This is a genomic window from Arthrobacter sp. 18067 (genome assembly GCF_902706295.1).
Taxonomy (GTDB): domain Bacteria; phylum Actinomycetota; class Actinomycetes; order Actinomycetales; family Micrococcaceae; genus Arthrobacter.
The window spans coordinates 1-57671 of record NZ_CACSJJ010000020.1; the positions used below are offsets into that span (position 1 = coordinate 1).

Annotated in this window: 52 protein-coding genes (1 of these 52 running past the window's edge); 12 read left to right on the top strand and 40 right to left on the bottom strand. The window is 63.2% G+C overall.

Annotated elements, in window-relative coordinates; translation table 11 throughout:
• Nucleotides 1-657: 657 nt before the first annotated feature.
• The 3 genes from tyrS to GVL04_RS18450 form a co-directional block, all read right to left on the bottom strand.
• The gene (tyrS, locus tag GVL04_RS18440) at nt 658-1968 is read right to left on the bottom strand and encodes a tyrosine--tRNA ligase (protein ID WP_159707213.1); all 1311 of its coding nucleotides are present in this window, start codon (nt 1966-1968) and stop codon (nt 658-660) included.
• A 37-nt stretch (nt 1969-2005) separates the two neighbouring features.
• Nucleotides 2006-4234, bottom strand: a complete 2229-nt coding sequence (locus GVL04_RS18445; RefSeq protein ID WP_159707215.1) for an ATP-binding domain-containing protein — start codon at nt 4232-4234, stop codon at nt 2006-2008.
• Between the two features lie 132 nt (nt 4235-4366).
• Nucleotides 4367-5035, bottom strand: a complete 669-nt coding sequence (locus GVL04_RS18450) for a DNA-3-methyladenine glycosylase (RefSeq protein ID WP_159707217.1) — start codon at nt 5033-5035, stop codon at nt 4367-4369.
• Nucleotides 5036-5117: 82 nt separating this feature from the next.
• Between GVL04_RS18450 and GVL04_RS18455 the strand changes: the two genes are divergently transcribed.
• On the top strand, nt 5118-6608 hold the full coding sequence (locus tag GVL04_RS18455; protein WP_159707219.1) for an AlkA N-terminal domain-containing protein: 1491 nt from the start codon (nt 5118-5120) through the stop codon (nt 6606-6608).
• Between the two features lie 142 nt (nt 6609-6750).
• On the opposite strand, the gene GVL04_RS18460 is transcribed toward GVL04_RS18455, so the two are convergent.
• The 9 genes from GVL04_RS18460 to argC form a co-directional block, all read right to left on the bottom strand.
• On the bottom strand, nt 6751-7488 hold the full coding sequence (locus GVL04_RS18460) for a maleylpyruvate isomerase family mycothiol-dependent enzyme (RefSeq protein WP_159707221.1): 738 nt from the start codon (nt 7486-7488) through the stop codon (nt 6751-6753).
• Between the two features lie 85 nt (nt 7489-7573).
• On the bottom strand, nt 7574-8989 hold the full coding sequence (gene argH / locus GVL04_RS18465) for an argininosuccinate lyase (RefSeq protein ID WP_159707223.1): 1416 nt from the start codon (nt 8987-8989) through the stop codon (nt 7574-7576).
• Nucleotides 8989-10194, bottom strand: coding sequence for an argininosuccinate synthase (locus GVL04_RS18470; protein WP_091466547.1), 1206 nt, complete (start codon nt 10192-10194; stop codon nt 8989-8991). The genes argH and GVL04_RS18470 overlap by 1 nt, the downstream gene beginning before the upstream one ends.
• 83 nt (nt 10195-10277) lie before the next feature.
• On the bottom strand, nt 10278-10817 hold the full coding sequence (locus GVL04_RS18475; protein ID WP_159707225.1) for an arginine repressor: 540 nt from the start codon (nt 10815-10817) through the stop codon (nt 10278-10280).
• Complete coding sequence (gene argF / locus GVL04_RS18480) at nt 10817-11821, bottom strand: ornithine carbamoyltransferase (protein ID WP_159707227.1); 1005 nt, start codon at nt 11819-11821, stop codon at nt 10817-10819. The genes GVL04_RS18475 and argF overlap by 1 nt, the downstream gene beginning before the upstream one ends.
• Complete coding sequence (locus GVL04_RS18485; RefSeq protein WP_235036348.1) at nt 11818-13152, bottom strand: acetylornithine transaminase; 1335 nt, start codon at nt 13150-13152, stop codon at nt 11818-11820. The genes argF and GVL04_RS18485 overlap by 4 nt, the downstream gene beginning before the upstream one ends.
• Nucleotides 13149-14093, bottom strand: coding sequence for an acetylglutamate kinase (gene argB / locus GVL04_RS18490; RefSeq protein WP_159707229.1), 945 nt, complete (start codon nt 14091-14093; stop codon nt 13149-13151). The genes GVL04_RS18485 and argB overlap by 4 nt, the downstream gene beginning before the upstream one ends.
• 10 nt (nt 14094-14103) lie before the next feature.
• On the bottom strand, nt 14104-15270 hold the full coding sequence (gene argJ, locus GVL04_RS18495; RefSeq protein WP_159707231.1) for a bifunctional glutamate N-acetyltransferase/amino-acid acetyltransferase ArgJ: 1167 nt from the start codon (nt 15268-15270) through the stop codon (nt 14104-14106).
• Nucleotides 15267-16298 (bottom strand): N-acetyl-gamma-glutamyl-phosphate reductase, encoded by a 1032-nt coding sequence (gene argC / locus GVL04_RS18500; RefSeq protein ID WP_159707233.1) that lies wholly within the window; start codon nt 16296-16298, stop codon nt 15267-15269. The genes argJ and argC overlap by 4 nt, the downstream gene beginning before the upstream one ends.
• 167 nt (nt 16299-16465) lie before the next feature.
• Between argC and GVL04_RS18505 the strand changes: the two genes are divergently transcribed.
• From GVL04_RS18505 to GVL04_RS18520, 4 genes are all read left to right on the top strand, one after another.
• Complete coding sequence (locus GVL04_RS18505; protein ID WP_159707235.1) at nt 16466-17554, top strand: acyl-CoA desaturase; 1089 nt, start codon at nt 16466-16468, stop codon at nt 17552-17554.
• Nucleotides 17555-17639: 85 nt separating this feature from the next.
• Complete coding sequence (locus GVL04_RS18510; RefSeq protein ID WP_159707237.1) at nt 17640-18605, top strand: quinone oxidoreductase; 966 nt, start codon at nt 17640-17642, stop codon at nt 18603-18605.
• A gap of 136 nt (nt 18606-18741) precedes the next feature.
• Entirely contained in the window at nt 18742-22680 is a 3939-nt protein-coding gene (locus tag GVL04_RS18515; protein WP_159707414.1) for a Pls/PosA family non-ribosomal peptide synthetase, read from the top strand.
• Between the two features lie 12 nt (nt 22681-22692).
• A complete protein-coding gene (locus GVL04_RS18520; protein ID WP_159707239.1) occupies nt 22693-24036 on the top strand; it encodes a M1 family metallopeptidase in 1344 nt (447 codons plus the stop codon).
• Here the strand turns inward: GVL04_RS18520 and GVL04_RS18525 are convergent.
• From GVL04_RS18525 to GVL04_RS18560, 8 genes are all read right to left on the bottom strand, one after another.
• A complete protein-coding gene (locus GVL04_RS18525; protein ID WP_235036349.1) occupies nt 24033-24659 on the bottom strand; it encodes a 4'-phosphopantetheinyl transferase superfamily protein in 627 nt (208 codons plus the stop codon). The genes GVL04_RS18520 and GVL04_RS18525 overlap by 4 nt on opposite strands.
• Nucleotides 24660-24829: 170 nt before the next feature.
• Nucleotides 24830-25573, bottom strand: a complete 744-nt coding sequence (locus GVL04_RS18530) for an alpha/beta fold hydrolase (protein WP_159707243.1) — start codon at nt 25571-25573, stop codon at nt 24830-24832.
• Complete coding sequence (locus tag GVL04_RS18535; protein WP_159707245.1) at nt 25570-26016, bottom strand: nuclear transport factor 2 family protein; 447 nt, start codon at nt 26014-26016, stop codon at nt 25570-25572. The genes GVL04_RS18530 and GVL04_RS18535 overlap by 4 nt, the downstream gene beginning before the upstream one ends.
• Before the next feature lie 150 nt (nt 26017-26166).
• Entirely contained in the window at nt 26167-27192 is a 1026-nt protein-coding gene (locus tag GVL04_RS18540) for an AraC family transcriptional regulator (RefSeq protein WP_159707247.1), read from the bottom strand.
• A gap of 205 nt (nt 27193-27397) precedes the next feature.
• Nucleotides 27398-28264: a serine protease gene (locus GVL04_RS18545; RefSeq protein WP_159707249.1), complete on the bottom strand. Its 867-nt coding sequence runs from the start codon at nt 28262-28264 to the stop codon at nt 27398-27400.
• A 183-nt stretch (nt 28265-28447) separates the two neighbouring features.
• The gene (gene pheT, locus GVL04_RS18550) at nt 28448-30991 is read right to left on the bottom strand and encodes a phenylalanine--tRNA ligase subunit beta (RefSeq protein WP_159707251.1); all 2544 of its coding nucleotides are present in this window, start codon (nt 30989-30991) and stop codon (nt 28448-28450) included.
• 2 nt (nt 30992-30993) lie between these two features.
• On the bottom strand, nt 30994-32055 hold the full coding sequence (gene pheS, locus GVL04_RS18555) for a phenylalanine--tRNA ligase subunit alpha (protein WP_159707253.1): 1062 nt from the start codon (nt 32053-32055) through the stop codon (nt 30994-30996).
• A gap of 182 nt (nt 32056-32237) precedes the next feature.
• Nucleotides 32238-33170, bottom strand: a complete 933-nt coding sequence (locus tag GVL04_RS18560) for a hypothetical protein (protein ID WP_159707255.1) — start codon at nt 33168-33170, stop codon at nt 32238-32240.
• Between the two features lie 103 nt (nt 33171-33273).
• On the opposite strand from GVL04_RS18560, the gene GVL04_RS18565 reads away from it, so the two are divergent.
• Nucleotides 33274-33723 carry a hypothetical protein gene (locus GVL04_RS18565; RefSeq protein ID WP_159707257.1) on the top strand — a complete coding sequence of 150 codons (450 nt, stop codon included), beginning with the start codon at nt 33274-33276 and terminating at the stop codon, nt 33721-33723.
• Entirely contained in the window at nt 33720-34349 is a 630-nt protein-coding gene (locus GVL04_RS18570; protein WP_159707259.1) for an SIMPL domain-containing protein, read from the top strand. Before GVL04_RS18565 ends, GVL04_RS18570 begins: the two co-directional genes overlap by 4 nt.
• Here the strand turns inward: GVL04_RS18570 and pcp are convergent.
• Nucleotides 34346-34987, bottom strand: a complete 642-nt coding sequence (pcp, locus tag GVL04_RS18575; RefSeq protein ID WP_159707261.1) for a pyroglutamyl-peptidase I — start codon at nt 34985-34987, stop codon at nt 34346-34348. The genes GVL04_RS18570 and pcp overlap by 4 nt on opposite strands.
• Before the next feature lie 92 nt (nt 34988-35079).
• On the opposite strand from pcp, the gene GVL04_RS18580 reads away from it, so the two are divergent.
• Nucleotides 35080-36171 (top strand): Rv2578c family radical SAM protein, encoded by a 1092-nt coding sequence (locus GVL04_RS18580; RefSeq protein WP_159707263.1) that lies wholly within the window; start codon nt 35080-35082, stop codon nt 36169-36171.
• A gap of 128 nt (nt 36172-36299) precedes the next feature.
• Here GVL04_RS18580 and GVL04_RS18585 read toward each other — a convergent pair whose 3' ends face one another.
• The 4 genes from GVL04_RS18585 to GVL04_RS18600 all read right to left on the bottom strand — a co-directional run bounded on the left by GVL04_RS18585 (nt 36300) and on the right by GVL04_RS18600 (nt 39449).
• Nucleotides 36300-37106, bottom strand: coding sequence for a MetQ/NlpA family ABC transporter substrate-binding protein (locus tag GVL04_RS18585; protein WP_159707265.1), 807 nt, complete (start codon nt 37104-37106; stop codon nt 36300-36302).
• Between the two features lie 59 nt (nt 37107-37165).
• A complete protein-coding gene (locus GVL04_RS18590) occupies nt 37166-37867 on the bottom strand; it encodes a methionine ABC transporter permease (protein WP_159707267.1) in 702 nt (233 codons plus the stop codon).
• On the bottom strand, nt 37864-38844 hold the full coding sequence (locus GVL04_RS18595) for a methionine ABC transporter ATP-binding protein (RefSeq protein WP_159707269.1): 981 nt from the start codon (nt 38842-38844) through the stop codon (nt 37864-37866). Before GVL04_RS18595 ends, GVL04_RS18590 begins: the two co-directional genes overlap by 4 nt.
• A gap of 170 nt (nt 38845-39014) precedes the next feature.
• Entirely contained in the window at nt 39015-39449 is a 435-nt protein-coding gene (locus tag GVL04_RS18600; RefSeq protein WP_159707271.1) for a (deoxy)nucleoside triphosphate pyrophosphohydrolase, read from the bottom strand.
• 135 nt (nt 39450-39584) lie between these two features.
• Between GVL04_RS18600 and GVL04_RS18605 the strand changes: the two genes are divergently transcribed.
• A complete protein-coding gene (locus tag GVL04_RS18605) occupies nt 39585-40793 on the top strand; it encodes an MFS transporter (RefSeq protein ID WP_159707273.1) in 1209 nt (402 codons plus the stop codon).
• Between the two features lie 94 nt (nt 40794-40887).
• On the opposite strand, the gene GVL04_RS18610 is transcribed toward GVL04_RS18605, so the two are convergent.
• From GVL04_RS18610 to infC, 5 genes are all read right to left on the bottom strand, one after another.
• Nucleotides 40888-41814: a cation diffusion facilitator family transporter gene (locus tag GVL04_RS18610; protein ID WP_159707275.1), complete on the bottom strand. Its 927-nt coding sequence runs from the start codon at nt 41812-41814 to the stop codon at nt 40888-40890.
• A 100-nt stretch (nt 41815-41914) separates the two neighbouring features.
• The gene (locus GVL04_RS18615; protein ID WP_159707277.1) at nt 41915-42826 is read right to left on the bottom strand and encodes an RNA methyltransferase; all 912 of its coding nucleotides are present in this window, start codon (nt 42824-42826) and stop codon (nt 41915-41917) included.
• Nucleotides 42827-42852: 26 nt separating this feature from the next.
• Nucleotides 42853-43527, bottom strand: a complete 675-nt coding sequence (gene rplT, locus GVL04_RS18620; protein WP_026547339.1) for a 50S ribosomal protein L20 — start codon at nt 43525-43527, stop codon at nt 42853-42855.
• 119 nt (nt 43528-43646) lie between these two features.
• Complete coding sequence (rpmI, locus tag GVL04_RS18625; protein WP_011774324.1) at nt 43647-43841, bottom strand: 50S ribosomal protein L35; 195 nt, start codon at nt 43839-43841, stop codon at nt 43647-43649.
• Nucleotides 43842-43958: 117 nt separating this feature from the next.
• Nucleotides 43959-45068, bottom strand: coding sequence for a translation initiation factor IF-3 (gene infC / locus GVL04_RS18630; protein ID WP_159707416.1), 1110 nt, complete (start codon nt 45066-45068; stop codon nt 43959-43961).
• A gap of 351 nt (nt 45069-45419) precedes the next feature.
• Between infC and GVL04_RS18635 the strand changes: the two genes are divergently transcribed.
• Nucleotides 45420-45818 (top strand): DUF1844 domain-containing protein, encoded by a 399-nt coding sequence (locus GVL04_RS18635; protein ID WP_159707279.1) that lies wholly within the window; start codon nt 45420-45422, stop codon nt 45816-45818.
• An 83-nt stretch (nt 45819-45901) separates the two neighbouring features.
• Here the strand turns inward: GVL04_RS18635 and GVL04_RS18640 are convergent, their stop codons facing one another.
• The 8 genes from GVL04_RS18640 to GVL04_RS18670 all read right to left on the bottom strand — a co-directional run bounded on the left by GVL04_RS18640 (nt 45902) and on the right by GVL04_RS18670 (nt 52105).
• Entirely contained in the window at nt 45902-47206 is a 1305-nt protein-coding gene (locus GVL04_RS18640) for an MFS transporter (RefSeq protein WP_159707281.1), read from the bottom strand.
• A gap of 51 nt (nt 47207-47257) precedes the next feature.
• Nucleotides 47258-48178, bottom strand: a complete 921-nt coding sequence (locus GVL04_RS18645; protein WP_159707283.1) for an SseB family protein — start codon at nt 48176-48178, stop codon at nt 47258-47260.
• Nucleotides 48178-48921 (bottom strand): bifunctional 1-(5-phosphoribosyl)-5-((5-phosphoribosylamino)methylideneamino)imidazole-4-carboxamide isomerase/phosphoribosylanthranilate isomerase PriA, encoded by a 744-nt coding sequence (gene priA, locus GVL04_RS18650; protein ID WP_159707285.1) that lies wholly within the window; start codon nt 48919-48921, stop codon nt 48178-48180. Before priA ends, GVL04_RS18645 begins: the two co-directional genes overlap by 1 nt.
• A 46-nt stretch (nt 48922-48967) precedes the next feature.
• Entirely contained in the window at nt 48968-49126 is a 159-nt protein-coding gene (locus GVL04_RS24550; RefSeq protein ID WP_200846897.1) for a hypothetical protein, read from the bottom strand.
• Nucleotides 49127-49879 carry an imidazole glycerol phosphate synthase subunit HisH gene (gene hisH, locus GVL04_RS18655; protein ID WP_159707287.1) on the bottom strand — a complete coding sequence of 251 codons (753 nt, stop codon included), beginning with the start codon at nt 49877-49879 and terminating at the stop codon, nt 49127-49129.
• A complete protein-coding gene (hisB, locus tag GVL04_RS18660) occupies nt 49876-50502 on the bottom strand; it encodes an imidazoleglycerol-phosphate dehydratase HisB (RefSeq protein ID WP_089594411.1) in 627 nt (208 codons plus the stop codon). Before hisB ends, hisH begins: the two co-directional genes overlap by 4 nt.
• A 46-nt stretch (nt 50503-50548) precedes the next feature.
• A complete protein-coding gene (locus tag GVL04_RS18665; protein ID WP_159707289.1) occupies nt 50549-51667 on the bottom strand; it encodes a histidinol-phosphate transaminase in 1119 nt (372 codons plus the stop codon).
• A gap of 78 nt (nt 51668-51745) precedes the next feature.
• Nucleotides 51746-52105, bottom strand: a complete 360-nt coding sequence (locus GVL04_RS18670) for a LysM peptidoglycan-binding domain-containing protein (RefSeq protein WP_159707291.1) — start codon at nt 52103-52105, stop codon at nt 51746-51748.
• Nucleotides 52106-52452: 347 nt separating this feature from the next.
• Here GVL04_RS18670 and lexA point away from each other — a divergent pair, with 347 nt between their 5' ends.
• A complete protein-coding gene (gene lexA, locus GVL04_RS18675; protein WP_159707293.1) occupies nt 52453-53196 on the top strand; it encodes a transcriptional repressor LexA in 744 nt (247 codons plus the stop codon).
• A gap of 91 nt (nt 53197-53287) precedes the next feature.
• Here lexA and GVL04_RS18680 read toward each other — a convergent pair whose 3' ends face one another.
• Both GVL04_RS18680 and hflX read right to left on the bottom strand, forming a co-directional pair.
• The gene (locus tag GVL04_RS18680; RefSeq protein WP_159707295.1) at nt 53288-55348 is read right to left on the bottom strand and encodes an ATP-dependent DNA helicase; all 2061 of its coding nucleotides are present in this window, start codon (nt 55346-55348) and stop codon (nt 53288-53290) included.
• A complete protein-coding gene (gene hflX / locus GVL04_RS18685) occupies nt 55341-56903 on the bottom strand; it encodes a GTPase HflX (RefSeq protein ID WP_159707297.1) in 1563 nt (520 codons plus the stop codon). Before hflX ends, GVL04_RS18680 begins: the two co-directional genes overlap by 8 nt.
• A 518-nt stretch (nt 56904-57421) precedes the next feature.
• Between hflX and GVL04_RS18690 the strand changes: the two genes are divergently transcribed.
• On the top strand, nt 57422-57671 hold the beginning of the coding sequence (locus GVL04_RS18690; RefSeq protein ID WP_159707299.1) for a class I SAM-dependent methyltransferase. The gene runs 365 nt beyond the window's last position; the window shows 250 of its 615 coding nt (coding positions 1-250); its start codon is at nt 57422-57424; its stop codon lies beyond the right edge, outside the window.

The window sequence follows — 57671 nt, forward strand, 5'->3', positions numbered from 1 at the left end:
ACCAATTGAAAAACAATCGGTATCAACAAACTTGGCACACTATTGAGTTCTCAAACAACAGACACTACCGGCACCACCCACACCCCACAGGGTCCAGGATCGCTCCGGAGCAACTTTTCAAACTTACCCGAACCAGCCGCACAAAGCAAACCAGATCCCGGGCCTCCCACACCAACCAGCAGCGCACAAAAGCACCACCGAAACCGGCAATTTGAAGGGAGTCCGTCACCATCAATCCGCATCAGCGGCGGCGACTCGAATAACTTTACACGCGCCCCACCCCCACACCAAATCCACCCCAACACCACCCAAAAACCCCGCAAACACACGGAAAACACGCCCACGGGCCCCCGAAACCAGCCGAGAAGAGCGCAAACAGGATTTAGTGAAGCCCATCACACAAGCCCATCCACCCTGGTTGAGTGGTCCGCCAAAGACATCAACGCTCCCCCACAGTGAGAGAGCGATGCCCGAAAACGACGATTGGGTGAGAGAGCATCGGTCAAAAGTGGCGATTAGGTGAGCGAGCATCGGCCTGCGCCCCAAGCGCACGGCCCACACACAAAAGACCACCTGCTCGGCCCGGGCACAAACATTGTTAAGCGCAAAAAGGGCCGGCAACCTTACCGGTTGCCGGCCCTGACTACTACAGGATTCCTAGGCCGAAACCTCAATGGTGGCCAGATTCTTCTTGCCGCGGCGGAGCAGCAGGTAGCGGCCGTGCAGCAGCTCGGCCTGGGCAATGACGGCGTCGGGATCGGAAACCTTGGTGTTGTTCACGTAGGCGCCGCCCTCCCCTACCGTCCTGCGGGCAGCGGACTTGCTGTCGGACAGACCTGAGGCAACCAGGAGGTCGATGATCCCGAGACCGTCGGCGCCGACCTTTGCCGAGGGAAGCTCCGCAGTGGCGGCTTCGAGGGTGCGTTCGTCAAGAACGGTGAGATCGCCGTTTCCGAAGAGCGCGGCTGAAGCGGCAATGACCTTCTCGGTAGCGTCGACGCCGTGGACCAGGGAGGTTGCTTCGAACGCGAGCTTCTTCTGGCCTTCGCGGGCAAAGGGACGTTCCGCAACAGCTTCTCCAAGCGCTTCAATTTCTGCGCGCGAGAGGAACGTGAAGACCTTGAGTCGGTCCACCACATCCGCGTCAGCCGTGTTCAGCCAGAACTGGTAGAACGTGTACGGGCTGCACATGTCCGGGTCCAGCCAGATGGCGTTGCCCTCGCTCTTGCCGAACTTGGTGCCGTCGGAGTTGGTGATGAGCGGCGTACCCATGGCGTGGACACTCTTGCCCTCCACTTTGCGGATGAGTTCAGTACCGCTGGTGAGGTTTCCCCACTGGTCCGAGCCGCCGGTCTGCAGGGCGCAGCCATAGTCACGAAAGAGCTGGAGGTAGTCCATGCCCTGCAGGATCTGGTAGCTGAACTCGGTGTAACTGATGCCTTCGTCCGAGCTCAGGCGAGAGGCTACGGCATCTTTGCGGAGCATCGTGCCCACGCGGAAGTGCTTACCGATTTCACGCAGGAAGTCGATAGCGCTCAGTGGCGCCGTCCAGTCAAGGTTGTTGACCATGCGGGCGGAATTTTCGCCTTCGAAACTAAGGAAGCGACGCACCTGGCCCTGAAGGTAGCCGACCCACTCCGCAACAGTGTCCTTGGTGTTCAAGGTGCGTTCCGCCGTCGGACGCGGGTCGCCGATGAGGCCGGTGGATCCACCCACCAGACCCAGGGGCTTGTGACCGGCCAACTGCAGGCGGCGCATCACCAGCAACTGCACAAGGTTGCCCAAGTGCAGCGAGGGCGCGGTGGGATCGAAGCCACAGTAATACGTGATCGGGTCCCCGGCGAGCAGCTTTTCCAGTTCCGTTTCATCAGTGGAAACGTGGACAAGGCCGCGCCATTTGAGCTCCTGCCAGACGTTGGCAAAGGCGGGATCGTTGTGCTGGGACTCGAGGTTGTTTACGTGTGACACGAGATCTAAGTTAGCAGGATTGCCGGACCCGTTTTTCCTAGCGCTCGATGCCGGCAGGTACCGGCGCGGCAGCAATGAGGCGCAAACGCTGCGTGGCCCGGGTCATGGCAACGTAGAGATCGCCCACCTTGCCGTGCTCGTGGTTCAACATGGCAGCAGGTTCCAGGACCACAACACCGTCGAATTCCAAACCCTTGGCTTCCTTGGGGCTGATCACCACGATGTCTTGTTGATAACTGCCTGCACCGCTGCCGATGCGGCGTCCGTAGACCTCGCGCAACGCCGCGGTGGCCCGCGGCAGCAACGGTCCGTCGGCGATGACAGCCAGCAGGCCGCCGTCGATCGCTTCGACTTCCTCCGGCAGGACCTCAACCAAACGCGAAACAATTCCGTCTGCCTCGACGTGGTCCACGATGGGCGACCACTTGCCTTCGCGTACGGCCTTGGGGGCCGAGACAACCAGACCTGCACGGTTGGCCATGCGGACAGCAGCTTCTGCGATCTGGGACGGCGTGCGGTAGTTGACGGTTAGTTCTTCGAGCGTCCAGCGATCACCGAACGACGGCGCCAAGGCGCTTTGCCACGAATTGGCACCGGCCGCGGCGCTCGTCTGCGCGATGTCACCCACGATGGTGAAGGACTTAAGCGGGCAACGCCGCACCAGGAGCCGCCACTGCATGGGTGAAAGTTCCTGGGCCTCGTCAACCACGATGTGGCCGAAGGCCCACGAACGGTCGCTGGTGGCACGCTCTGCCGCCGTCAGGCGTCCCTCACGTTCCTGATTCTGGTCAGCGAGCTCCTCAGCCGACACAAGAACGTCGACGCCCATGGCTTCCATGTTGGCCAGAGTCTGCTTGGCGTTTGCGATGTCGCGGGCGCGATCAGCTTCCTGCTGGGCCAGCCCCCGGCCGGCGGCCGGATCCAGTTCGCCCAGGAGTTCTGCTGCCTCATCCAGCAGCGGGACGTCTGCTTCCGTCCATGGCGCGTCCACGGGCCGTTGCAGCAGCGAACGCTGTTCGGGGGTGAGGTGCGGGGTGCAGGCTTCAAGGATGGCCGGCTTGCTGAAGAGCTCGGAGATGAGCTTCTCCGGCGTCATTGGCATCCAGCAAAGATTCAGCATGATGCGCACGTCCCGTGCAGACCTGACGTCTTCGGCCAAGTAGGCGCGATCGGCGTTGTTGCCGATGTTCGATTCCTCCACAAGATCCGTCAACTGTTCCGTGAGTTCGCGCAACAGGATCTTGACGAACGTCAGGCGGGCTTCGTTGTGCGGCTTGCCGGTAGCGCGGGCCTTTTCGCGGGCACGGCGAACCTGACGAACGGTCAGTGTCAGCTTGCGGGAATCAACTTCGAGGATGCGGTCCTCGGCCGGTGTCCGCTGGCGGTTCGCGACGGCGTTGGCCACCACCTTGGCCATATCCAGCTTGCCCTTGAGCGCGGCGACGTCGGCGTCATCCTCGGGGACGGCATGGATCCCGGGCATGAGGCGCCCCAGGCTTGCCATGACCACGCCTGTTTCGCCGAGCGAGGGCAGGACACGTTCGATGTAGTGCATGAAGGACGACGACGGTCCAACGAGGAGAACGCCGGCACTCTTGAGTCGATCGCGGTGGGTGTACAGCAAGTAGGCCGCACGGTGCAGGGCCACGGCTGTCTTGCCGGTTCCGGGACCGCCCTGGACTACGAGCGCACCCGAGATGGAGGAACGGATGATCCGGTCCTGCTCGGATTGGATGGTTCCAACGATGTCGGACATGCGACCGGTGCGCTTGGAGTTCAGCGCGGCCAGCAGTGCACCTTCGCCCTGAAGGGAATCGTTGTCGGCGAGCATCCCGGCGTCCAGGACGTCGTCCTCAATGGCTTTGACGTCGCGCCCCTGCAGGATCAGGTGACGACGGCGGCGCACCCCTTGGCGGTCGAACGCGGTGGCCTGGTAGAAGTGGCCGGCTTCGGGCGCACGCCAGTCAACCATCAGCCGCTGGAGATCGGCCGTGGACAGGCCGATGCGGCCGATGTACTGGGCTTCCCCGGAATCAAGGTCCAGGCGGCCAAAGACCAAGCGATCGTCGACGGCGTCGAGCTGGGCCAGGCGGTCTTCGTACAGTGCCGCGAACGCGTCACGTTCTGAGACGTTCTGCATGGTTCCCACCGCGCCGGCCTTGCGCACCTGCGCCAGCTGGGCGCGCTTTTCTGCGCGCAGCTCATCGAGCCGGGCGTACAGCCCAGCTACATATTCCTGCTCGTGGACCAAATCAGCATCGTGCATCGAACCGTAACCCCTATCGCAAAAGACAGACCGTCCATTCTACAGCGATTTTGGTAAACGTGCGGGGTACAAGTCATCAGGCGGACTGCGTCACATGAAGTTCGCTGCCGGCGACATTGCTTTCGCGGCAAATCACCCGGTGGCCGTGCGGTTTCGTGGCCGAGCCGCCTTGTACCGGGACACCGTTGGATCGTCTTCAATCCAAAATCTCCACGGATATTCAGTGCTGCCGCCCGGCCCGGCCACCCCAACCCGTGGTCCGCTGGCCACGGCCGCCGCCGGCGTCCTGGGTAACCACAGGCCGAAGGGTGAGGCGAGGGCGTCACGGCCGGTGTCCGCCGTCGTAAGTCCCAGTGCGGAGGCGAGCCGGGCAGGGCCGCTGGCAAGGTCTTTGTGCGCTTTGGAGGCCGGCCTGCGAACCGCGGCGAGCTGGTCGCCCTCCACAATTTCTCCAGCCCTCAAGAGCAGCGCAGACGGGAATCCCTCTGGTCCGCAGACGATGTTGGCACAGTAGTGCATCCCGTACGTGAAATAGACGTAGAGGTAACCGGCCGGGCCGAACATGGGGGCGTTTCGAGCGGTGGGACCCCCGAACGTATGGGATCCGGGGTCCGGATGCTCCGAATCACGCGGACCCATGTAGGCCTCGACTTCGGTGAGTCTGACCGAGACCGGACCGGCATCGGAGTGGTGTGTCAGGACGGATCCCAGGATCAGCGGAGCGATGACGCGCGCGTCTCCGGTGAGGAAACTGCGCACTTCTTTCGGGTCGCTGACGCCGTTCTCCGTGGACGATCTCATGCCCAGACCCTAGCAAGATTCCCCCAACGGCCATGTCCGATTCCCGCTAGCAACGGCCTGGGGCAACTGGCAGGATGAAGCCATGGACTTCTGGCAGCGCTACAGGGCGATCGACGCCCGCGACACCCGATTCGATGGCCAGTTCTTTACGGCCGTGAGCTCCACAGGAATCTACTGCAGGCCGTCATGCCCTGCCCGGACGCCCAAAGCAGAGAACGTTACCTTTTACGAAACCTCCGCCGCTGCCCATGAGGCCGGGTATCGGGCCTGCAAGCGGTGCCTCCCCGAAGCTGTCCCCGGAACGCCCGCCTGGAACATCCGCTCGGACATTGCCGGCAGGGCAATGCGGCTGATCAACGACGGCGTCATCACCCGTGAAGGCGTCGACGGCCTGGCACACCGCCTGGGCTACTCCGCACGGCAGCTCAACCGTATCCTCAGCACCGAACTGGGTGCCGGTCCCCTCTCGCTGGCCCGTGCAAGCAGGGCGCAGACAGCCAGAACCCTCCTTGTCTCCACCGGCATGCTCTTGGCGGACGTCGCCTTCGCGTCAGGGTTCAACAGCGTGCGGCAGTTCAATGACACCATCGGCGAGGTGTTCGCGATGACCCCGACGGCGTTGCGCGCCACGGGCGCGAAGTCCGGCTACCGCCGGGGCGCTGTGGCTGCGTCCGACGTCGCCCCTGGCGCCCTGACACTCAGCCTGCCCTACAGGGAACCGTTCGATCCCGGCATTTTCGACTTCCTGGCAGTACGTGCGATCCCGGGAATCGAACTGGCAGAAACGGGGGCCGACGGTACCCGGACATACGCACGGACCTTGCGGCTCGCTGGAGGCAGTGCTTCCTTCTCGGTCAAGTACAGCCCCTCAACAGTGGGTAAACCATTGCAGCTTACGGCCACTGCTGTGGACCTGCACGACCTCCCCGCGCTGTTGAGCCGGGTCCGCCGACTCTTCGACCTCGACGCCGATCCACAGGCAATTGACGACGCAGTGGCCGCTGACCCCCGACTGGCAAACTGCGTGCAGACCATCCCCGGCATTCGCGTCCCGGGAGCCGTGGAACCCCAGGAACTGCTCATCCGGGCCATGATCGGACAGCAGATCACTGTGGCGGCGGCTCGGACGGCACTCACTCAGTTGTCCGCTGCGGGCTCCCCCACCGGGGCTGGCGCCCCGGGCCTGGAGGGCTTGTTTCCGACGGCGGTTGAACTCGCCGAACACGGCCGGGCACTGCTCCGGGGACCACAACGCCGCATCGACTCCATAGTGGCCGCGGCCGAAGCGATGGCCACAGGAGCACTGGACTTCGGTTACGGCGACGACCTTGCCAGCCTTGAACGCAAGCTGCTCCCGCTACCCGGCGTTGGGCCGTGGACAGTGGGCTATGTGGCAATGCGGGTCCTCGGCTCTCCGGATGTTTTCCTTGCCAACGATGCCGCGGTGCGCAACGGCTTGAAGGTCCTGCCCGCCGGGGATGGTCTCAGCGCGGACTTCCAGGAGGTCAGCCCATGGCGCTCGTACGCCACCATGCACTTGTGGCGGGCAGCGGCAAAGCCCAAAAACTCGTAGCGGACCAACCTTCTCTCACCTAGTCGGCGCCCGCTCCCACGTCTGGTGCCGACGGGGAGTGAGAGAGGGACGCCCCAAACAGGCAAATCCGTGAGAGAGGGACGCCCCAAACAGGCGATTCCGTGAGAGAGCGTCCGGGTTCTTAGTGCGCGGCGGGCAGGGCGGCTGGCCACGGGAGCAGATCCGGAAGCTCGACTCCGTCGGCAGCTGCCGTAGCCCTGAGGCTTCCAAGGCTGGGCTCGCGGCCTGCAAGCCACGCGGCGATGTCAGTCAGCATGCCAGTGATGGCGACGGATGTGCCGCCGCTGCCGATGCTCCGCTGGGGCAGGCCGGTGGGTTGGAGGACGAATTTGTGCGACTCGGGAACACGTGCCGCGAGGAACCCAATGAGGTGCTCACAGAACGGCCGGCTCCACGTCTCCGGTCCGAACCCCAGGCGCAGGTCCGAGGCGTGAATCGTGAGTTCGCGCCACAACGCGAGGCCGCCGTCGAACGCTGTTCCGTCCCTGTAGGCGATGCGCGCTTGCCAGTCGTCAGGCCCCAAAGCGTCAAAGGCGGAAATGGCGGACCCCAGCGCAGCGGTGACGGACGCTGTGTGCTGCGCGAGGCTGTGCCCAGCGGCAAGTTCGATTGCTTTCGTACGCCCGTCCATGCCGCCGTCGTACAGTTCCACGGTCTCCCCGCGGCGCGCATACTCAAGTTGCCGGGCCATCGCGTTGGAAATTCCGGCAAGGTGGGCAAGGACGTGGCCCCGGGTCCAGGCTGGAAGCTCCGACGGTTCAGCGACGGATGAGTCGTCCAGTTTGGCGAGCAGGCGGGTGACGGTACCGGCGGCTTTGTGAAGCTCGGCGGGCAGCGCGTCAGGGGTGATCTGAGTCATAGCGCCATGTTAACGTACAGCGGGACGGCACCTCGCAATGCCCTGCCCGAAGGCATAGCTGCGACGTGCCGTCCCGCCTGGCGTCTTAGCTGACGTAGGAGCGCGCTGCGTCCAGTTCCGCTTCGAGGGCCAGCAGTTGCCGTTCGACGGCGGCCGGCGCCGTTCCGCCTTGCGAGTTGCGGCTGTTGAGCGAACCTTCGGTGCTAAGGACGGCGCGGACCTCGGGAGTGAGGTGCTCCGAGATTGCTGCGTATTCCTCGTCCGTCAGGTCCCACAGTTCCACGCCACGGCCTTCGGCCTGCTTAACGGCAGCACCGGAGAGCTCATGGGCTTCGCGGAAGGGAACGCCCTGGCGGACAAGCCATTCCGCAATGTCCGTGGCCAGCGCGAAGCCTTGGGGAGCCAACGATTCCATGCGCTCGGTGTTGAACTTCAGCGTGGCGATCATGCCGGACACAGCCGGAAGCAAGAGCTCCAGGGTGTCGGCGGCGTCGAAGACCGGCTCCTTGTCCTCCTGCAGATCGCGGTTATACGCGAGCGGCAGGCCCTTGAGGGTCGCTAGGAGGCCGGTCAGGTTGCCGATGAGGCGTCCCGCCTTGCCACGGGCCAGCTCTGCAACGTCCGGGTTCTTCTTCTGCGGCATGATCGAGGACCCCGTGGAGTACGAATCATGCAGTGTAACGAAGGAGAACTCCTTGGTTGCCCAGAAGATGACTTCCTCGGAGATCCGGGACAGGTCCACGCCAATCATCGAACACACCCATGCGAACTCGGCGAAGACATCGCGGGACGCGGTGCCATCGATCGAGTTGTGCACGGCTGAGAAGAAGCCAAGGTCCGCGGCAACAGCCTCGGGGTCAAGGCCCAACGACGATCCTGCCAACGCACCAGATCCGTAAGGCGAAACACCGGCGCGCTTGTCCCAGTCCTGGAGGCGCTGAACGTCGCGCAGCAGCGCCCAGGCGTGGGCCAGCAGGTGGTGGCTCAGCAACACCGGCTGGGCGTGCTGCAGGTGCGTGCGTCCGGGCATGGCTACGCCATGGTGGGCCTTGGCCTGCTCAACGAGGGCGTCGATGGTGGCAAGGACACCGCCTGCAATGATCCGGGCATGGTCACGCAGGAACATGCGGCCAAGGGTGGCCACCTGGTCGTTGCGGGAGCGGCCCGCGCGGAGCTTGCCACCCAACTGGGTTCCGGCGCGCTCAATGAGGCCGCGTTCCAGCGAACCATGCACGTCCTCGTCGCTCTCGGCCGGAAGGTAGGCGCCACTGGCGACGTCTTCGTCCAGCTGGGTGAGGGCGGCGAGCATGCCTTCCAATTCGGCGTCGTCCAGCAGTCCGGCCTTGGCCAGCACGCGGGCGTGCGCCTTGGAACCGGCGATGTCGTAGCGGGCAAGCCGCCAGTCAAAGTGCGTGGACTTGCTCAGTGCAGCCAGCGCGTCCGCGGGGCCGCCGGCGAACCGGCCGCCCCACAGTGCGCCTTCGTTTGTTGCGGACGTCATTACTCGCCTGCGACGCGGAGGTCGCGGCCCGAGGCAACCTTGGAGGACATGCCCCACAGCTCGATGAAGCCGCGTGCCATGGACTGGTCGAAGGTGTCGCCGGTGTCGTAGGTGGCGAGGTCGAAGTCGTAGAGCGAGGTCTCGGAGCGGCGACCGTTGACGATTGCCTGGCCACCGTGGAGGACCATGCGGATGTCACCGGAGACGTACTGCTGGGTGTCTTCGATGAACGCATCCAAGGAGCGCTTGAGCGGGGAGAACCACTGTCCGTCGTAGACCAGCTCTGCCCAGCGCTGGCCAACGGTTGCCTTGAAGCGGGCCTGCTCGCGTTCGATAGTGATGTCCTCGAGGTGCTTGTGCGCGGTGATCAGCGCCATGGCACCCGGAGCTTCGTAGATTTCGCGGGACTTGATGCCGACGAGGCGGTCCTCGACGACGTCGATGCGGCCAACGCCCTGGGCGCCTGCACGGCGGTTCAGTTCCTGGATGGCCTGCAGCGGGGTGACTTTGACGCCGTCGATCGCTACCGGCACGCCGGCCTGGAAGGAAATGGTGACCTCGTCCGGTGCCGGCGGGAATTCCGGCGTAGCGGTGTAGTCGTAGATGTCCTTGGTGGGTGCGTTCCAGATGTCCTCAAGGTAGCCGGTTTCGACGGCGCGTCCCCAGACGTTCTGGTCGATCGAGTACGGGTTCTTCTTGGTGGTCTCGATCGGCAGTCCCTTTTCCTCGGCGAAGGCAATGGCCTTGTCGCGGGTCAGGGCGAGGTCGCGGACGGGTGCGATGCACTTCAGGTCCGGGCCGAGGGTCTGGATGCCAACTTCGAAGCGGACCTGGTCGTTGCCCTTGCCGGTACAGCCGTGAGCGACTGTGGTGGCGCCGAATTCGCGGGCAGCCTTGACGAGGTGCTTGACGATGACCGGACGGGAGATGGCCGAAACCAGCGGGTAGTGGCCCTGGTAGAGGGCGTTGGCCTTCAGTGTGGGCATCGCGTACTCGTTGGCGAACTCGTCGCGGGCGTCGGCCACATAAGCCTCGACGGCGCCACAGCCAAGGGCGCGCTGGCGGATGGTCTCCAGGGACTCGCCACCCTGTCCGACGTCGACGGCCACAGCGATGACCTCGGCACCGGTGGCTTCACCGATCCAGCCGATGGCTACGGACGTATCAAGGCCACCGGAGTAGGCCAGAACAATGCGCTCAGTCACGAGAGTGCTCCTTTGTTGTTGCTTGGTTCATTCGAATCAATGCTGGTGTGAATCAATGCTGGTGTGAATCAATGCTGGAAAATCTATTGGTTGGCCGGCCCGGCTTCTTCGGCCATGCGCAGAAAACGGGCCGCCAGTTCCGCCCCGCCATCGGGATCCCGGGCGACCAACAGCAAAGTGTCGTCGCCTGCGATCGTACCTAATACAGAGGGCATCACCGAGTGGTCCACGGCCAGCGCCAGGAAGTTGGCGGCTCCGGGCGGGGTGCGGAGGACCACGATGTTGCCCGACGCCTCCGCGGTGACCAGAAGTTCGCCGCAAAGCCGGGTCAAGCGTGCGTCCAGGATTTCCTGCGTGACCCCGCTCTTGGCGTTGCGGTCGCCGCCCTCCCCCGGAACGGCATAAACCAACGCGCCTTCCTTGCCACGGACCCGGACTGCGCCGAGTTCCACAAGGTCGCGGGACAGGGTGGCTTGGGTGACCTGAACGCCGTCGTCCGCCAGCAGGGCCGCAAGCTCTGCTTGGGAACGCACGGACTCACCCGTCAGGATCGCGGTGATGCGCGCCTGCCGGGCAGTCTTGGTGGCCGGGCTGGCGCCCGGCACGGACGGATTGGCGGACACTAGAACGTGCTCTCCCCGGTGCCTTCAACGGGCGAAAGTCCATCCACGAAGGCCTGCCCGGAACGGTGCATCAGCCATGCCATCAGAGCCTTCTGGGCGTGGAGTCGGTTCTCTGCCTCGTCCCAGACGATCGACTGCGGGCCATCAATGACGCCGGCGGAAATCTCGTAACCGCGGTACGCGGGAAGGCAGTGCAGCACGACGGCGTCCGGCGCGGCCTGCGCCATGGCGGCCTCATCCACGGAGTACTCGCGGAACAGCTGCATCCGGGCTTCCTTCTCGGACTCCTGGCCCATTGAAACCCAGGTGTCTGTTGCCACGACGTCGGCGCCCTTGAGGGCCTCCACGGCATCGCTGGTGATGAGTACCGAGCCTCCGGTCTCGGCGGCTCGCTCTTCGGCGGCGGCCACGATTTCCGCGGCGGGCAGATAGCCTTCGGGACCGGAAATACGGACGTGCATGCCCGCCGTGACACCCGCCAACAGGTAAGAGTTGGCCATGTTGTTCGCTGCATCCCCCAGGTAAGCCATGGTCAATCCGGCCAGGTCACCCTTGTGTTCCTTGACGGCGAGGAGATCGGCCAGGAGCTGGCACGGGTGGTAATCGTCGCACAGTGCATTGATGACGGGGACCTTGGAGTTTTCCGCCATGGCCACCAGGCCCGAGTGGGCGCCGGTGCGCCACACAATGGTGGAAACCATGCGTTCCAGGACCTTGGCGGTGTCCTCCACGGACTCCTTGTGACCGATCTGCGCTTCACCCGGGTTGATGATGAGTGCGTTGCCGCCCATGTCAGCGATGCCAGTGGCAAACGAAACACGCGTCCGGGTTGAGGTTTTATCAAAGATCACGGCGACAGTCTTGCGGCCGTTGCCTGCCGCGGCGAAGGGTTGCACACTGTACGGCGCGGCCTTCATCCGGACGGCGAGTTCCAGGACCTCGGCCTGCTCGGCCGGGCTCAGGTCCGTGTCCTTGAGGAAGTGGCGGGTTGTGGAAGTGCTCACTGTGCGTCCTTAGCGGTTTGGGCAGTAGCCGTATCGATCAGCGCGGGCAGTGCGGCCAGGAAACGGTCCGCTTGTTCGATCGTCAGAATCAACGGGGGTGCGAGACGAATGGTCCGCGGTCCCGGGCTGTTAATGATGAACCCGGCGTCCAAAGCGGCAGTCACCATGGCAGAGGCAACGTCGGCGTTCACATCGAATCCGATCAGGAGTCCCTCGCCGCGAACTTCGGTGACTGCCTTGACAGCCGCCAGGCCCTCGCGCAGGTGCGCTCCGACAGCCAAGACGTTGTGCAGAACACCCTGGGTTTCGATCGCGTGCAACGTGGCAAGCGCGGCGGCCGTGGCCACCGGGTTCCCACCGAAGGTGGTGCCGTGCTGCCCGGCGGTGAGCAGGGCCGACGTCGTACCTCCAAAAGTGATCAAGGCACCCACGGGGAAGCCGCCGCCAAGGCCCTTGGCGAGTGTGACGGCGTCGGGGACGATGCCTGCGTCTTCGCTGGCAAGCCACTTACCGGTCCGGCCGATGCCTGTCTGGACCTCATCCAGGATCAACAGCGCACCGGCTGCGGAGGTCACCTCGCGCGCTGCTTGCAGGTATTCGGCGCTTAAAGGCCGTACGCCCGCTTCGCCCTGGATCGGCTCCAGGAAAACGGCTGCAGTGGAGTCGTCGACGGCGGCGCGCAAAGCATCGATGTCACCGAACGGAATGTGGACCACACCACCGGGCAGCGGCTCGAACGGAGCACGGTAGGCCTCCTTGGCCGTGAGCGCCAAGGCTCCCATGGTGCGGCCGTGGAAGGCACCCTCGAGGGCAATGATCTTGGTCCGCTTCCCGTCGGAGTTGTTCCGGCGCGCCAGCTTGAACGCCGCTTCGTTGGCCTCGGTGCCGGAGTTGGCAAAAAAGACCTTGGACCCGGCAGGAGCGTTGCTGAAGGCCAGCAGCTTCTCGGCAAGTGCGATCTGCGTGGGGCTCGTGAAGAAGTTCGAAACATGGCCGAGCGTGGCAAGCTGACTGGAAATCACCGAGGTGACAAAGGGGTGGGCGTGGCCCAGCGCGTTTACGGCAATTCCGCCCAGGAGGTCAAGGTACTCCTTGCCATCGGCATCCCACACGAGGCACCCAGCACCGCGGACCAAAACCCGCTGCGGGGTGCCAAAGACGCCCATCAGCGAGGACGAGTAACGGGCAAGCCACTCTGCACCGTTACTAACCCCAGTTATGACGGAAGCTTTGGCATCCGATCCGGCGATGGGACCCCGGGTGTGGTCGGGCACCGCGAAGCGGGCGGGGGTCCCATCGCCGGTCGGATTGAGGCCAACAGTTTCGCTCATGCGTTCACTTCCTCGTCGGGTACTACTTGGGTGCCGATGCCTGCCGTGGTGAAGGTTTCCAGCAGCATCGAGTGCGGGAGACGGCCGTCCACGATGTGTGCACGCTCCACGCCTTCGTCGATGGCTTTCAGGCAAGCGGCCATCTTGGGGATCATCCCGGATTCGAGTTTGGGCAACATCGCGCGCAGTTCCGAAGCTGTCAGCGAGGAGATCAAGGACGACTTGTCCGGCCAGTTGGCGTAGAGGCCTTCGACGTCGGTCAGGATAACCAGCTTGGTGGCACCCAATGCCGAAGCGACGGCTGCGGCCGCCGTGTCTGCGTTGACGTTCAGGACTTGGCCAGTGGTTTGGCCGGTGCCATTTCCGCCGTCCACAATCTCCGGGGCGACGGTCGAAATCACGGGGATGCGACCGGCGTCGAGTATGTCCTTGATGCCGGCGGGGTCGACGCCCACTACTTCGCCCACCAGGCCCAGGTCCACTTCTTCGCCATCGACAACAGTGCCCGTGCGGACGGCGCGCAGCAGGCCGCCATCCTCGCCGGACATGCCAACGGCGTAGGGACCATGTGAGTTAATAAGCCCCACCAGTTCACGGCCCACCTGGCCCGTGAGGACCATGCGGACTACGTCCATGGCCTCGGGCGTGGTGACCCGGAGGCCGCCCTTGAACTCGGACTCGATGCCAAGGCGGCCGAGCATGGAGTTGATCTGGGGGCCGCCGCCGTGGACCACCACGGGGTGGATGCCCACGTGGTGGAGGAACACGATGTCTTCGGCAAAGGCGCGCCGAAGGTCATCGTTGACCATGGCGTTGCCGCCGTACTTGATCACCATGGTGGTGCCGGCAAAACGCTGGATCCACGGCAAGGCCTCGATCAGCGTGCCGGCTTTGTCCTGGGCGTCGCTCATGGACGTGGTCTCCCGGGTGTGCGCAGTCATAGTCATCCGCTCAGCTCGAGTAGGCGCTGTTCTCATGCACGTAGTCGTGCGTGAGGTCGTTGGTCCAGATGGTCGCCTCGGCGTCGCCGGCCTGCAGGTCTATTTCAACCAGCACTTCGCGCGGCTCCAGGTCCACCAGGTTGCGGTCATCACCGATGGCGCCGTTGCGGCAGATCTGCACACCGTTCATGGCGACGTTGAGCTGGTCCGCCTCGAAGGCTGCATCAGTGGTTCCCACAGCGGAGAGCACGCGGCCCCAGTTGGGGTCCTTACCGAAGATGGCTGCTTTGAAAAGGTTGGAACGGGCCACGGAGCGGCTGACGATTTCGGCGTCGCGTTCGCTGGCGGCATTGAAGGTACGGATGGCGATGTCGTGGCTGGCGCCCTCTGCGTCCCCGATCAGCTTGCGTGCCAGTTCCGCGCAGACCTGCGTCACGGCTGCGCCCAACTGCTCGGTGGACGGCAGGGCCTCCGAGGCTCCTGATGACAGCAGCACCACGGTGTCGTTGGTGGACATGCAGCCGTCAGAGTCCGCACGGTCAAAGGTGACGCGCGTGGCGTCGCGGAGGACGACGTCGAGCTCGTCAGCGGGCACCTGGGCGTCCGTGGTGAGGACCACCAGCATGGTTGCCAGGCCCGGAGCGAGCATGCCGGCGCCCTTGGCGATACCGCCCACGGTGAACTGCTTGCCTTCAGCATCGGTTCCCGTGAAGACGGCTTCCTTGGACACACTGTCCGTCGTCATGATTGCGGTGGCGGCTGCAGAACCGCCGTCCTCCGACAGTTCAGCGAAAGCGGCATCCACGCCCGGAAGAATCTTGTCCATCGGCAACTGCTCGCCGATCAGGCCGGTGGAACACACCACGACGTCGGAAGCTGAGACTCCCAGCACCTCCGCCACTTTCTCGGCCGTGGCATGGGTGTTCTGGAAACCCTGCGGGCCGGTACAGGCGTTGGCACCACCGGAGTTCAGGACCACTGCGTCCACACGGCCATCACTGACCACCTGGCGGGACCAGTGAACCGGCGCAGCGGCTACCCGGTTGGACGTGAACACGGCAGCGGCTGCCTTGGACGGACCGTCGTTGACCACCAGGGCAAAGTCCGGGTTACCGGATGCCTTAATGCCGGCTTTGACGCCTGCGGCGCGGAATCCTTTGGGTGCGGTAATGGTCACGGTGCAACTCCCTGCAGGTTCAGGCCGGCTGTTTCGTCCAGGCCGAGGGCAATGTTCATGGACTGCACGGCTCCGCCGGCGGTCCCCTTGGTGAGGTTGTCGATGGCGCACGTCACGATCACACGGCCCGTGTGCTGGTCGAACGCCAACTGCATGACGGCGTGGTTGGACGCCTGCACCGACTTTGTGGTGGGCCACTGTCCTTCAGGAAGCAGGTGCACGAACGGCTCGTCGTCGTAGGCATCTGACCATGCCTGGCGAAGTTCGGCTTCGGTGACACCGTGACCAACCTTGGCTGTGGCCGTGGTGAGGATGCCCCGGCTCATGGGAACCAGGGTAGGTGTGAAGGACACCGTCACCGGCTCGCCAGCAGCATTGGACAGTCCCTGTTCGATTTCAGGAGTGTGCCGGTGGCCACCACCTACGCCATAGGGACTCATGGAACCCATGACTTCGGCGCCGATGAGGTTGACCTTGGCTGCCTTGCCGGCGCCGGAGGTGCCTGAGGCGGAGACAATCACGACGTCGTCCGTCAGGAGGAGATTGTTGGCGAACCCGGGCGTCAAGGCCAGCAGGGCCGACGTCGGGTAGCAGCCGGGGACGGCGATGCGGGTGGCACCCTTAAGGGCCTCCCGCTGGCCTGGCAGTTCCGGCAGGCCGTAAGGCCACGTGCCCGCATGTGCCGAACCGTAGAACTTTTCCCACGCCGCGGCATCCTCGAGGCGGTGGTCCGCGCCGGCGTCGATGACTACCGTGCCCTCCGGCAGCTGGGCCGCGATCTCAGCGGAAGCTCCGTGCGGCAGGGCCAGGAACACGACATCGTGGCCGGACAGGTTTTCCACCGTGGTGTCTTCAAGAATCCTGCTGGCCAAACCATGGAGATGCGGCTGCAACTCCCCTAGTCTTGAACCGGCATTGCTGTGCGCAGTGATCGCACCGATGGTGACGTTCGGATGGCCCGCAAGCAAGCGCAGCACTTCTCCTCCGGCATAGCCGCTGGCACCGGAGACGGCAACAGAAATAGTCATAGCTTCACTGTACAGCAAGAATATTCATGCTGTCCGATATTTATGCATGCAGTTGTGATGCGTCTCATTATTTAGACCATTGCGCGTATGCTTAGTGGAGGGTGATCCAGACCGTGCAGTCCGAACGTCGGCTGCAGCGTTGCCCGTTAGCGATACGGGGCACATTTATGTCACCCACGTCCACCGCTGAGCGCCCCAAAGCTCGCGCTATTCAACCCAACCCCGTCGTCCAAAGCTATTCAGAGCTCCTCAAGAGCGTTAAAGCTGCAGGACTCCTCGAACGCCGGAGCGGCTTCTACATCTGGGTCTTCGTGGCCCTGGCACTCCTCATGGCAGGCACTTGGCTCGGCTTCGCCTTGATCGGCGAATCCTGGTACCAACTCCTGATCGCCGCAGCTGTAGGCATTCTCTGCACACAACTGAGCTTCCTGGCGCACGAGGCCGGGCACAAGCAAATCTTCGCCTCACGCCGCGCCAACGACTGGTCGGCCCGTCTCCTGGCCACCGGCGTCGCCGGGATCAGCTACTCCTGGTGGGAGCAGAAGCACGGCGCCCACCACAACCACCCCAACGTCATTTCCAAAGACCCGGATATCCGGAACAACGCCTTGGTGTTCTACGAAGACGCGGCCGCAGAGCGCAAGGGACGCCTGGCGTTCCTCACCAAGAAGCAGGGCTGGTTCTTCTTCCCGCTCCTGACACTGCTGGGCCTGAGCCTGCAGTTCGATTCGCTTCGCTTTGTCTTCGGCAAGCAGAAGGTACGCCACCGCTGGGTTGAGACGCCCATCCTTGTCGCCAGGCTCGCGGCCCTTCCAGTGCTCGCCTTCACCTTCCTTCCCATCGGCATGGCCTTCGCATTCCTTGGTGTGCAGATCATGGTCTATGGCTTCTATATGGGAGCCTCGTTCGCACCCAATCACAAGGGCATGCCCGTCCTCCCCAAGGACAGCCGCGTTGACTTCCTCAACCGCCAGATCCTTACCTCGCGCAATATCTCCGGTGGCATCTTCATGGACTTCCTCCTGGGTGGACTCAACCGTCAGGTGGAGCACCACTTGTTCCCGGACATGGCTCGCCCCCACTTGTACAAGGCCACAAAAATCGTGCGTGAATTCTGCGCCAAGCATTCAATTCCCTACACGGAAACCACGCTGATGCAGTCCTACGGGATCGTGGTCAGATACCTCAACGAAGTGGGCCTCGCCGCAGGACGCGGTTTCGACTGCCCGGTGGCGTCGACGCACGGACGCTTCTAGGCGTTCGACACGGGAGGCCCCAACCTCCCTAGGATGGAATCTGAAACCGGGCACCGGAACCACCGCCCCGGAGTGAGGAGCCACCATGACGCACGCCATCGTTGCACGGCAGCCCGGAGGACCTGACGTCCTTGAGTATGCATCCGTGGAACCACCGACACCTGGCCCCGGCCAGCTGCTGATCAAGGTCGCAGCTGCCGGGGTCAACTTCATTGAGACCTATCAGCGCAGCGGGACCTACAAGGTGGAGTACCCCTTCACCCCAGGCGCCGAGGCAGCCGGCACCGTCGAGGCCGTGGGCGAAGGCGTGGAGGACATTGCCGTTGGCGATCGCATTGCCACGGCCGAGGGGTCACGGACCTACGCCGAGTACGCCATCGTGGACGCAAGCAAGGCACTCCCGGTTCCGGCCGGCGTCGACGACCACACTGCCGCGGCCCTGCCGCTGCAGGGAATCACCGCGCACTATCTCATGAATTCTTCCTTCCGCGTGGAACCAGGCCACACTGTCCTCCTGCATGCCGGTGCCGGAGGCGTGGGCCTGCTGCTGACCCAGCTGCTGAAGGCCCGCGGAGCCCGCGTCATCACCACCGTTTCCTCGGATGAGAAGGCCGGCCTTTCCTCGCTGGCCGGCGCCGATGAGGTACTCCGTTATGACGGATTCGCCGACAAGGTGCGGGAGCTCACCGACGGTGACGGCGTCAATGTGGTGTACGACGGCGTCGGTAAGGACACCTTTGACGACTCCCTGAAGAGCCTGCGCATCCGTGGTGCCATGGTGCTCTTCGGCGCAGCCTCCGGACCGGTGCCGCCCTTTGATCCGCAGCGCCTGAACGCGGCCGGATCCCTCACGCTGACCAGGCCCACGATGGCCCATTTCGTGCAGAACACCCACGAGCGCCGGTGGCGTTCAGCGGAGATTTTCGACGCCGCCGCCGATGGCAGTCTCGCTGTCCGGGTCGGCGCGACGTACCCCCTGGCAGAGGCGGCCCAGGCCCACCGGGACCTGGAAGGCCGCCTCACCACGGGCAAAGTCCTGCTGGTGCCATAGCAGCCATGCCCGGCTCCCCAACATTTGGCGACTTACAGGCGAACAGCGGCGCAACAAAATGTGACGCACAGGAAACGTCCGACACCTTTTGTTCACCTTTCTGCGAAAAGCTGAGCCCGTGAGCACAGAACATCCCATGGGGGCCGGGCAGACGCCTGCCTTGACCACCTACCGCCCCCAGTTGCCGGGCGGCGCCGCAGCACCAGCCGAGCGGACCCTCGTAGACATCCTGGAACAGACCACCGCGTCATTCCCCGAGGCTTCGGCGTTGGATGACGGCCACAAGTCCTTGAGCTACACCGAACTGCTCAAGGCTGTTCGTAAGTTCGCGGCGACGTTGAACGCCGCAGGCCTCGGCCGTGGGGACAAAATCGGCGTACGCATCCCGTCCGGGACCAACGAGCTCTACATTGCCATCCTTGGCATCCTCATGGCCGGGGCGGCCTACGTTCCGGTAGATGCAGACGATCCCGACGAGCGGGCCCGCCTGGTGTTTGGAGAAGCCAAAGTTGGCGCTGTCATCGCTGCGGGTTTGGACGTGCAACTCTCCGGCGCGGCCCGGGAGCCCGCTCCCACACCCAGCACTCCCGGGCTGGACGACGACTCCTGGATCATCTTCACTTCCGGATCCACCGGAACTCCTAAAGGCGTTGCCGTAAAACACCGCTCCTCCGCGGCATTTGTTGATGCTGAAGCCCGGATCTTCCTCCAAACCGAACCTCTTGGCCCCCAGGACCGTGTGCTGGCAGGCCTCTCGGTGGCCTTCGATGCTTCCTGCGAAGAAATGTGGCTGGCCTGGCGCCACGGTGCCTGCCTGGTCCCAGCGCCCCGGGCCTTGGTTCGAACGGGGATGGACCTCGGCCCCTGGCTGATCAACCACGGCATCACCGTCGTTTCCACCGTGCCCACCCTCGCCGCCCTGTGGCCGGCCGAGGCATTGGAAAACGTCCGGCTGCTGATCTTCGGCGGCGAAGCATGCCCGCCCGAATTGGCCGAGCGGCTCGCCGTGGACGGTCGCGAAGTGTGGAACACATATGGACCCACAGAAGCCACCGTCGTGGCCTGCGCCGCTCCCCTGGGCGGACCCGGCCCCGTGCGGATCGGGCTGCCTCTGGACGGCTGGGACCTCGCCGTCGTCGATTCCCACGGGGTTCCAATCGGCGAAGGCGGGATCGGCGAGCTGATCATCGGCGGCGTCGGATTGGCCCGCTACCTCGATCCGGCCAAGGATGCCGAGAAGTACGCACCCATGACAACACTGGGATGGGAGCGCGCCTACCGCTCGGGTGACCTGGTTCGTTTTGAAGCCGAAGGCCTGATTTTCATGGGCAGGGCGGACGAACAGGTCAAACTGGGTGGTCGCCGTATCGAACTGGGCGAAGTTGATGCCGCCCTCCAGTCGTTGCCTGGCGTCGCCGGCGCAGCAGCCGCAGTACAGACAACGGCCGCGGGCAACCAGATCCTTGTTGGATATCTGGCCCCTGTTGACGGCTATGAACTGTCCATGGACGAGGCCCGCCGCCTGTTGGGCGAGAGCCTCCCGGCTGCCTTGGTTCCCCTGCTGACCGTCGTGGATTCACTCCCCACCAAGACGAGCGGAAAAGTCGACCGCCATGCCTTGCCCTGGCCGCTGGCCGGTGCCGGCGCAACCGAGGCCGGTAACGCTCCGCTGAACCTGCCCGACGACGCCCGATGGGTGGTGGAGCAGTGGGAGTCCGTGCTGGGGAGCCCTGTGAGCTCCCTCGACGCCGACTTCTTCGCCTACGGCGGTGGATCCTTGGCAGCGGCCCAGCTCGTTTCTGCCCTCCGTGTCCGCTATCCCACCGTCACGGTGGCGGATATCTACGCGACACCGCGCGTCGGCGCACTGATCGACGCTGCCCGGCAGTCAATTCCCGACGGCGGCGCCCCAGGTCCGGCTGCTGACCGGACAGTACGTCCCACGGCGGTGAAGTCGCAGATTTTCCAGGTGCTGATGGGCGTGCCGCTGCACATCCTGGTGGGCATGCGTTGGCTTACCTATCTGATGGCGGCGAACAGGGTGCTGGCCGACTTCGCCGGATTTACCGCTGCGCCCGTCGTCTCGTGGTGGTGGATCGCCGCCTCCTGGCTGGTTTTCGTCAGCCCTCTCGGCCGGATGGCGATCTCCGTACTCGCGGCCCGTTTGCTGCTGGGCAGGATCGAGCCCGGTACCTACCCGCGTTCGGGCAAGACTCACCTGCGCCTGTGGCTGGCCGAGCAAATACAGGACCTCTCGGGTGCCATTGGGCTGGCCAGCGCCCCGTTCGTCCCCTACTACGCGCGTGCTCTTGGTGCGAAGATCGGCAGGGATGTCCACCTTCACTCGTTGCCGCCGGTCACCGGGCTGCTCTCCTTGGGCAGCGGAGCGAACATCGAGCCCGAAGTGGACCTTTCGGGCTGGTGGGTTGACGGTGACTCCGTCCACATCGGACAGATCCATGTGGGAGCCGGTGCCGTCGTCGGTGCTCGAAGCACGTTGATGCCGGGTGCCACCATCGGTGCGGGTGCCCACGTCGATGCAGGATCGGCAGTACTGGGCAAAGTGAAGGCCGGGCACCTTGTGGCCGGCTCCCCCGCCGAGCGCCGAGGAAAAGCGAAGCACGAGTGGCCGGCACCCAACAGCCGCCGGCCCGTCGTTGACCGCCTGTGGTTCTCCGCTTTTGCCAGTGCCTCGGCCCTTCTGGCCCTGATCCCCTACATTTCTGCGTTCGCGGCCGCCCTGGTAGTCCTGGCGTTCATTCAGGGCCACGAATCCCTGGAAACTGCACTCCCGCAGATTGCGCTGGCCGTGCCGCTAGCCGCCTTGGTGTGGTTCTTCGGCAACCTCGTACTCATCCTGGTAGTGGCCCGTCTCCTCGGTTTGGGCCTCAAGGAAGGCTACTACCGGGTTCGCAGCCGGATCGGCTGGCAGGTTTGGGCCACGGAACGCCTCCTGGACATGGCCCGTGACCTGCTCTTCCCCGTTTACGCCAGCCTGTTCACGCCCCTGTGGTTGCGCCTCCTCGGAGCCAAGGTTGGCAAGAACGTGGAAGCCTCAACAGTGCTGTTGGTACCTAAGATGACCACCATCGGCGACGGCGCGTTCCTCGCCGACGACACTATGGTGGCGTCCTACGAACTTGGCGGCGGCTGGATGAAGATCGCTCCGGCCAAGATCGGGAAGCGCTCCTTCCTGGGCAACTCCGGCATGACGGCCGCAGGACGGAACGTTCCCAAGAATTCCCTCGTCGCCGTGCTGTCCGCCACGCCGGCCAAGGCTAAGTCGGGTACCTCGTGGTTGGGCAGCCCGCCGGTCAGGTTGCGCCGCACCGCCGTCGATGCTGACCAAACACGTACCTTCCGCCCGGCCCTCAAGCTCAAGTTTGCACGGGCATTGTGGGAACTTTGCCGATTGGTGCCGGTCATCCTCACGGTCACCATCGCCGTCAGCGTGATGCTGGTCCTGGACTGGATTGCACGCGGGTGGGGTTACTGGATTGCGGCAGTCCTCGGCGGTGTCGTCATGCTGGCAGCCGGCGCCGTGGCCGCGGTCAGCTCCATCGTTGCCAAGTGGGTCCTGGTGGGGACCATCCGCTCGGGCGAACATCCCCTCTGGAGCTCGTTCATTTGGCGCAACGAGGTGGTGGACACCTTTATCGAGATGGTGAGCGCCCCGTGGTTTGCCCGCTCCGCCGCCGGAACCCCGGCATTGGTATGGTGGCTCCGCGGGCTTGGCGCGAAGATCGGCCGCGGAACGTGGTGCGAAAGCTATTGGCTCCCCGAGGCCGACCTTGTGACGCTCGGTGAGAATTCCACCGTCAACCGTGGCTGCGTTGTCCAGACGCACCTGTTCCACGATCGCGTGATGAGCCTGGACACGGTGAAACTAGGTAACGGGGCGACGATGGGGCCGCACGGTGTCATCCTCCCCGCGGCCAGCATCGGCGACGGCGGAACGGTTGGTCCGGCGTCGTTGGTCATGCGCGGTGAGACTGTCCCGGCCGGAACGTACTGGATGGGTAACCCGGTGAGCCCGTGGGTGGGTCCGTCGGCACAAGCGCCGCGCCTCAAGTAGATTGGACGGATCATGACCGTACCAATCACCACCCCCATGACCGAAGCGGACCCCTACACCCTGGACCACGGCAGCACCAGCTACCGCGTGGACAGGTACGAGTTGGACCTCGACGTCCGGCTGGGCAGCAACAGGCTGGTCGGCAAGGCGGTCCTGCGATGCACGGCATTGGAACCTCTGGCGCAGGTTGTCCTTGACTTGGTGGGCCTGCGGGCGAGCAAAGTTCAGCTGGACGGCAAGAAGCTCCAGAAGTTCAACCACAGGGCAGAACACCTGGTATTGACCCCCGCGTCCCCGCTGAAGCCCGGCCAGCAGTTCTCGTTGGAGATCCGCTACGACGGCAACCCCCAGCCCCGCCGCGGCCTCTGGGGCGATGTCGGCTGGGAAGAACTGAACGACGGCGTATTGGTCGCCGGCCAGCCCAACGGCGCGGCCTCATGGTTCCCCTGCAATGACCATCCCCGCTACAAGTCCAGCTTCCTCATTTCCGTCACCACAGACGACAATTACCGCCCTGTGTGCAACGGCAAGTTGGTGTCCCACTCCCGCAAGTCGAGCCGGGAGACGTGGGTCTACGAACAGACAGAACCCATGGCCACTTACCTCGCGACAGTACAGATCGGCCGGTACGCCAAGGTTCCCCTGCAGGTGGACGACACCCATCACCGAGTGCCGCAGTTCGTCGCAGTCACCCCCGAAATGGCAGTGGATGCTCTTCAAGGCCTGCGACGCCAGCCGGATATGATGCGGACCTTCGAGGACTGCTTCGGCCCCTACCCGTTCACCGACTACACCTCGGTGGTTACCGAAGACGAACTGGAAATCCCGCTGGAAGCCCAGACAGTCTCAATTTTCGGCCGAAACCATATGCGCGACTCCTGGGATGCGCAGCGCCTGATCGCCCACGAGCTTTCCCACCAGTGGTTTGGGAACTCGCTGACCGTCAGCAGCTGGAAAGACATCTGGCTGCATGAAGGATTCGCCTGCTACGCGGAGTGGTTGTGGTCCGAGGAATCCCGGACGATGACGGTCGCTGCCCGCGCTACGGCCGCTTGGAAGAGGCTCGACGCCGGGCAGCAAGACTTGATGGTCGGCGACCCCGGGCCGGAGTTGATGTTCGATGACCGTGTCTACAAGCGCGGTGCGCTGGCCGTTCATGCGGTGCGGATGGCAGCAGGAGACGAGGCCTTCTTTGGATTCCTTCAGCACTGGACGGCCGTGAATCGCCACGGTTCGGTGTCGACGGGGTCATTCATTGAAGCTGCCGACGCATTCATTCCGGGCCTTGATGCTGGCTCGGTCCTCCGGCCGTGGCTCTACGAGGCTGCGTTGCCGGCGCTGCCTTCCGTGCGTTAGCCGAGGGCCAAGGCTGCGACAAACCCGTCTGGCAGTTCCTCATCGGTGACATCCCGCAGGCCCGGCAAGTCCAGAACGTCCAGCTCAGCCGGGTTACGCCGCAGGCCCTCGCCGGTCATCTTTAGCCAGGCTTCCTTGCGCGACCACAACCGCGCCCGCTGTTCCGCCCGCTGATTGACCGGCACCGTGTCGAGAAAAAACTTCTCGGTTTCGGTCAGCGCGACGTCCTCAAAGCCGTCAAAGCCGACTCCGCTGATCGCTTCGAGGTCCACTCCCAGTCGGAGGCCATCCGTAGGGCGCACGACGCCGGCCAGCAGCACCCAGCCCGACGCCCGTGATGCGCTGAGCAGCAGAGGCGCGGGGCCGCCGTCGAGCATGAACCCAGGGCGGCCGTGGTCCTGGCCGGGGCCGCACTGCGGGCAGTGATAGTCAGGGACGAGCCGGGCAGGATCCACGTCGAGCAGCGAGGCGGCGAAGTGCTGCAAGGCCCCGCGGCCAGCGATGAAGTCCTCGCGGTCTGCAGGGTTGGCGAAGCGGAGAGCGCGTTCCAAAGCGGGTTTTCCGAGCAACTGAAGGCGGGTGCCGGGATTGGGGATGACGTGGAGCTTCCGCAGCTCAAACACCGGGCTATCCATCACGACCCCCTCGCAGTTTTGTGGCCCTCGAAAAGCTGAAGCGGAGTGGCACAGTTCTTCTGCCAACGCTAGCAAGTTCAGGGTGGTTCACGGTGTACCCGGCAGTGTGGAGGTGAGGTGCTGTGGTCGCGTCACGGACCGCAGCACCTCACCACGGGTTAGGAGGCTGACTCGAGGTGGGCAGTTAGCTCGTCGTTGAAACGCTGGCCGATCCGTTGCACCGCATGGGGACTGCCATCGAAGAGGACACGCTTGGCCGGGAGCGTCTCTGCAAGAGCGTCAGCAACTTCCTCAAAGCCGGGAGTTCCTCCGCCGGTGACTACCAATTTGGGGAAGGGCGTTCCGGCCAGAATATGCGCAGGAGCCCCAGTCTCCCAGGGGCGCTCCGTGGTCAGGTTGCGAATGGCTTCCTCCATGGCTGGCGGCAGCGGCGACGGCAGCTGCATATCGATTCCCAGTACGTCCAGGAATCCTGCAGCAAAAGCTTCAAGATCATTGCATTCTGTCCCTGCAAAATACGCACGCAAGGCCTCCGCGAGCTGGTCGGCCCTTGGGCGTCCGGCTCCGTTAGGCATTGCAGGCGGCTCGATCACCGTGAGTGAAAGGATCTTCTCGGGAGCAAGCGCGGCGGCCCGCATAGCCACCACCCCACCCATTGAGGTTCCGACCAAGTGGGCGCCTTCACCCAGCAGTTCGACAATCTCCACGGCGTCTCGGTCAGGGTCTATACGTTCTACCCCAGGACTCGGGCTGTACCCTCGCCGGTACGGTGCGATAATTTGGAAACGGTCGGCCAACACCTTTTGCTCGGCGAACGCCGTGGCGGCGGAGCTGAGGCTGCCATGGACCATCACCACACGCGGTCCAGATGTTCCCCAGCGTTCGGTTCTAAGTTCAGTCACTTGCCGACTCCGTTCACTGCCGCCGTTTGCAGCTCCGCCCGGGCGAAGACGCCCCGGTCGATGTCGAGTCGACGAGACTCGAAACGCCAGCCCTTTTGCGTGCGCACGACCACATCGTGGTAGGTGCCAGAGGCGATGATGAACGGGGGCTCATCGACCTGTAGCTTCGTAACGGCACAGGTGACCGCGGCAGTATCACCGTCGCCCTCAACTACGTAGTTGGTCATCAGGTGGCGGGCGCCATCTTCCTTTCCGGCCGCGATATGACCCTCGATGAATTCTCGGATTGCCCTGTGGCCGGCGAAGGTTCCGTAGGTGGCGATGAATTTCCCGTCCGGAATCCAGGCTTCCAGCCAGGCATCTATGTCATGGTTGTCGAGCGAGCGCATTTGAGCATTTGATAGCTCCACGATGGTTAGCTTGTCTTCGACGGAAAGCGGCATGGGGATCTCCTTAGTGAGTGATTGGGGCGTGACATTCAGCCATCGGCGTGATCGAACTCCATTGGCCGATCGGGTCGGTACTGAACCATCCCTGTCCTTCTAAGTCTGCTTAGGCCAGGAGTGTCCTTCTACCGCAAACGCGAAGCCCGCCTAGCAGGATTGCGAAGCGCGTGCGCCGATCGGCTGACTTCGAGGGGTGCGAAGGACTACAGACGGGGACTCACCAAATCTGCTCTTGAACCTTGCAGCGAAATCGCCCAGATGTGCGAACCCACAGGCAAAGGCGACCGCCGCGACAGTGGTCTCCGCTCGATCGGCGAAGGACAGCTTCGAATACGCTCGCTCCAGTCGCTGGCCGCGGAGCCATTCCCCCGGCGACATCCCGACTTCACGACGGAACCCGAGCTGCAAGCTCCGCAAACTGACACCGCAGTACGCCGCGACGACCGAAAGCGGGAACGGTTCCGACAGGTTCCCATACATGTACTCCATTGCAAGAGCAACGTGATGGGGCGGCTGCGGCCCGGCGGCTCCGGCCAGACGCTGACTCAGGTTACTTGGGTAACCCAGCAACAAGGCTTCGGTGAGCAGGTCCTCGACCTTGTAAGCCAGCCGCGAAGGACGGCTAAGCATGGGGTCACTCGAGATCTGGATCGCCGCGTGGAGAACTCCTACCAGAGTGGGACTAAGCTGACCTGCCAGACCGAAATGAACGGGCGCCGCATCAGCAGTTCCAAGCAATGCGGCCGCGGCCAGCTCAACCCGCCTACGATCCAGCCGGACCAGCAACTGGTCGAAGTCCCTTCCGACCTCGAGGGTAAATCCTCGGTACGGTCCGACCACAGCCATCGTTCCGGGCCGAAGATTGGCAGCCGACTTACCGTAGGAGAAGCGCGCCCGCCCAGCCACAGGCAAGGCGATAATGAAGTCGTCTTGCTCAGGTGATTTTGCCGAAATCGAGACATCTGCCCCGTAGTAAAGACGACTCAATCCGAGTGCGTCATTGGGCAGGAAATCGAGGCGTACCGCAAGGCTGCTGTGCGGATCAGAAACCGCCAGCAGGTGCGGCCTAAGGGCTGTGGTGCATGCCTCGACAACTGCCTCAATGTCCCGTGATGCACGGAGCAGCGAGGTGCCATGCCCGCGCACTACCTCAGCAACGTCGTCGATTGACATGGCCGCACCGCCTCCCCACCTAGGATAACGCCGGTCTCCGTACAGAGCACCACTCAGCGGGCCGCTTGCATCGCTGGCCAAAGCAAGCGCGAATCGCTTTCCTACCAGCCAGGCGTGAGCCTCCGTCGCTCGCCTCAGACGGCAGTGTTCCCCGCAGCCACAATCACGCTGCGAGGAACACTGTGGGTGGATTAACTCAGCCGGGCTATTTCACCGACGTCAGGTAGTTAGCCAATGTGGGCGTGATCCGGGTGCCCGAGTTGGAGCTGCCGCCGTTGGTGTGGATGGCCACAATGGAGTTGGAGCTGTTGTAAACCGGAGCTCCACTCTGGCCGCCAAAGGTGTCCATCTTGTAGTAGACCTTCTCGGTGGTCGTGCTCTCAATGGGCCCGGTCATGGACCACATCGTGCCGAACGCTTTGTCCCCCGGGTAGCCGCGGACCGTTGTGCTGGTGCCATTCAGGCTCGCGGTCGTACCGGTGTAGTTAAGCCAGCCTGTGGTGTTGCCGATGGTGCAGTCGAGTTTGATGACGCCCCAGTCGGCGTTGGTGTTCGCCGAGTCGATCCAGCGCTGGTCCGTCAGCAGTTGCGTGGCGCCGCACGTACCGTAGGGATCAGTTGATCCATTGCGCCCCGGAGCCACTTTGACGCCCCAGGAGTAGTCAGCTGTCGATCCTGTGCCGCCCTCGTGCACGCAGTGCCCAGCAGTCAGCACGGTGTCATCGGAAATCAGGGCACCGGAGCAGATGTAGCCGCCGTTGAATTCAATCTGCACGATGGAGCGGTTGGGTGCAGCTGTGGTGTTAGTGATGCGGACGCGACCATCCGCGCCGATGACTGAGTCCGTGGAGGCGCCGCCATTCTTGGACGGTGCGGCAATCATGTATCTGTCTGCCAATGCTGACGCGGCGGAACCGGACGTCTGCGACGGGTCCACTGTGTGCGATACAGGCTGGACCTCGGCGGCGGCTACTTGCGGCGTCGGCTCTGACGCTGTTGCGGCTCCACCAAGCGAGGACGTCAAAGCCATAACTGCAGCCCCGACAAGCAAAGCAACGTTCTGCTTCTTCATGGGTACCTTTCAAGGGACGGCTCTCAATGAACCGTGCGAGGGATGTGATACACATGCTTCACATGTGCATGACAAAACTGTCATACAGATGTGAATAGTCTGTCAAGATGCTGGGAGCTCAATCTCAATAAAAAGAAAATCCCCGGAACCATCAGGTCCCGGGGATTTACTCGAACAGGGCGCTTAGCGCTGGACTGCTCCGAAGCGCTCGGCCGCAACAGCAACAGCAGAAGCGCGGGCTTCAGAAGCCTCATCCGCCGTCAAGGTGCGGTCGTCGGCACGGAATCGGAGGCCGAAGGCCAGCGATTTCTTGCCTTCGTCGATGCCGGGACCCGCGTAGACATCGAACAACGCAACGTCTTCGAGGAGTTCGCCGGCACCTTCACGCAGTGCCGAGAGGACCTGGTCCGCCGGCACGTCCTGCGGGACAACCAAGGCAACGTCCTGCGTCGCTACGGGGAACCCGGAGATGTGCTTGGCCACAATCACGTCGGCAGCAGCTTCGAACAAGGCTTCCACGTTGACCTCAAGTGCCACGGAGCGTGCCGGCATGTCGTGCGCAGCCAGGAGCTTGGGGTGAAGCTCTCCGGCGTAGCCGACGACGTCGCCGTTGCGCAGCGCGAGCTGCGCGGCACGGCCAGGGTGGAACGCTTGGTGGTTGCCTTGACTGACAACCAGCTCGACACCCAGGACGTCGGCCATCAGGCGGGCGACATCCAGAGCATCAGCCCAGTCCCATGCCCGAGGAGTGTGCGTCGCAGCAGCCGGGGAATCATGCCCTGTCAGGACAGCGGCGATGTGCAGCGGCTGGTGAGGGACGCCGTCGTACAGTCCATCAAGAACCTCATCGGAGGGCTTCACGCCCAGCGGCGGAATGGAATCCGTGCCCAGCGTCTCGCCCGGAAGGAAGACCGAACCGGCTTCGTACACAGCCAGGTCACGGAAGCCGCGCGAGTGGTTGCGGCGGGCAACCTCAATGAGGCCTGGCAGGATCGACGTACGGAGGAATCCTTGTTCCTCACTGATGGGGTTCGCCAGCTTGAGCGCCGGACGAGCCGCACCTTCAGCAGCAACACCGAAGGTGTCGTTGGCTGCCTTGGAGACGAACGGGTAGGACAGCACCTCGGTAAGGCCGGCATCAGCCAAGGCCTGGACAACCCGGCGCTTCTGCTGCTGGCTACGGCTGAGCCCACGGCCTGGAGGCGCCACCGGAAGGGTCGAAGGGATGTTGTCGTAGCCGACCAGACGCGCGATTTCCTCGGAGAGGTCTTCCTTGGTTTCGAGGTCATTGCGCCAGCTCGGAGCCGCCACAACGTAACCCGAAGGTGTCTTTTCAACAGTTGCGCCAAGGTCCACGAGGGACGTGGTGATCTGCTCTTCGGTGAAATCGATGCCGATACGGGCGGCGGCGAACTCTGCCGGCAATTCGATGGTGACCGCGTCAGGAGCGGTTCCGACGTCGGTCCCGGCCTCATCTGCCGTACCACCGGCGAGCTCCACCAAGAGATCCACCACACGCTGGGCGGCAACGTTGGCGACATGCCAGTCCACCCCGCGCTCGAAGCGCTTGGAAGCCTCGGACGGCAGCTTGTGGCGGCGACGGGAGCGGGCAATCGACACTTCATCGAAGTGCGCGGCTTCCACCAGGATGTTCGTGGTGGAGTCCGACACCTCAGTGTGGGCACCGCCCATCACGCCGGCAATGCCGATAGCACCCGAGTCATCGGTGATCAGCAGGTCCTCGACGTCGAGCGTGCGCACCTTGTCATCAAGGGTGGTGATCTTCTCCCCAGCCACTGCCCGACGGACCACGATGTCGCCCGAAAGCTTGTCGAGGTCGTAGCAGTGGTTCGGCTGGCCGAGCTCCAGCATCACGTAGTTGGAGATATCCACCGGCAGTGAGATGGAGCGAACTCCGGCCAGGCGAAGGCGGGCGGACATCCACGGCGGCGTGGGACGCGAGGCATCCACGCCACGGACTGTGCGGGCCACGAAACGGTCGCAGCCGGGCTTGCCGTAGATGGGGGCGTCGTCGTTAAGCTTGACGCCGTATCCGCCTTGAAGGGAGGCCGGTGCGCTGACCTTCGACGCCGGATCCACGAACGAGGTTCCGGTAGCGTGGGCGTACTCGCGGGCAACACCACGGATGGAGAACGCGTACCCGCGGTCCGGTGTGACGTTGATTTCGGCTGCCTGGTCGTAGAGACCCAGGAGTTCCATCGCGTCAGTGCCGATCTCGGGGTCGAGCCCGATGCGGGAGAGGACCAGGATGCCATCGTGGTCGTCGCCAATGCCCAGTTCGCGGACGGAAGCAATCATGCCGGCGGACAGGTGACCGTAGGTCTTGCGTGCCGAGATCTGGAAGTTTCCGGGCAGGACGGCACCAGGCAGGGTGACAACTACTTTGTCGCCCTCAACAAAGTTGTGGGCACCGCAGATGATGCCTTGCACGCCGGAAGGATCAATGCCCTCGCCGGTGAGCGTCTGCTCCTGGCCTTCAGGGACCACGCGGACCTGGCACCAGTTGGTGGTCTTGCCGTTGGTCTGCGGTTCCTTGACCAGGCTCAGAACCTGGCCAACCACAACAGGACCCGTCAGTTCGTCTGTGGGACGGTGGACTTCTTCTTCTTCAAAGCCAACCTTGACCAGGTCCGCCATGACGTCTTCGGCCGTTGCATCGACCGGAACCTGCGCGAATTCACGCAGCCAGGAAAGTGGGATACGCACTGTTAGATCTCCATCCCGAAGTGCTCGCTGAAACGTACGTCGCCTTCGATCATGTCGCGCATATCGCCGACCTCGTTGCGGAACATGAGCGTGCGCTCAATGCCCATACCGAAGGCAAAACCTGAATAGATGTCCGGATCGATACCGGCTGCCCGGAGGACGTTGGGGTTGACCATGCCGCAGCCACCCCACTCGATCCAGCGCGGACCACCCTTGGCACCCGGGTGCCAGATGTCCAGTTCGGCGGAAGGCTCCGTGAACGGGAAGTAGTTGGGGCGCAGGCGGATGGAGGCTTCGTCGCCGAACATCTGCCGGGCGAAGTGCTCCAGCGTGCCGCGGAGATCCGCCATGCTCAGGTCCTTGTCGATCGCCAGTCCCTCGAACTGGTGGAAGACAGGAGTGTGCGTGGCATCGAGTTCATCAGTGCGGAACACCTTGCCGGGGCACAGCACGTAAATGGGAACTTCGCGTTCCAGCATGGAGCGGACCTGCACGGGCGAGGTGTGGGTACGCATGAGCAGGTGCGCTTCGGGGGGCTCCACGAAGAACGTGTCCTGCATTTCGCGGGCCGGGTGGTCCGGCTTGAAGTTCAAAGCGTCGAAGTTGAACCACTCGGACTCAACTTCGGGCCCTTCGGCAATTTCCCAGCCCATGCCAACAAAGATGTCCGAGACCCGGTCCTGCAAAGTAGACAGCGGGTGGCGTGCACCTGCACGGCGACGACGCGGTGCGGCCGTCACATCCACGGTTTCTTCCACCAGGATGCGGGCGTCGTTCTCGGCCTCGAGAACCTCGGTGCGGGCTGCGAGCGCCTGGTTGACCCGGCCACGGGAGGATCCCATGAGCTTGCCGGCCGCAGCCTTGTGCTCCTTGGCGAGCCCACCGATTTCACGGTTGGCCAGGCTCAGCGGCGACTTCTCGCCGGTGTGGGCGAGGCGGACAGCCTTGAGTTCTTCGAGGGAGGATGCGGCCGAAATAGCGGCAATGGCGTCCTCGACGGCGGCGTTGATGGCGGCTTCATCCAGCGGATTCGGGATGGCAGCGCCTGGCAAAGTGTCAGTCATCTACTGTTCTTAGCTACGAGTAGGGAGCGGCCGGCAAGGCAGGCCTGCAAAACGAAAGGGCAGTGCTCGCCGCGGACGGCGGGCACTACCCTTCAGTCTAGTTGAACGTCACGGACGGGATTTAACCCACCGGAACGCGTCCCGCTATGTGAAATTTTCGACGGCGGCGATCCCCTTGGTGCCTAGGCGCCCGTAGCGGGTGGTGCCGCTGGCGGCGGTGGCGACTGGCCGTCGTCGTGATTCTGACCGGGCTGCTGGGGCTGCTGCGGTCCTTGCGCTGGCGGCGCGCCCGGCGTGTAGCCCTGCCCGGCCCAATTTTGCTGGGGTGCCTGAACGGGCTGCTGGGGGTACGAATCCTGCTGGACGGGCTGCTGGTAACCTTCCTGTCCGGGCTGGGGTGCATAGCCCGGCTGTCCATATGGCGCTGCCCCTGCGAGCGCCGGTTGCGCGGACTTCCTGCGCAACAGCACGAACAGCAGCACCAATGCTGCGGCGATCACCAGCAAAGCCACCAGCGTCCAGATGATCCACATCGGCACGCCCGCGTTGGCTTCAGCTTTGGCTTGGACCACCGTCTCGTTGATGGAGAGCATGTCGAACGTTGCCGTGTTGCCATCCACCGTGGCACCCTTCGCCTCCACCACCTTGCCCGGGAACGTGAACTTGACGGAGGCTTCGTCGAACATGGACTTTGCCATGCTGGACGCCTGGGGGTCGCTGCTGTCGGCGCCGGTCACCCCACCCATGGAGAGGACGTAGAAGTCCCCCTCCTTCTTCAGCTCGAAGGGGTTCTCCGAGCTGGAAGACTCAGCGAGCTTGGCCGGGTCCAGGTTGGCGGCGGTGATTCGCTTGCCCTTGTATTTTTCGTCTTCGTAGTCCACCACCGTGGCACCATCGGGGACATCCATCTGCTGGCTGCCACTGCCGTTGGATTCCATGAATTCGTCGAAGGACTTCTCGCCCAGCACGGATTTTTGGATGGCGTAGACAACCTCGTAATCCACGCTCTTTTCATTGTTGACCTTCACGGACATGTTGAGCTTGACGCAACCGGTCAGTGCCACCATCACCGCAAGCAGGACACCGACGACGCCCAAGGCGCGTTTCGCGTTCATTGATCCTCTTCCCCCATATTGATTCCCCTGCACCGGCGGGTGCCCGATCAGCGTATCGTCGCCGCCCGCGCCGTGCCATACGCGACGGGTCTAGCATTGCTTCATGACTCCCGCGCAACGCCTACGGCAGGTCGCAAACGCCCTGAACCTGTCCACCCTGCTGGGGCTCGGTGTGGCCACCGCCGCCCGTACTACGGTGTCGCGAGGGCCCCGCGGACTCCTGATCGCCGCCGGGTACGACTGGAAGCTCCCCCATGCAGGAGCTTTCACGCTGGGGAACGTCGTGATCCACCGCGCACCCCACGGGGTAGCAGGCAGCAACGCTGTACTGCTGGGGCACGAGGAACGCCACAGCACTCAATACGCGTACTGCCTGGGCTTGCCGTTCCTTGCCCTCTATGGCGTCGCCGCCGGCTGGTCGATGCTCCGAAGCGGCAATCCGGCGTCGGGCAATTTCTTTGAGCGCCAGGCGGGGCTCGCGGCGGGCGGATACATTGACACTGACCACCATCGGCAGGACCGACCTGCCGGCAACGGAATCGAGGCCTCATGAAACGAACCATCACTGTTACCGGGACTGCGAGCGCCAAGGCCGTTCCGGACCTGGTCACGTTGATGCTCGGTGTGGAGACGCGCCGGGACACGGCGGCGAAAGCCTACGACGACGCCGGAAAGGCGGCCGCCGCCGTCGCTGCCAGTTTGCGATCGGCGGGCGTCACCGACATCGACCTGCGGACCAGCGGCCTGAACCTTCGCGCCGATCTGGTCTGGGTGGAAGGGCAGGGCCAAAAGGTGACGGCCTATGTGGCCTCCACCACCCTGCACGTGGGCATTCGTTCTCATGCGGATGCTCCGGCGGCCATTGCCGCCGCAGTTGCGGCCGGTGGAGATGACATCAGGATCAACAGCATCGAGCAAGGCTTCGCCGATGCAACTTCGGTTACGGCACAGGCTCAGGAAGCGGCATGGCAGGACGCACTGGCGCGGGCCGAACAGTACGCGTCCCTGGCCTCTGCGCGACTGGGGCAGGTGAAGTCCATTTCCCAGGAGCCGGTACATGGCGCCCCCATCCCCCTGGGCGGGATGGTCAGGGCGTCCTTTTCCGCTGAAGCCCTGCCTGTTGAGGCAGGAGAGTCCTCCGTATCGGCCAGCGTCACCGTGGAATGGGAACTTCTCTAGTGGAGGGCGCCGGCACTCAACTTGGCGTCGGCCTGGGTCCGTAGGGCTGTTCGGACGACAACGGCGAGACCCTCCGCCACGGACTCCAAGGGCATGGACGGCGTATCGCCTTCCGCTGACACCTGCTCTGGAAGGTACGGAACGTGCACGAACCCGCCGCGAACCGATGGCCGGGAGGCCAGAAGATGCATCAAGGCGTAGAAGATGTGGTTGCACACGTACGTTCCGGCAGACTGCGAGACCTCGGCCTTGATTCCCGCGATCTGGAGGTCCCGCAGTGCAGCCTTAATGGGCAAGGTTGAGAAGTACGCTGCCGGGCCACCTGGGACCACCTCGGCGTCCACAGGCTTCCGGCCCTTGTTGTCTGGGATCCGCGCGTCATCGCAGTTGATGGCCACACGTTCCAGGGATATCCGTGAACGGCCACCCGCCAAGCCCACGCACATCACAAGCTCCGGGTTCAAGGTGGCTATGGCCTCGCCGAGGGCATTGGCCGACTCACCAAAGACGCACGGCAACTCCATGGCTTCGACGTCGAGGCCTTCAGCCCTGAGAATCTCCCGTGCCCGGCGGGCGGCCAGCCAGGACGGATTAATGTCCTCATTCCCGAACGGTTCAAACCCAGTCAGCAGAATCATGGGCCCAACCTTAGCAACGCCCGACTGCATGCTTCGGCAATCCACCGATGGGGTCCTTGACATTCATTCGAACATACATTCGAATGGAGTTCATGAGATGGGACGCACAAGCACTTTCACCAACGCGTGGACCGGCGTCCGGAACCAGCAGCAATTTGGCTCCCGGCCCTGCCCCGGCCACGGACGCCCTGTTGCCGCTGTCCGGGCTTGTGCGTTCCATCTCGACACCCGAATTCTCCGGAGTCACCTTCCATGAGGTCACCGCAAAGTCAGTGCTCAACAAGGTGCCTTCGGGTTCCACCATGCCTTTCGAATGGACGGTAAATCCGTACCGCGGCTGCAGCCATGCCTGCGTCTACTGCTTCGCACGCAAGAGCCACACTTACCTGGAGTTCGACGCCGGCCGCGACTTCGATTCACAAGTGGTGGTCAAGATCAACGCCGCCGAAGTACTCCGCAAGGAACTCGCCAAGCCCTCTTGGGAGCGCCATCAGGTGGCGCTGGGAACCAATACCGACCCGTACCAACGGGCCGAAGGCCGCTACGGGCTCATGCCCGGAATCATCCGTGCACTGGCCGATTCCGGAACCCCGTTCTCCATCCTGACCAAGGGAACCCTTCTGGCACGGGACATTCCCTTGCTCAAGCACGCCGCGACCGTGGTCCCTGTGGACCTTGGAATCTCGCTGGCCATGACCAACGAAGACCTTGCCGAACTCGTAGAACCAGGCACGCCGTCCCCAAGAGCCCGGCTCAAACTCATTGCCCGCCTCCGGGATGCCGGACTCGGATGCGGCGTCATGGCGATGCCCATCCTGCCGTGGCTGACAGACTCGGATGAGGCCCTTGATTCGTTGTTCAGCGAACTTGCGAAAGCCGGCGCTACGGGCGTCACCGCTGGAGCGCTGTACCTGAAGCCAGGGACGCGGGAGTGGTACATGCAGTGGCTGGCAGCCCAGCACCCCGAACTCGTCGGCAAGTACCGCCGCCTGTACGGCAAAGGCTCCTATGTCTCCAAGGAATACAGCACCTGGCTGACCGGGCGGATCACTTACTTCAAAGCGAAGTACGGCTACACCAGGACCTCAGGATTCAGTCACCGCAATGCCCGCCCTGCCCAGGCGTCCGCAGCGGCCCCTGCGGTTGGCGGTGCTCCCCTCCCCGGTCAGCAGCCTCTCTTCTGACGGCCGCGGCCGCGCAGAGTCGACCCGGGCCAAAAAGAACCCGGACAAGAAAAGGAGGGACCGCCGTCGGGCAGTCCCTCCTTTGTCATGTGGCCCCTTTGGCCATGTGGCCGCGGGTCCTTTGACTCTTAGGAAGCCGGAACCACGAGCCCCTTGAACTCGGTGTCGATGTAGTCCTTCATCTCCTGCGAGGTCAGGATCTTGAAGAGCTTTTGCACGCGGGGATCATCCTTCTCCTCCTCGCGGACCGCCAAGACGTTGTAGAACGGGCTGTCGTTACCTTCTACCAGGATCTGCTTGTCGGAGCTCAAACCGGCCGGAAGCGCGAAGGCGAGCGTCACGATGGCCGCATCTTTATCGTTGAGGGCCTGCGGCAAACTGGCGTTCTCGATTTCAGTGAACTGGATGTTCTTCGGGTTGGCCGTGATGTCCTTGAGCGTGATTGGCTTTTCGGTGACGTCAATCAGGCCCTTGGAAGCGAGGAGCAGGAGGGCCCTGCCCTCGTTGGTGGGATCATTCGGGATGGCAATCGAAGCACCGTCCTTCAAATCTTCCAGCTTGGACACGTTGTTGGAGTAGAGCGCCATCGGCGGCAGGTACACCTTGCCCACACTCACGAGGTTCTTACCCGATGCCTTGTTGTAGGTCTCCATGAACGTGGTGTTCTGGAACAGGTTGGCATCGATATCGCCATCAGTCAGGGCAGCGTTCGGAGTGTTGTAGTCACTGAACTCCTTGTACTCGACGGTCAGGCCTTCTTTCGCGGCCAGTTCCTTGGACACGTGCTTGAGCATGTCTCCGGCGGGGACCGCCAGCGCGCCAACCTTGATGGTGTCGGCTGCTGTGGAGCTGGAGGATGCGCCGCCGCAAGCTGTCAGGGCAAGCGCTGCGGCAATGCCGACTGCTGCGGCTTTGAAGACGGTGCTACGGATCATGGTGACTCTTTCGGTTTGGGAGAGGTCCGCGGATGGTCCCGCGGAGGGGTGCTGGGGTGTTAGCGGTGGGACAGACGCCGGGACGCGATGTTGCCCAGGGACTGGAAGACCTGGACCAGGAGAATCAGCAGGATCACCACGGCGAACATGTATTCGGGGCTGTAGCGCTGGTAGCCGTAACGGAACGCGACATCACCCAAGCCGCCACCGCCTACCGCGCCAACCATGGCGGAATAGCCGATGAGCCCGACGATCGTGGTGGAGAGCCCCAAGGTGATGGCCGGAACGGCTTCGGCGACCAGCACCTTGGTAAGAATGGTCCACCGGTTGGCGCCGAGTGATTCTGCTGCCTCAACGAGCCCCACGGGAACCTCACGGATACCGATCTCAACAAGCCTGGCAAAGAATGGAATGCCGGCGATGGTCAGCGGCACGATTGCGGCCGTGGCACCAATGAACGAACCCACGAGCATTCGCGTGAAGGGGATGAGCAGAATCATGAGGATGATGAACGGGATGGACCTGCCAATGTTCACCAAGAGGTCCAGAGCCCGGTTGATCACCAGGCCCAGGGCGCGGCTGCCGAAGGGCTTGGCCAACAGGCCGCCGGTCTCCGTGGCCACGAGCAGCACTCCGGCCGCAAGGCCGAAGATCACTGTCAACAGCAAGCTGAATCCCACCGTGTAGAAGGTCTCGCCTGCGCCCTTCAGGATGGTTTCGAACAGGTCGGACCAGAAGGAGGGGTCATTACGATCGATCACTTGACGACCTCCACGAAGAGTCCTTGGCTGCGTAGGTCGGCAATGGCACGGTCTGTGACCTCCGCAGTGCCCGGAAGCTCCAGTCGGGTCCTGCCGGCCTGATGTCCATGGATCGTCTCCAAGGCAGCGCCCAGGATGCCGACGTCAATTCCATGCGTGCGGGCAAGCTGGGCAATGACGGGCCGATCGGCGGTGACACCATTGAAGGTGATCTCCACGACTGTATTGGCGGTGTCGGGAATCTCCCCGAGCGGGAACAGAGCCTGGCCAAGGAGGGACTTCTCGGTGGTAAGAAGTGACTCCACGGTCCCCTGCTCGAGGATACGGCCTTGGCTCATCACGGCCGCAGAGTCACAGATGCGCTTCACCACGTCCATCTCATGGGTAATCAGCAGGACAGTCAGGCCCAGTTCCTTGCTGAGATTGCGGATCAGGTCGAGAATTTGTTGGGTGGTCTCCGGGTCCAATGCCGACGTAGCTTCATCGCTCAGCAGGACCGAGGGGTTCGACGCCAAGGCACGGGCGATCCCGACGCGTTGTTTTTGGCCACCCGAGAGCTGGGCCGGGTACGCATTTGCTTTCCCGTGCAAGCCAACCAATTCCAGGATCTCGGCAACCCTTACACGGCGGGCACTCCGCTCGACGCCCGCTATTTCCAGGGACAGTTCAACGTTTGCCTGGACCGTGCGGCTGCTCAACAGGTTGAAGTGCTGGAAGATCATGCCGATGTTGTGGCGCGCCGCCCGCAAGCGGGCCCCTTGCAACAGGCTGATGTTCTGCCCGTCGACAGTTACCGTGCCGGAGTCCGGCTTTTCAAGGGAGTTGACGGTCCTGATCAGGGTGCTCTTGCCGGCTCCACTCTGGCCAACCACCCCATAGATCTCGCCTTTCGCAACAGTCAGCGAGACGTCATCCAAAGCGACGACTGAACTTTCCCCTGAGCCGTAGCGCTTGCTGATTCGGTCAACCGAAATCATGAGGCTCCTTGCCCTGGTTTCCACGCCGGGCATGGCCGCACGGCGGGGCACGGTTTTCAGGCCGTACGCCGTAGGAGATTTTCGCAAGGACGGTATGAAGCTCTCAAATTCGAACTAATACACTCAAACTGCTGCGTCAGCGCCACTTAATTCATCGAATGGTGCCGCTCTTATGCAGGCGCGACTACCCGTTCCAACAAAGCCCGGACAATCGGGAAGTCCGCCGGAATCCAGGGCAGGCTGAGAGCTTCATCACAGTCAGCCACTGATACCCATCGCAGTTCGTCGTGGTCTTCCAACGGAGCGGGGTCACCGGCCGTGAGTTCGGCGAACCAAACACGCATGGATGCCCGGTCATTAAGGGCCCACCCGTCTGGCTGGCCTGACTCCAGCTCAGGTCCCAGCCGGACCTCGATACCCAATTCTTCGGCGAGTTCGCGGTGCAGGGCCGCCTCGGCTGTCTCCCCGGCTTCCACCTTGCCGCCAGGGAATTCCCACATACCGGCAAACTGGGGCGGTGCTGAACGGCGCGCAGCCAATAGGCGCGTGGGGGCTTCCAAGGAGTCGACGACAGCAGCGCCCACGACATTTATCAATGCAGTCACCTCAACAGTCTATTGGCGCCCGGATTGATGGGCATCGTCACACTGAGACGCCAATTACAAGCCGGAGGACTAAACTTGTTATCGGATTTTCTCCGCATTCCCCTAGCTCACAAGGCACCCTCAAGAAGCAGGCTTATGACTACCACCGTGTCCCCACCCGCCACCGCCACAACAGGAAAGCGCCACCTTGGCCTGGCCATCCTGGCCTTGGCCATGGGTGGGTTTGCCATTGGTACCACCGAGTTCGCGATGATGGGCTTGCTGAAGGAAATCGAGGACGGGCTCGGCATCAGCACCCCGGAGGCCGGAAACCTCATCTCGGCCTACGCCCTCGGAGTGGTTATCGGCGCGCCGATCTTCGCCGCTTTCGGGGCGAAGCTCCCCAAGAAGCACCTTGCGTTGGGTCTCATGCTGTTCCTTTCGCTGGCCAACCTGACGTCCTTCATCGCGCCCGATTACGGCTTCATGCTGCTCTCCCGCTTCGCATCAGGACTTCCGCACGGAGCCTTCTTCGGGGTGGCAGCCGTGATCGCGGCCGGCCTTGTGGCTCCAACCAAGCGGGGTTGGGCGATCTCCATGGTGATGGCAGGCCTCACCGTGTCCAACGTCATTGGCGTGCCCTTGGCCACCTGGGTTGGGCAGACTTTTGGGTGGCGGCTGCTCTTCATCATTGTCGGTGCCATCGGGCTGCTGACCGTTGCCCTGGTGTGGAAGTTCGTTCCCTTCCAGGCAGCCCACCCGGATGCCAGCATCCGGCGTGAACTTGGCGCCCTCAAACGGCTTCAGGTGTGGTTGGCACTGCTGATCGGCATCATCGGATTCGGCGGGTTCTTTGCCGTCTACACCTACATCGCCCACACCATGACGTCCGTGGCGGGCATCCCTGAAAGCCTCATCCCTGCCGTGGTGGCCCTGTACGGACTCGGCATGGTGGTGGGCAACATCATCGGCGGGCGCATCGCCGACAAGTCCGTCATGGGCACCATCTACTGGGTCATGCCGGGAATCGCAGTCGCTCTGGTGGTCTACGCCATAGCCGCGCATTGGGCTTGGGCCGCTTTCATCATGGCCTTCGTTGTTGGAGGAGTCGGCTCGATGCTGACCCCAGCGTTGCAAACCCGCCTCTTGGATGCTGCCCCGGGTGCCGCCTCCCTGGCGTCTTCGCTGAACCACTCAGCCCTTAACATCGCCAACGCCCTCGGCGCCTTCCTGGGTGGCACTGTCATTGCCTGGGGCTGGGGCTATGTGGCTCCTGCCCTCGTGGGCGCGGTACTGGCCATCCTGGGCCTTGGCGTGGCCCTGCTGAGCGGCCTGCTGGAACGCAAACGACCACTTGCCACCTGATCAGGACATCAGCAGCGACAGGAACCAATCGTTAACCGCAGATGGGCTCCGCGAAAGCGGAGCCCATCTGCGTTAATTCTTCAGCGATGCCAGCCTAAACCTGCGGGGCCTGCACCCGCTCAATGTCCGGTTCGAGGTAGATGACCCGCGCTATCGGAACAGCTGCGCGGATCCGCTGCTCGGCGTCGTCAATTCCCTGGGCGATCTCCTCGCCCGTTTCGGAAGCCTCCATTGAGATCTTTGCAGCCACCAGCAGTTCCTCCGGCCCCAGGTGCAGGGTCTTGAGGTGGATGATCCGGGTGCCGTCGGCCTCCAGGGCCTCCGTAATACGCTGGACGTCCTCCCTGGTTGCGGACTCCCCCAGCAGCAGCGACTTGGTCTCAAGCGCAAGGACCACGGCGATGGCAACCAGGAGGAGGCCGATCATGGCGGTACCCAGGGCATCCCAGACGCCGTTGCCGGTGACCAGGGTCATGCTGACGCCGAAGAGGGCAAACACCAGGCCGAGGAGAGCACCGAAGTCTTCCAAGAGGATCACCGGAAGTTCAGGCTGCTTTGCGTTGCGTACAAACTTCACCCACGACTGCTTACCGCGAATATGGTTCGACTCGATGATCGCAGTACGGAATGAGAACGATTCCGCGATAATGGCGCCTACCAGTACGGCCAAGGGCACCCACCAGAAATCGCCCTCAATGCCGTGCGGGTGCTGGAACTTTTCCCAGGCCTCATACAGGGCGAACAGGCCACCAACGCTGAACAGCACGATCGACACGATGAACGCATAGATGTAACGCTCACGGCCATAGCCGAACGGGTGCTCCGGGCTGGCGGCCCGCTTGGCGCGCTTGCCGCCAACCAGCAGCAGGATCTGGTTGCCGGAGTCGGCCACGGAGTGGATGGCTTCAGCCAGCATGGACGATGACGCTGTCAGGAAGAAAGCTACGAACTTCAATACAGCGATGGTCAAGTTGGCGGCGAGGGCCGCCACAATCGCTTTGGTACCGCCACCTGCAGCCACGAAAGCTTCACCTCTTCGGGTTTGGGAAAGTTTGGAATTGGCCAAGAAGAGTCGTCATCGTCTGATCTTGCAAGCAATACCGTACCCGGCGACGCGCTGTTTACGCATTCCCCACTCTGGGGCCCTGCTGGGAACGTGCACTGGCGTAGAGGCACACAGTGGCTGCCGTGCCCAGGTTCAGGCTCTCAGCCGCCCCATAAACAGGAACGGCGACCCTGTGGTCGGCAAGCGCCAATTCGGCGTCGGACAAACCCTGCGCCTCGTTGCCGAACAGCCACGCTGTAGGCGCCTCCAGCGCGTACTCAGAGGCCACGGAATCATTTCCGAGCCTCCGGGCCGCATTCTCGTCCTGGAGCTTGTCCAGGTTGACGGTCCCATAACCGTCCGCGGCCAGAACGCCGATACCGCGCACCCTGCAGCGCTCCACCAAGTCCTCGACATCAACTCCAAGTACGACCGGGAGGTGGAAGAGGGATCCAGCGGTGGAACGAACTGCCTTGGGGTTGTAGATGTCTACGCTCGAACCCGTCAGTACCACCGCATCGGCTCCTGCAGCATCAGCTGCGCGCAGGACCGTGCCGGCATTGCCGGGGTCCCGTACCTGGCACATCACCGCGATCAGCCGCGGACCGGCGTCAAGCACTGACTCCAGGCTCACGTCCACAAAACTGCACACGGCCACAATCCCCTGCGGATTGACCGTGTCCGCCATGGCGGCCAGGACTTCGTCGCTCGCCAGCCGGAGCGGCGTTCCCTGCGCGAGGTCGGCAAGTTCGGGAAGACGGTCAAGGCACGCCTCGCTCGCAATAACTTCATGCACGACGGCGGGGCCACCCGCCGCGGTGCGCTCACGGTGCAGGCCCAACGCCTCGCGTACCGCCTGCGGACCCTCCGCCAGGAAGCGTCCGCGCTTTAAACGCGCCGGGCGCCCGGCAAGCTTGGCGACGTCCCTCACCCGATCAGCTCGGGGGTTGGTCATCGGAAAGTCTTGCGGGCGCCCGGTTTCGTTCATATAAAGAACTTTAGTGGCAGTTGCGACTAGTTCTTGATCTGCTGGCGGGCTTCGCCGCCGGCCGGCTCGAAACCGGCAGCCTTTGCAGCCTCAACCGTGGAGAACCAGTATTCAGCAGCGGTGGTGTTGTACCAGGTGGAACCCGGAACGTGGTACTTCTTGGACTCGGCGTTGCCCTTGATGGCGTAGCCTTCCGGAGCCTCGTCGCCATCAGCAGCAACTGCGCCGTCGATTGCCGGCTTCTCGGAAACGACAGCCTTGACAGCCGTTGCCGTAGCAGCGGCCGGAGCAACCTTTGCAGCCTTCGGAGCAGCCTCGGCCTTGGCGGCCGGAGCGGACGTGTCAGCCGGCAGTGCAGCCTTGGCAACGTTCACCAGAGCGGCGAAAGCGTTGGCGTCAGAGACAGCCAGCTCTGCCAGCATGCGGCGGTCAACCTCAACCTCAGCGGCCTTCAGGCCCTGGATGAGACGGTTGTAGGTGAGGCCGTTGGCGCGGGATGCAGCGTTGATGCGCTGGATCCAGAGGCGACGGAAGTCACCCTTCTTCTTGCGGCGGTCGCCGTAGCTGTACACAAACGAGTGCAGCAGCTGCTCTTTGGCCTTGCGGTACAGGCGCGAACGCTGACCGCGGTAACCCTTGGCGCGTTCGAGGACAACCCGGCGCTTCTTGTGGGCGTTTACCGCCCGCTTCACACGTGCCACGTGCGTACTCCTTCAGAAATCTTTATCCCAAGCTGCTACTGCCGGAAACCCGGCCGGCCTGAGAAGGCTTTTGGTGTAGTCGGTCACTGCCGGATGGCAGTAACCAAAGAACTTGGAACTTAGACGCCGAGCATCTTCTTGATGACCTTGGCATCGCCCTTGAAGACGAGCTTGTCGCCGGCGAGGCGACGGGTCAGCCTGGAGGACTTGTGCTCCAGGTAGTGACGGCGGTTGGCCTGCTGGCGCTTCAGCTTGCCGGTACCGGTCAGCTTGAAGCGCTTCTTAGCACCGCTGTGGGTCTTCATCTTCGGCATGGGAACCGATCTCCTTACGTATCCACGGACGAGTCCGCGATTCTTTCGCGCAGCCGGCCTACGAGGGCCGGCGTGCTGGTTGCTTGCCGGTGGAGGCGGGGCCTCCGCGGCGTTGAACTAGTTGGTCTTGCGTGATGCAGGCTTCGGCGCGGCCTTGGGGGCCGCGGGCCTGGCTGCCGGCTTAGGAGCTGCCGGCTTGGCTACGGGCCTCGGAGCCGCAGGAACTGCGGGCTTCGGAGTTGCCGGAACCACAGGCTTCGGAGTCTCGGCCGGTGCAACCTTGGCAGCCGGGGCCTCAGCAGCCTTGGCCGGCGCGGCCTTGGGAGCAGCCGGGGCCTTGGCCGGTGCAGCCTTGGGAGCCGGAGCTTCCTTGACTACGGGTGCTTCTTCGACAACAGGAGCTTCTTCGACGACAGGCGCCGGAGCTTCTTCTGCAACAGCAGCCTCTTCGACCGCCACTGTCTCTTCAGCTGCCGGGGCTTCTTCAACAGCCGGAGCCTCAACAGCTACGGCAGCTTCAACCTCGGGAGCCTCCACAGTTTCCTGCGTGCTCTCTTCTTCGCCAGCCAGCAGGCCAGCCGGAAGAAGGTCACCCAGGGTCTGCGTCAAGGGAGCCTGGTCACCAGTGGTGTCCACCCGACCCGATGCCTTGGCTTCATTCTGGGCCTTGGCTTCGGCTCGCTGGGCCGCACGGCGGGCTTCAGCCTTCGCTTCAGCCTTGTTCTTCAACGGACCAATCACCATGACCATGTTGCGGCCATCGATGCGCGGGCTGGACTCGACAATGCCTACTTCGGCAACGTCTTCAGCAAACTTCTGGAGCAGGCGGATGCCCATCTCGGGACGCTGCTGCTCACGGCCGCGGAACTGGATCATGGCCTTGACCTTGTCACCGGCGCCGAGGAAGCGAAGTGCGTGGCCGCGCTTGGTTTCGTAGTCATGCTTGTCAATCTTCAGGCGGAAGCGAATTTCCTTGAGAACCGTGTTGGTCTGGTTCTTGCGGGCTTCACGGGCCTTGACTGCGGCCTCGTACTTGTACTTGCCGAAGTCCATCAACTTGCAAACAGGAGGCTTAGCCTGCGGGGCAACTTCAACGAGATCGAGATCGGATTCGGCAGCAAGACGCAGGGCGTCCTCGATGCGGACAATTCCTACCTGTTCGCCGGCAGGGCCGACCAACCGCACCTCGGGGACGCGGATACGCTCATTGATTCTTGGCTCGCTAATGTTAAAGCTCCTGTGGTTGTGGTAATTTCACCGGCAAATAGAGAAGGCCCCCAATTGCTGGTGCAATCGAAGGCCTCGAAGGTCGGCTGCACTCCCCTTACGGGAAGTACTCACTCTGCGTGGCTGTGCCACCCAAGTGTCCGACCAGGTACCCGGCAACCTCTTGTCCCGGAAGGGATCACGTCCCTGAAGGGAAACGGCTGACGCGGGTGGGAGAGAACTCCGCTTGCAAACTGAAAGACAATTCTACAGAAACAACCCGCCAAGCGCACATTGCACGCGGCGGGAGCATTACTGCTGATGTTGGCCGTGAATAACGACTTCCAGTCGGTCTGTGACAAGCTTACCAGTATGAGCACTGAAGACAGCAATCCCCGCAACTCCTACAGCGAAGACGCCTCTCCTGCCGCCGAGACCGGGGTTTCCCAGCAGATCCGTGACATCGCTGAAGTTCCCGCCGTGGAAGTCATCACCACCGGAGCCGTTCACCTGATGAGCGCTGCTGCCGTGAAGGTGGGGCTGGCGGATGATCCCAATGCTGAGGACCTCAAGGACCTCGACGAAGCCCGCAAACTGATCACGGCGCTTGCCGGCCTGGTCTCCGCCGCTGCCCCGGAGATCGGCTCCCAGCACGCCGGTCCGTTGCGTGACGGCCTCCGCTCCCTGCAGCTCGCCTTCCGCGAAGCCTCGCTCATTCCGGACGCACCGGGAAAGGGCCCGGGCGAAAAGTTCACCGGTCCAGTGAACTAAGCGCAGCTGCCGCAAGATTCAACGACGGCGGGTCGACCACATGTGGTCGACCCGCCGTCGTGCGTTTAACAGCTCCTACCGTTTCAGACGCGGGCAGCCCGCCGACGCAAGGACATCAGGACCAGGCCCGCGATGCACAGCACGACGCCCGCTGAACCGATGGCTGCAAAGCCGGCGGAAGGTCCCACGGTATCGATGAAGACGCCGGCCAGCGGGGCGCCCAGCGCGACGCCGGCCGTCAGCGCCGAGCCATACCAGCCCATGGCTTCGCCACGGCGTTCCTCGTCGACGAGGTCAGCCACCTTCTCCGACGACGCAGACAAGACAGGCGCGCACAACAGGCCCGGCAGAAGCGACAGGAAAGCCAAGGTCCAGGTGTCCTGGGCAAACCCCATGGGGATAGTCAGCGCGGCCATGCCCAACAGCAGCAGCATGGGCGAGATGGAGCGCTTCATGGATCCGTAGATGAGCCCGCCCACCACGGACGCGGCACACCAGAAGAAGAACACGATGCCAATTTCATTTTCGTGCCCACCCCGCTCCAGCAGCCCGACGATGCTCACGTCCGAACCACTGAGCACCATGCCGGATCCCGCCGCCACCGCGAAGAGCGCGGCCACGGAGACTGTGAACCAGGTGAAATTCCTCGCAACGCGGCTTCGAATGGCTGCACCGCGCGAGGTAGTCGAGGCCATCTCCGAGGCTGCCTCCTGGACATGGGCCGGCGCGGAAGCCACCATCGCCGCTTCAGCCGCATCCAGGTCTGCCGCAGCCCGCTCAGCGGACTCCTGCGGCGTGCAGGCCGCTTCGCTTCGCGTGGGCGGGTTGAACCACATCAGGAACAGCCCTGCCACGGAGACCGAAATACCCACCGCAGTAAGGCCGATCGCAGAGAAACCACTCGTGGCAACGATCGCACCAACAGCCGGGCCAATCATGAAGACGAGTTCCGTTGCGATGGAATCGAGGGCGAACGCCGAACGGCGCTGCTCCCCCTCCACCATGACGCCCAACGACTGACGCACAACACTGAAAATCGGCAGGGTGAAGAGCCCGCCAACGAAGACCAGCGGCAGCAGCCACTCATAGGAGACGTGCGGAACGATGGACCAGATCACGGTTTCAGAGACGACCGACGGGATCAGTGCCTTCCGCAGGCCCACCATGTCCACCCGCCGACCACGCCACGGCGCGCCCAGGGCGATGCCGATCGTCATCACAGCCGCCGCTGCACCAGCGGCAGCGTAGCCCTGGTCCAGGGTCAAAACGATGTGCAGCGTAAGGAGGACACCAGCCGCGGAATGCGGGATGCGGGCGATCATGCCTACCACCAACAGGCGCCGGACAGGGCGGATGGACAGCATCTCTTTGTAGAGAGCGAAGTTCACTGGCTAAATCCTCTTGTTCCCCCGGGGCAGCCCGGGGAACCGGTACTGCCGTTAGTGCCGCCCAGGCTCCTGCGCTGCACGCTGCAATTTCACTTCAATGGAGTCAACGCCTTCAGCGAAGGAATCCATCCGCGCCCACGCCTCGTTGAGTTGGGCAACCAACGATTGCACAGCCACGGCATCCAGGCCGTCTTCGAGGAAGAGCACCACCCGCAACTCCGGACCCGGTCCGCCACCGGACACCGTGCGCCCGTCAGACGTCAAGGATGCAACGCCAGCGCCGGGTTGCGTCTCCAGCCGCCGGACGGTCCTGAAGGCTGACACCGTTGAAGCGAGAGCAGCCTCCAGTTGATCATCAAGGTATGACGGCGTCCAGTCCCGCTGTTGGGCCAGGGCCCACATTGCCGGGCGGCGAACCACGAAGGTGAAGTCTGAGCCGGGATCCAAAACCAACAACTGCGCGCCCTCGGAAACAGCTGAAAGTGCCGCGCGGGCCGCGTAAACGGCGACGGGACGGGCATCGCTGTGCCACGCCTCGAGTGCTGCGGCCGAGGTGAAGACAGGCATGGCCTTACGACCATCGGGGGCCTTCAGTGTGACCAAAGCCATATCAGCCTGCTTGTCGGCATGCAGCCCGTCAACGCCATCCGCTTCCTCGGCGAGCTGGGCAACGACCGGAACAAACACCCGCGCCGTAGCGAGGGAGGCTACTACATCGGCTTCGCTTCCGGTCCCGTTGACCAACCCGGCAATAGCGGCGAGGTAATCAGCGTCCGCTGTTCCGTCGTCGTCCTCGAAGTTGTGGATCTTTGCGTCGTCTCCAGCGAGACTCCTGCCTGCCCACGGTTGCCCGGCGGAGTCAGTCGCTCCCCCGGCACCGGCCAACGCAGCGGCAATGTGGCCTGGCAGGTTCCGGCTGCCGGCACCATGGTGGCCGTGGTTTCCTTGCGGGTATCCGGCGTCGTGGGGCATCAGCGGCGACCGGCAACATCCAGGGCTTCGGGCAGGGTGAAGGCACCGGCATAGAGAGCCTTGCCCACGATCGCGCCCTCTACTCCCAATGGCACAAGTTCACGCAGGACCCGGAGGTCCTCAAGGCTTGAAATTCCGCCCGAGGCCACAACAGGCTTTCCGGTCTTCTCCACCATCTGGCGCAGCAGTTCCACGTTCGGTCCTTGCAAGGTACCGTCCTTGGTGACATCGGTGACGACGTAGCGGGCGCAGCCGGCATCCTCAAGGCGGGCCAGGACTTCCCAGAGGTCGCCGCCTTCCTTGGTCCAGCCACGACCGGCGAGCGTAGTACCGCGGACATCAAGGCCGACGGCGATCTTGTCACCGAAGCGGTCGATGGCCCTGCGGGTCCATTCGGGGTTCTCCAACGCTGCCGTGCCGAGATTCACGCGTGCAACGCCAAGGTCCAGGGCACGCTCCAGTGATTCGTCATCGCGCAAACCGCCGGACAGTTCCACCTTGACGTTCAACTGTGAGACAACCTCACTGATGAGGTCGGCGTTGTTGCCACGACCGAAAGCGGCGTCAAGGTCCACCATATGAACCCATTCGGCACCTGCGTTCTGCCAGTTCAAGGCTGCTTCCAGCGGTGTTCCATAGCTGGTTTCCGAGCCCGCTTCTCCTTGCAGGAGGCGGACTGCCTGGCCATCAACAATATCGACGGCGGGCAGGAGTTCCAGAACGGACTGGGCGGAGGTGGTCATGTGGGTCCTTGGAGTTCGAGGGTGGCGCGGTTATCGAGTGACCGGTTCAGTTACCGGGCAGCGTCAAGAGGTAGGCGGCCAGCAGGGACATCCCGGCCAGCACGTAGAAAGAGATGGAAACCCAGCGGGGCTTCTTCTGCTGATGGAAGGAAATGCCGCCACCCACCAGCACACCGGCGAGGCCCATGAGGACAACAGACCACATCTAGGCGGCACCGCTTCCGGATGCTGCTTCGCTTGGCGTGCCCGGCTTCTTCAGGCCATCAACCCAGTTCCGCAGCAGACGCGCCCCGGCGTCCCCCGATTTCTCGGGGTGGAACTGCGTGGCGCACAGCGGGCCGTTTTCGACTGCAGCGATGAAGCGTGCACCATGCTCGGACCACGTCACCTGGGGCGGAGCCATGCGGGGCTGCACAACATCGAAGTTCCACTCCTGCACACCGTAGGAGTGCACAAAGTAGAAGCGCTCCTGCTCCACGCCGGCGAAGAGCTTGGAACCTTCGGGAACGTCCACGGTGTTCCAGCCCATGTGCGGGACTACCGGAGCGGGAAGCAGCTCCACCTTGCCGGGCCACTCTGCCATGCCTTCGGATTCAGTGCCGTGCTCCACCCCGGCCTCGAAGAGGACTTGCAGGCCGACACAGATGGCCAGTACGGGGCGGCCGCCGGCAACCCGGCGACCGATCATGCGGATGGCATCCACGGCCTTGAGTTCCTTCATGACGGTCTCGAAGGCGCCCACCCCGGGAACGACAAGTCCGTCGGCATTCAGGACGTCTTCCGGCTTGGAGCTCAGCACTACGTGGGCACCGGCTCGCTCAAGTGCCCGGACAGCGGAGCGAACGTTGCCCGAACCGTAATCGAGCACGGTGACGGTTGGCTTGCCTTCCGGAGACTCGGGCCTGACCGAAGCGATGGTGTCGGCGACCGCGCCGTCCTTGAGGACCTGGCCGCTCACAGTGCCCCCTTCGTGGAAGGAATGCCCTCGACCCGGGGGTCGGATTCCACCGCAGCGCGGAGTGCCCGCGCAAAGGCCTTGAATTGTGCTTCCACGATGTGGTGCGGATCGCGACCCGCCAGTACGTTCATGTGCAGGCAGATTCCGGCGTGCAGCGTGATGGCCTCGAAAACGTGGCGGGTCAACGAACCAGTGAAGTGGCCACCGATGAGGTGGTATTCCTGGCCCGCGGGCTCCCCGCCGTGCACCAGGTAAGGCCGACCGGAAACATCCACTACGGCGTGGGCCAAGGCTTCGTCCAAAGGAACCGTAGCTTCGCCAAAGCGGCGAATGCCGGCTTTGTTGCCCAAAGCAGTGCGCAGGACTTCGCCGAACGTGATGGCCACGTCTTCCACCGTGTGGTGGGCATCGATGTGGGTATCGCCAGTGGCCTTGACGGTCATGTCAATCAACGAGTGCTTGCATAGCGCCGTCAACATGTGGTCATAGAACGGTACAGAGGTGCTGATGTCCGAGACACCGGACCCGTCCAGGTTGATCTCCACCAGAACGGAGGATTCACTGGTGGTGCGCTCCATGCGCGCAGTGCGGGCAGCGGACGGCGTGGCGCCGGTTTCGCTCATTGGGACGTCCTTATACACGAAGAGTGGGTTGGGTCTATGGACAAGTTTAGGCGCGCTGTGGCGCCTGGCCGTCCAGCAGCGCTTCCAGCGCCTCAAGGAAGGCCGTGGTTTCCGGCTCGGTCCCTGCGGTGACCCGCAAGTGTCCGGGAATGCCGACGTCGCGAACCAGCACACCCGCATCAAGAAGGCCTTGCCAGATGGCGTGCGGGTTCTCGAGCCCACCGAAGAAGACGTAGTTGGAGTCCGAGGCCGAAGGCTTGAGACCCATCCTCAGGAGTTCGGTCACGATGCGGTCGCGTTGGACCTTGATGTCCTCGACGTCGGCCATGAGGGCCTCGCGGTGGTTGAGCGCTGCCAAGGCAGTTGCCTGCGTAACAGCCGACAGGTGATACGGGAGGCGGACCAGCCTGATGGCGTCCGTGACTTCGGGGGCTGCTGCCATGTAGCCAAGCCGGGCACCCGCGAGGGCGAAGGCCTTGCTCATGGTCCGGGAAACGATCAAACGCTCGCGTCCGGGCAGCAGGGTCAGGGCACTTGGCGTGTTGTCGTGCGCGAACTCGTGGTACGCCTCGTCCACGATCACGATGGCCTGGCTGGCTTGACCGGCCTCGTAAACAGCCTCAACTACGTCCAGGCCCAGGCCTGTTCCGGTGGGGTTGTTGGGCGAGCACAGGAACACTATGTTGGCTCCTGTTTCACGAACCTGCGCTGCCGCCGAGGCTGCATCCAGGCCGTAGTCGTCAGCCCGCACTCCGCGTACGTATTCGGTATCCGTGCCACTGGCCAGCAGGGGGTACATAGAATACGTGGGCGGGAAGCCGAGTGCCTTTCGACCAGGTCCGCCGAATGCTTGGAGGATCTGCTGCAGGACCTCATTTGAACCATTGGCCGCCCAGATGTTGTCTGGAGTGAGATCGTGGCCAAGGTATTCGGCCAAGGACTCGCGGAGTTCGGTGAACTCCCGGTCCGGGTAGCGGTTCAGCCCCGTGGCCGCGGCGGCGACGGCTTCCGTGATAGCTGCCTGGACGTCCGCAGGGACGCCATGAGTGTTCTCGTTGACGTTGAGCAGAATAGGAACGTCAAGCTGCGGTGCGCCATAAGGGCTCAGTCCACGCAGGTTGGTCCGGAGGGGAAGTCGGTCTAGTCGCTCAAGCTGGTCACTCACCAAGACAGTTTAAGGGGCTACGGGGACTGCCGAGTAACTGTGACGCTCCGCCACGGGATGCCGCCACGGTTAAGGACGTTAGCCTGCCGGGACGAACAACTGCTGACCGGGCTGGATCCGGCCGCCGTGCAGGTCATTGAGCTGAATGATCTCGGCGATGACATCCCTGGGATCGCGTTCGGGAGCAGCTGCGCCGGCGATGCCCCACAGCGACTGCCCCGGCTGGACCGTTACAGTCACCGCGACCGGTGGGTGTAGCTGCGCCTGCGAGTCCGAGGCCTTGGCAGGGGACGTAATAAAACCGGCCAGGCTCAGCAGCGCAGCCACCAGCAGCATTGCGGGGATGCCAAAGAAGACCATCCGACCCCGGCGGGTAAGACGCAGGCGTGTCGGGGCCTGGGTAGTGCGGAAATCAGCGAACGTAGTGATTGCGGACATGAGCTGAGCCCTTCTGAGCTATTGCCTTGCGCCGGAGCCCGGTACATGGCTGCCAATTCTTTGTGTTCCCCCTCCTCTGACCCCGGATGTTCGAACACCTTGTTCGAACATCCATCATCAGCCTCGGGTTTATAGAACACATGTTCGAACCTTGCTATGACATTTTTAGCACTTATCAACGAACGGTGTCGAGACTCGCTAGAACAAATGTTTGATAAACGCCTGTGCCTGCCCTACGTTTGAGTGAAGAAACAGCACTGTTTCAGTGGAACAGGAGGGTCTGACATTTTTTGCAGACCCGACACCCCCGGGATCGTTCCGGGGCGAATGGAAAGGCATTGGCGAACATGGCAGCGAAAGCCACAGGCGGCGGGGCACCCCTGCGGAGCCAGCAGCCTCAAAAGAGTCCCAAGAGCCTGACTGTCCGGCAGAAAAAAATACTGGAGACCATCCAACGCTCGGTGAATGACAATGGGTATCCGCCAAGCATGCGTGAAATTGGCGACACCGTAGGTCTGGCCAGTTTGTCGAGTGTCACCCACCAGCTTTCCCAGTTGGAAAAGCTCGGCTATCTCCGCAGGGACCCCAAACGCCCCCGAGCCATGGAAGTCCTGATGCCGTTGACCTTGGATGGCGGACCAATTCCCGGAGTCGAAACGCCTACGACTCTGCGCAGCGCTGGTGGCCTTGCCGTCACGGAGCTGGCCAGCGCCAGCGATACCGCCATGGTGCCCTTGGTTGGCCGGATCGCTGCGGGCGGCCCCATCCTGGCTGACCAGACAGTGGAAGACGTACTTCCCCTCCCCCGGCAACTGGTGGGCCACGGCGAGCTGTTCATGCTGAAGGTGGCAGGCGACTCAATGATTGATGCCGCCATCTGCGACGGTGACTGGGTAGTTGTGCGCCGCCAAAACGACGCCATCAACGGCGACATCGTGGCCGCACTGCTGGATGACGAGGCTACTGTGAAGACGTTCCGCCAGCGCGATGGCCACACATGGCTGCTCCCCCAGAACACCCAATACGAGCCTATCCTTGGCGACCAGGCCACCATCATGGGCAAGGTTGTCTCTGTTCTTCGTTCCCTGTAGGTGCCCACGAGCCTCCTGGGCGGCTTATGCCGCACCCAGGAGGCTTTATTGGATCCAGGAGCCTCTGTTGGACCCTAGGGCTTTGTTGGCCTTAGGAGGCCTTGGCGGAGCCCAGGCGTTCCAGTACGCCGCGCACAACCGCCCTGTCGGTCGTTGCCCAGAACGGCGGAAGCGCAGCCCTCAGGAACCCTCCGTAGCGTTCCGTCGAGAGCCTGGAATCGAGCACGGCCACAACTCCTTTGTCTCCCGTTGAACGGATAAGGCGCCCAGCGCCCTGTGCCAGGCGGATGGCGGCGTGCGTTGCTGATACGGCCATGAAGCCATTCCCGCCCGACTGCGCGACTGCCCGCGAGCGGGCAGTCATCAGGGGATCATCGGGGCGCGGGAAGGGTATGCGGTCAATCACTACCAGGCGGCACGAACCACCCGGGACGTCAACGCCCTGCCAGAGGGACATGGTGCCAAACAGGCAAGTGTCCGGCTCATCTGCGAATTGCTTCACGAGGGCGGCCATGGTGGATTCACCCTGGCAGAGAATGTCCACGTCCAGGCGCAGCCGCATGGCATCGGCGGCTTCTTCGGCGGCGCGCCGCGAGGAGAAGAGACAAAGGGCTCCCCCGCGGGATGCCCGGATGAGGTCTTCCAGCTCATCGAGAGCCTCGGGCGAGGTCCCACGCCCCGGCTTGGGTAAGTGCTTCGCCACATACAACACCCCCTGTTTGGGGTAATCAAAGGGCGATCCAACATCGATCCCGGTCCAGCTCGGGGCACCGTCACCGATGAGGCCCAGACCCCCAGCCGCCGGTTCGAATGCAGCGCCAATGGCCAGCGTGGCGGAGGTGAGTACCACAGTGTGGCCCGCGAACAGGCCTTCACGCAGCCTTCCCGCCACGCTGAGTGGAGCAATGTTGATCAGTGCCGGCGCCGTTTCATCAGGTTGCGAGTAGCCCTGCTGGGGGTCGAAGGTGCTGTTGCGGGAAAACCAGACCACTTCCCGGTTCTCTTTGGCGGCCAGCATCCGCTCGCACAGTTCAAGTATGAGCATGAGCCGTGAGCGCGCGAGCTGCCTGCCGCCGTCGACCGCGTTTGAAGAGTCGGTCTTCGAATCGGAGAGCGCCGCACGGGTCGCATCACGCAACTGGTCAAGGCAATCAAGCTGTTCGTCGTTGAGCCCACTGGCCAACAACCCGTTGGGTACCCCTGCGATGGCCATATCCAGGCGCTCCGCAGCAGCGTTGAGGGCATCCACTGTGATGGCGGTGTGCTTGCGCGCGCTGGACGCAGCTGCGTGGACCATGGCCACAGACAGCTGGCCCGAGACCGCGCCGGTCACACGATCCTGCAGCTCGTGTGCCTCGTCCACCACCACGACGTCGTACTCAGGCAACACCGCCAGCCCCTCAAAGGCGCTGACGGCAAGCATGGCGTGATTGGTGACGACGACGTCGGCCTCACCTGCGCGGGACCGCGCCAACTCACTGAAGCACTCTTCAGCAACCGGACACTTCTGCGCGCCGAGGCACTCCATGGAGGTCACGGAGACCTGTCGCCAGGCACGGTCCGTGACTCCCGGCATCAGTTCGTCACGGTCGCCGGTGGTCGTCTTTTCGGCCCACTCGCGGAGGCGGACCACTTCCTTGCCAAGCTGTGATTGCGGTCCGCCCATGGATGCTGCGAAATGCGGCACGCTGGTGTCCTCGCCTAAGGAAAACAGCTGACCCTCGGACGGTTCTTCGCTGGGGAACCCACCCTCAAGTTTCTGCAGGCAGACGTAGTTGGCCCTGCCCTTGACGAGCGCCACATTGACGGGACGTTCAAGCGCAGGGTTGATGGTCTCCAACAGCCGGGGGAGGTCCCGGCCAACGATCTGGGTTTGCAGTGCCAAGGTGGCGGTGGACACAAGCGTCGGTTTGGAGCTGTCCATGGAATGCGCGATCAACGGAATCAGGTACGCCAAAGACTTACCTGTTCCCGTTCCCGCCTGGACCAGCAGGTGCTCCCCGGTTTCAATCGCCCGGGTGACGTGTTTGGCCATCTCGTGCTGGCCGGCACGGCTTTGACCGCCCATGCCGGCAACAGCACGATCCAACAGTTCCAGGGTGGTTTTCTCCCCCACCGATTCGACGGCGTCCGCCGCCACCTTCTCAACCATTGCTGACGAAAGACTCCAGTTCGGCTGCCAAGCCCTCGCGGACCATGACCACCACACGGGTCCCGTTTTCCTCGTGCTCAAGATCGAGGATCTCCGAATCAGAGCTGTGCAGCTTGCTGATCATGTCGCCACGGTCGTAGGGAATGAGCAGCTCCAGCCGCACGCCCGGCCGTGGAATGGACTGGCTGATGTCTTCCAGCAGCTCCGCGATGCCCTGGCCTGTACGGGTGGAAACCACCGCATGGCGGGGCTCCTTCTGCTTGAGGCGCTCCACGACGAAAGGATCCGCGACATCGACCTTGTTCAGGACGATGATCTCAGGAATCTTACGGGCGTCCACTTCTGTGAAAACAGCCCGTACGGCAGCAATCTGACCTTCTGGGTCCGGGTGCGAGGCATCCACGACGTGCAGGATCAGATCCGAATCTGCAACTTCCTCCAGCGTTGACCGGAAGGCCTCAATCAGCTGCGTCGGCAGCGACCGGACGAACCCAACAGTGTCAGCCAGCGTGTAGCCAATGCCATCCGGCGTCTGGGCCTTGCGAACGGTCGGATCCAATGTGGCGAACAGGGCGTTCTCGACAAGGACACCGGCGTCAGTCAGGCGGTTCAGAAGCGACGACTTGCCGGCGTTGGTGTAGCCGGCGATGGCGACAGAAGGAACAGCATTACGACGGCGGTTGGCACGCTTGGTCTCGCGGGCCGGCTTCATCGCGGCGATTTCCCGGCGCAGCTTGGCCATCCGCGTGCGGATGCGACGCCGGTCCAGTTCGATCTTGGTTTCACCAGGACCACGCGAGCCCATACCTGCGCCGGCTCCACCCACTTGGCCACCGGCCTGGCGGGACATGGAGTCACCCCAACCACGAAGGCGCGGGAGCAGGTACTCGAGCTGTGCAAGCTCAACCTGGGCCTTGCCTTCCCGGCTCTTGGCGTGCTGGGCGAAGATGTCCAGGATCAGGGTGGTCCTGTCCACGACCTTGACCTTCACAATGTCTTCAAGGCCGCGGCGCTGGGAAGGCGCCAGCTCAGTGTCCACCACTACGGTGTCCGCACCGGTGGCGGCAACGATGTCCTTGAGCTCTTGGGCCTTGCCCGATCCCAGGAAGGTGCCCGGGTCCGGCTTCGTGCGCCGCTGGACCAAACCGTCAAGGACCTCCGAGCCGGCAGTTTCTGCCAGTGCAGCGAGCTCGCGAAGCGAATTCTCGGCATCGGCAAGGGTGCCTTCTGTCCACAGTCCGGCAAGGACAACGCGTTCGAGGCGCAGTTGCCGGTATTCGACCTCGGTGACATCTTCGAGTTCGGTGGACAGTCCAGCGGTGCGGCGCAATGCGCGGCGTTCAGCCAGATCTTCCTGGTCGCCGTCGTAAATGCTGTGTTCCTGGTCAAGTGTGGAAATCGCCTGCGCCTTGCCGAACACACCACCGGCATCGTTGTCATCGGATGTCTGCGCAGGTACATCCTTGGAAAGAATCCGGTCGATGACGGCCTGGATTTGTTCAGGACTCATGTCCTGGGCGTCGGAATCGGATCCGGAGTGCTTCTGGGTGGTCATGGTCTCCTTAGACTGTTCGGCAATTCCAGAATAGTGCTGTTTGTTGCTCAATGGGGCGCTATTCGCGCTGGGCTGACGGGCTTGGGCCAAAAGGGGCCTCCTGTGCTGAACGGCCACCCGTGGCATGGGCAGCGGTTGCTGTGTTCTGGCGTGGTTGGATCCGCGCGGAGGTTCCTGGCTACCTGGAGAATGCACTGCCCGCCCCTACCGTGTAACCGCGCAGTGGTTGGCGGATCAGGTAGCTGACTGGATAGTGGGATCTTCAAAGAGTCCGTGACGGGAAAGCGTCAATGGACTGTGCCTGTGGGACCTGCCTGGCGGAAAGACCTTTGCTTGGCTGATAGCCAAGAGCGGGCCTGCATCGCGGGCGTTGCCGTGTTGCGCCTGGTGAATCAGGCGGGTTTCGGCTTTTTACTCGAAGATCAAGAACATGCGTTCCACATTATCATCCGGTGTCAAACCACCCCTTGGCGGGGGCAGTTTCCCATGGCGCCGTTAGCCAACTAATCTGGCAAATTATGGAGTCTGCACACTATTTCACCGCCCAACCAGCTGGACCGTTCACCAGAAAGCCACTCACGGTGGAACTCGCTGGAGCCACACGCCATTTGCAGACCTCTTCCGGCATCTTCAGCCCCGACGGCGTGGACAAGGGCACCGCAATACTCTTCTCGGAAGTTCCGCCCCCTTCGCCGCAGGGAAACCTCTTGGACATCGGCTGTGGTTGGGGTCCCATCGCCTTGACATTGGGTTTGATGGCACCCCATG

Coding starts and splice junctions, on each gene's coding strand:
- GVL04_RS18445 (WP_159707215.1), bottom strand. CDS start 4,234: ATGCACGATGCTGATTTGGTCCACGAGCAGGAATATGTAGCTGGGCTG.
- GVL04_RS18450 (WP_159707217.1), bottom strand. CDS start 5,035: ATGAGATCGTCCACGGAGAACGGCGTCAGCGACCCGAAAGAAGTGCGC.
- GVL04_RS18455 (WP_159707219.1), top strand. CDS start 5,118: ATGGACTTCTGGCAGCGCTACAGGGCGATCGACGCCCGCGACACCCGA.
- GVL04_RS18460 (WP_159707221.1), bottom strand. CDS start 7,488: ATGACTCAGATCACCCCTGACGCGCTGCCCGCCGAGCTTCACAAAGCC.
- argH (WP_159707223.1), bottom strand. CDS start 8,989: ATGACGTCCGCAACAAACGAAGGCGCACTGTGGGGCGGCCGGTTCGCC.
- GVL04_RS18485 (WP_235036348.1), bottom strand. CDS start 13,152: ATGAGCGAAACTGTTGGCCTCAATCCGACCGGCGATGGGACCCCCGCC.
- argB (WP_159707229.1), bottom strand. CDS start 14,093: ATGACTGCGCACACCCGGGAGACCACGTCCATGAGCGACGCCCAGGAC.
- argC (WP_159707233.1), bottom strand. CDS start 16,298: ATGACTATTTCTGTTGCCGTCTCCGGTGCCAGCGGCTATGCCGGAGGA.
- GVL04_RS18505 (WP_159707235.1), top strand. CDS start 16,466: ATGTCACCCACGTCCACCGCTGAGCGCCCCAAAGCTCGCGCTATTCAA.
- GVL04_RS18510 (WP_159707237.1), top strand. CDS start 17,640: ATGACGCACGCCATCGTTGCACGGCAGCCCGGAGGACCTGACGTCCTT.
- GVL04_RS18515 (WP_159707414.1), top strand. CDS start 18,742: ATGGGGGCCGGGCAGACGCCTGCCTTGACCACCTACCGCCCCCAGTTG.
- GVL04_RS18520 (WP_159707239.1), top strand. CDS start 22,693: ATGACCGTACCAATCACCACCCCCATGACCGAAGCGGACCCCTACACC.
- GVL04_RS18535 (WP_159707245.1), bottom strand. CDS start 26,016: ATGCCGCTTTCCGTCGAAGACAAGCTAACCATCGTGGAGCTATCAAAT.
- GVL04_RS18540 (WP_159707247.1), bottom strand. CDS start 27,192: ATGTCAATCGACGACGTTGCTGAGGTAGTGCGCGGGCATGGCACCTCG.
- GVL04_RS18545 (WP_159707249.1), bottom strand. CDS start 28,264: ATGAAGAAGCAGAACGTTGCTTTGCTTGTCGGGGCTGCAGTTATGGCT.
- pheS (WP_159707253.1), bottom strand. CDS start 32,055: ATGACTGACACTTTGCCAGGCGCTGCCATCCCGAATCCGCTGGATGAA.
- GVL04_RS18560 (WP_159707255.1), bottom strand. CDS start 33,170: ATGAACGCGAAACGCGCCTTGGGCGTCGTCGGTGTCCTGCTTGCGGTG.
- GVL04_RS18565 (WP_159707257.1), top strand. CDS start 33,274: ATGACTCCCGCGCAACGCCTACGGCAGGTCGCAAACGCCCTGAACCTG.
- GVL04_RS18570 (WP_159707259.1), top strand. CDS start 33,720: ATGAAACGAACCATCACTGTTACCGGGACTGCGAGCGCCAAGGCCGTT.
- pcp (WP_159707261.1), bottom strand. CDS start 34,987: ATGATTCTGCTGACTGGGTTTGAACCGTTCGGGAATGAGGACATTAAT.
- GVL04_RS18580 (WP_159707263.1), top strand. CDS start 35,080: ATGAGATGGGACGCACAAGCACTTTCACCAACGCGTGGACCGGCGTCC.
- GVL04_RS18585 (WP_159707265.1), bottom strand. CDS start 37,106: ATGATCCGTAGCACCGTCTTCAAAGCCGCAGCAGTCGGCATTGCCGCA.
- GVL04_RS18595 (WP_159707269.1), bottom strand. CDS start 38,844: ATGATTTCGGTTGACCGAATCAGCAAGCGCTACGGCTCAGGGGAAAGT.
- GVL04_RS18605 (WP_159707273.1), top strand. CDS start 39,585: ATGACTACCACCGTGTCCCCACCCGCCACCGCCACAACAGGAAAGCGC.
- GVL04_RS18615 (WP_159707277.1), bottom strand. CDS start 42,826: ATGAACGAAACCGGGCGCCCGCAAGACTTTCCGATGACCAACCCCCGA.
- rpmI (WP_011774324.1), bottom strand. CDS start 43,841: ATGCCGAAGATGAAGACCCACAGCGGTGCTAAGAAGCGCTTCAAGCTG.
- GVL04_RS18635 (WP_159707279.1), top strand. CDS start 45,420: ATGAGCACTGAAGACAGCAATCCCCGCAACTCCTACAGCGAAGACGCC.
- GVL04_RS18645 (WP_159707283.1), bottom strand. CDS start 48,178: ATGCCCCACGACGCCGGATACCCGCAAGGAAACCACGGCCACCATGGT.
- priA (WP_159707285.1), bottom strand. CDS start 48,921: ATGACCACCTCCGCCCAGTCCGTTCTGGAACTCCTGCCCGCCGTCGAT.
- GVL04_RS24550 (WP_200846897.1), bottom strand. CDS start 49,126: ATGTGGTCTGTTGTCCTCATGGGCCTCGCCGGTGTGCTGGTGGGTGGC.
- hisB (WP_089594411.1), bottom strand. CDS start 50,502: ATGAGCGAAACCGGCGCCACGCCGTCCGCTGCCCGCACTGCGCGCATG.
- GVL04_RS18670 (WP_159707291.1), bottom strand. CDS start 52,105: ATGTCCGCAATCACTACGTTCGCTGATTTCCGCACTACCCAGGCCCCG.
- lexA (WP_159707293.1), top strand. CDS start 52,453: ATGGCAGCGAAAGCCACAGGCGGCGGGGCACCCCTGCGGAGCCAGCAG.
- GVL04_RS18680 (WP_159707295.1), bottom strand. CDS start 55,348: ATGGTTGAGAAGGTGGCGGCGGACGCCGTCGAATCGGTGGGGGAGAAA.
- hflX (WP_159707297.1), bottom strand. CDS start 56,903: ATGACCACCCAGAAGCACTCCGGATCCGATTCCGACGCCCAGGACATG.